General features: G+C 60.7%; 52 protein-coding genes, 1 other RNA gene and 1 riboswitch (1 of these 54 only partly in view). Of the genes, 33 read left to right on the forward strand and 20 right to left on the reverse strand.

The genetic code is table 11. From position 1 onward, the window contains the following. Nucleotides 1-183: 183 nt before the first annotated feature. The 3 genes from pta to pdxR form a co-directional block, all read right to left on the reverse strand. The gene (pta, locus tag ACR0EZ_RS21150) at nt 184-1,191 is read right to left on the reverse strand and encodes a phosphate acetyltransferase (protein ID WP_480616678.1); all 1,008 of its coding nucleotides are present in this window, start codon (nt 1,189-1,191) and stop codon (nt 184-186) included. 4 nt (nt 1,192-1,195) lie between these two features. Next, on the reverse strand, nt 1,196-2,974 hold the full coding sequence (xsc, locus tag ACR0EZ_RS21155; RefSeq protein WP_480616680.1) for a sulfoacetaldehyde acetyltransferase: 1,779 nt from the start codon (nt 2,972-2,974) through the stop codon (nt 1,196-1,198). Nucleotides 2,975-3,099: 125 nt separating this feature from the next. Next, nucleotides 3,100-4,560, reverse strand: coding sequence for a MocR-like pyridoxine biosynthesis transcription factor PdxR (gene pdxR, locus ACR0EZ_RS21160; RefSeq protein WP_480616681.1), 1,461 nt, complete (start codon nt 4,558-4,560; stop codon nt 3,100-3,102). A gap of 136 nt (nt 4,561-4,696) precedes the next feature. On the opposite strand from pdxR, the gene ACR0EZ_RS21165 reads away from it, so the two are divergent. Together ACR0EZ_RS21165 and ACR0EZ_RS21170 are read left to right on the forward strand one after the other, a co-directional pair. Beyond that, nucleotides 4,697-5,005: an ArsR/SmtB family transcription factor gene (locus ACR0EZ_RS21165; RefSeq protein ID WP_480616682.1), complete on the forward strand. Its 309-nt coding sequence runs from the start codon at nt 4,697-4,699 to the stop codon at nt 5,003-5,005. After that, nucleotides 4,998-6,029, forward strand: a complete 1,032-nt coding sequence (locus tag ACR0EZ_RS21170; RefSeq protein ID WP_480616683.1) for a permease — start codon at nt 4,998-5,000, stop codon at nt 6,027-6,029. Before ACR0EZ_RS21165 ends, ACR0EZ_RS21170 begins: the two co-directional genes overlap by 8 nt. 57 nt (nt 6,030-6,086) lie before the next feature. Here ACR0EZ_RS21170 and ACR0EZ_RS21175 read toward each other — a convergent pair whose 3' ends face one another. Further along, a complete protein-coding gene (locus ACR0EZ_RS21175; RefSeq protein ID WP_480616684.1) occupies nt 6,087-6,476 on the reverse strand; it encodes a hypothetical protein in 390 nt (129 codons plus the stop codon). A gap of 52 nt (nt 6,477-6,528) precedes the next feature. Further along, nucleotides 6,529-7,290, reverse strand: a complete 762-nt coding sequence (locus ACR0EZ_RS21180) for a DUF1013 domain-containing protein (protein WP_480616685.1) — start codon at nt 7,288-7,290, stop codon at nt 6,529-6,531. 130 nt (nt 7,291-7,420) lie between these two features. Between ACR0EZ_RS21180 and ACR0EZ_RS21185 the strand changes: the two genes are divergently transcribed. Next, nucleotides 7,421-8,050 carry a ribonuclease T2 family protein gene (locus tag ACR0EZ_RS21185; RefSeq protein WP_480616686.1) on the forward strand — a complete coding sequence of 210 codons (630 nt, stop codon included), beginning with the start codon at nt 7,421-7,423 and terminating at the stop codon, nt 8,048-8,050. On the opposite strand, the gene ACR0EZ_RS21190 is transcribed toward ACR0EZ_RS21185, so the two are convergent. Further along, entirely contained in the window at nt 8,047-8,535 is a 489-nt protein-coding gene (locus ACR0EZ_RS21190; RefSeq protein ID WP_480616687.1) for a hypothetical protein, read from the reverse strand. The two genes, ACR0EZ_RS21185 and ACR0EZ_RS21190, sit on opposite strands and share 4 nt — an antisense overlap. 158 nt (nt 8,536-8,693) lie before the next feature. Between ACR0EZ_RS21190 and ACR0EZ_RS21195 the strand changes: the two genes are divergently transcribed. After that, a complete protein-coding gene (locus ACR0EZ_RS21195) occupies nt 8,694-9,545 on the forward strand; it encodes a class I SAM-dependent methyltransferase (protein ID WP_480616688.1) in 852 nt (283 codons plus the stop codon). Here the strand turns inward: ACR0EZ_RS21195 and recR are convergent. From recR to ACR0EZ_RS21210, 3 genes are all read right to left on the reverse strand, one after another. Then, entirely contained in the window at nt 9,542-10,135 is a 594-nt protein-coding gene (gene recR, locus ACR0EZ_RS21200) for a recombination mediator RecR (protein WP_480616690.1), read from the reverse strand. The genes ACR0EZ_RS21195 and recR overlap by 4 nt on opposite strands. Nucleotides 10,136-10,196: 61 nt before the next feature. Continuing rightward, entirely contained in the window at nt 10,197-10,541 is a 345-nt protein-coding gene (locus ACR0EZ_RS21205; protein ID WP_480616691.1) for a YbaB/EbfC family nucleoid-associated protein, read from the reverse strand. A gap of 384 nt (nt 10,542-10,925) precedes the next feature. Next, complete coding sequence (locus ACR0EZ_RS21210) at nt 10,926-12,686, reverse strand: DNA polymerase III subunit gamma/tau (RefSeq protein ID WP_480616692.1); 1,761 nt, start codon at nt 12,684-12,686, stop codon at nt 10,926-10,928. A gap of 170 nt (nt 12,687-12,856) precedes the next feature. On the opposite strand from ACR0EZ_RS21210, the gene ACR0EZ_RS21215 reads away from it, so the two are divergent. Beyond that, complete coding sequence (locus ACR0EZ_RS21215; protein WP_480616694.1) at nt 12,857-13,360, forward strand: protein-tyrosine phosphatase family protein; 504 nt, start codon at nt 12,857-12,859, stop codon at nt 13,358-13,360. A gap of 1 nt (nt 13,361) precedes the next feature. Here the strand turns inward: ACR0EZ_RS21215 and ACR0EZ_RS21220 are convergent, their stop codons facing one another. Next, entirely contained in the window at nt 13,362-13,769 is a 408-nt protein-coding gene (locus ACR0EZ_RS21220; protein ID WP_480616696.1) for a hypothetical protein, read from the reverse strand. Nucleotides 13,770-13,858: 89 nt separating this feature from the next. After that, nucleotides 13,859-14,078, reverse strand: a riboswitch (cobalamin riboswitch). A 123-nt stretch (nt 14,079-14,201) separates the two neighbouring features. On the opposite strand from ACR0EZ_RS21220, the gene ACR0EZ_RS21225 reads away from it, so the two are divergent. Further along, entirely contained in the window at nt 14,202-15,095 is an 894-nt protein-coding gene (locus tag ACR0EZ_RS21225) for an alpha/beta hydrolase family protein (RefSeq protein WP_480616697.1), read from the forward strand. A gap of 32 nt (nt 15,096-15,127) precedes the next feature. On the opposite strand, the gene rsgA is transcribed toward ACR0EZ_RS21225, so the two are convergent. The 4 genes from rsgA to ACR0EZ_RS21245 form a co-directional block, all read right to left on the reverse strand. Further along, nucleotides 15,128-16,156 carry a ribosome small subunit-dependent GTPase A gene (gene rsgA / locus ACR0EZ_RS21230; protein ID WP_480616699.1) on the reverse strand — a complete coding sequence of 343 codons (1,029 nt, stop codon included), beginning with the start codon at nt 16,154-16,156 and terminating at the stop codon, nt 15,128-15,130. A gap of 157 nt (nt 16,157-16,313) precedes the next feature. Beyond that, an RNA gene (ffs, locus tag ACR0EZ_RS21235) (signal recognition particle sRNA small type) lies at nt 16,314-16,412 on the reverse strand. A gap of 38 nt (nt 16,413-16,450) precedes the next feature. Continuing rightward, nucleotides 16,451-18,049 (reverse strand): 5'-nucleotidase C-terminal domain-containing protein, encoded by a 1,599-nt coding sequence (locus ACR0EZ_RS21240; RefSeq protein WP_480616701.1) that lies wholly within the window; start codon nt 18,047-18,049, stop codon nt 16,451-16,453. 51 nt (nt 18,050-18,100) lie between these two features. Further along, nucleotides 18,101-18,331 (reverse strand): hypothetical protein, encoded by a 231-nt coding sequence (locus ACR0EZ_RS21245; RefSeq protein WP_480616702.1) that lies wholly within the window; start codon nt 18,329-18,331, stop codon nt 18,101-18,103. A 177-nt stretch (nt 18,332-18,508) separates the two neighbouring features. Between ACR0EZ_RS21245 and nudC the strand changes: the two genes are divergently transcribed. From nudC to ACR0EZ_RS21260, 3 genes are read left to right on the forward strand one after another with little or no spacing between them, the layout of a single operon-like run. Next, nucleotides 18,509-19,492, forward strand: coding sequence for an NAD(+) diphosphatase (nudC, locus tag ACR0EZ_RS21250; protein ID WP_480616704.1), 984 nt, complete (start codon nt 18,509-18,511; stop codon nt 19,490-19,492). Nucleotides 19,493-19,534: 42 nt separating this feature from the next. After that, entirely contained in the window at nt 19,535-20,002 is a 468-nt protein-coding gene (locus ACR0EZ_RS21255; protein WP_480616706.1) for an SRPBCC family protein, read from the forward strand. A 27-nt stretch (nt 20,003-20,029) separates the two neighbouring features. Further along, the gene (locus ACR0EZ_RS21260; protein WP_480616707.1) at nt 20,030-20,524 is read left to right on the forward strand and encodes an N-acetyltransferase family protein; all 495 of its coding nucleotides are present in this window, start codon (nt 20,030-20,032) and stop codon (nt 20,522-20,524) included. A gap of 67 nt (nt 20,525-20,591) precedes the next feature. On the opposite strand, the gene ACR0EZ_RS21265 is transcribed toward ACR0EZ_RS21260, so the two are convergent. Next, nucleotides 20,592-21,425, reverse strand: a complete 834-nt coding sequence (locus ACR0EZ_RS21265; protein ID WP_480616708.1) for a prephenate dehydratase — start codon at nt 21,423-21,425, stop codon at nt 20,592-20,594. 119 nt (nt 21,426-21,544) lie between these two features. Between ACR0EZ_RS21265 and ACR0EZ_RS21270 the strand changes: the two genes are divergently transcribed. The 5 genes from ACR0EZ_RS21270 (at nt 21,545) to ACR0EZ_RS21290 (ending at nt 27,950) form a co-directional block, all read left to right on the forward strand. Beyond that, complete coding sequence (locus tag ACR0EZ_RS21270; RefSeq protein ID WP_480616752.1) at nt 21,545-22,057, forward strand: c-type cytochrome; 513 nt, start codon at nt 21,545-21,547, stop codon at nt 22,055-22,057. Nucleotides 22,058-22,231: 174 nt separating this feature from the next. Beyond that, nucleotides 22,232-24,178, forward strand: a complete 1,947-nt coding sequence (locus ACR0EZ_RS21275; RefSeq protein WP_480616709.1) for an extracellular solute-binding protein — start codon at nt 22,232-22,234, stop codon at nt 24,176-24,178. 5 nt (nt 24,179-24,183) lie between these two features. Further along, on the forward strand, nt 24,184-25,269 hold the full coding sequence (locus tag ACR0EZ_RS21280) for a microcin C ABC transporter permease YejB (protein ID WP_480616710.1): 1,086 nt from the start codon (nt 24,184-24,186) through the stop codon (nt 25,267-25,269). Further along, nucleotides 25,270-26,376: an ABC transporter permease gene (locus ACR0EZ_RS21285; protein WP_480616711.1), complete on the forward strand. Its 1,107-nt coding sequence runs from the start codon at nt 25,270-25,272 to the stop codon at nt 26,374-26,376. Continuing rightward, nucleotides 26,373-27,950, forward strand: coding sequence for an ABC transporter ATP-binding protein (locus ACR0EZ_RS21290; protein WP_480616712.1), 1,578 nt, complete (start codon nt 26,373-26,375; stop codon nt 27,948-27,950). The genes ACR0EZ_RS21285 and ACR0EZ_RS21290 overlap by 4 nt, the downstream gene beginning before the upstream one ends. 20 nt (nt 27,951-27,970) lie before the next feature. On the opposite strand, the gene ACR0EZ_RS21295 is transcribed toward ACR0EZ_RS21290, so the two are convergent. Both ACR0EZ_RS21295 and hemN read right to left on the reverse strand, forming a co-directional pair. After that, nucleotides 27,971-29,899 carry an elongation factor G gene (locus ACR0EZ_RS21295; protein WP_480616714.1) on the reverse strand — a complete coding sequence of 643 codons (1,929 nt, stop codon included), beginning with the start codon at nt 29,897-29,899 and terminating at the stop codon, nt 27,971-27,973. 205 nt (nt 29,900-30,104) lie between these two features. Further along, nucleotides 30,105-31,460, reverse strand: a complete 1,356-nt coding sequence (hemN, locus tag ACR0EZ_RS21300) for an oxygen-independent coproporphyrinogen III oxidase (protein ID WP_480616715.1) — start codon at nt 31,458-31,460, stop codon at nt 30,105-30,107. Between the two features lie 61 nt (nt 31,461-31,521). Between hemN and fnrL the strand changes: the two genes are divergently transcribed. Further along, nucleotides 31,522-32,265: a transcriptional regulator FnrL gene (gene fnrL / locus ACR0EZ_RS21305; RefSeq protein ID WP_480616717.1), complete on the forward strand. Its 744-nt coding sequence runs from the start codon at nt 31,522-31,524 to the stop codon at nt 32,263-32,265. 73 nt (nt 32,266-32,338) lie between these two features. Then, on the forward strand, nt 32,339-32,593 hold the full coding sequence (locus ACR0EZ_RS21310; RefSeq protein ID WP_480616719.1) for a GlsB/YeaQ/YmgE family stress response membrane protein: 255 nt from the start codon (nt 32,339-32,341) through the stop codon (nt 32,591-32,593). 48 nt (nt 32,594-32,641) lie between these two features. On the opposite strand, the gene ACR0EZ_RS21315 is transcribed toward ACR0EZ_RS21310, so the two are convergent. Further along, nucleotides 32,642-33,481, reverse strand: a complete 840-nt coding sequence (locus tag ACR0EZ_RS21315) for a universal stress protein (protein WP_480616753.1) — start codon at nt 33,479-33,481, stop codon at nt 32,642-32,644. A 196-nt stretch (nt 33,482-33,677) separates the two neighbouring features. On the opposite strand from ACR0EZ_RS21315, the gene ccoN reads away from it, so the two are divergent. The 10 genes from ccoN (at nt 33,678) to nusG (ending at nt 42,773) form a co-directional block, all read left to right on the forward strand. Next, complete coding sequence (ccoN, locus tag ACR0EZ_RS21320; RefSeq protein WP_480616721.1) at nt 33,678-35,285, forward strand: cytochrome-c oxidase, cbb3-type subunit I; 1,608 nt, start codon at nt 33,678-33,680, stop codon at nt 35,283-35,285. A gap of 14 nt (nt 35,286-35,299) precedes the next feature. Further along, nucleotides 35,300-36,028 carry a cytochrome-c oxidase, cbb3-type subunit II gene (gene ccoO / locus ACR0EZ_RS21325; RefSeq protein WP_480616722.1) on the forward strand — a complete coding sequence of 243 codons (729 nt, stop codon included), beginning with the start codon at nt 35,300-35,302 and terminating at the stop codon, nt 36,026-36,028. An 11-nt stretch (nt 36,029-36,039) separates the two neighbouring features. Beyond that, nucleotides 36,040-36,252: a cbb3-type cytochrome c oxidase subunit 3 gene (locus ACR0EZ_RS21330; protein WP_480616724.1), complete on the forward strand. Its 213-nt coding sequence runs from the start codon at nt 36,040-36,042 to the stop codon at nt 36,250-36,252. Further along, nucleotides 36,249-37,112 (forward strand): cytochrome-c oxidase, cbb3-type subunit III, encoded by an 864-nt coding sequence (gene ccoP, locus ACR0EZ_RS21335; RefSeq protein ID WP_480616726.1) that lies wholly within the window; start codon nt 36,249-36,251, stop codon nt 37,110-37,112. The genes ACR0EZ_RS21330 and ccoP overlap by 4 nt, the downstream gene beginning before the upstream one ends. 406 nt (nt 37,113-37,518) lie before the next feature. Beyond that, nucleotides 37,519-38,946: a cytochrome c oxidase accessory protein CcoG gene (ccoG, locus tag ACR0EZ_RS21340; protein ID WP_480616728.1), complete on the forward strand. Its 1,428-nt coding sequence runs from the start codon at nt 37,519-37,521 to the stop codon at nt 38,944-38,946. A gap of 2 nt (nt 38,947-38,948) precedes the next feature. Further along, entirely contained in the window at nt 38,949-39,407 is a 459-nt protein-coding gene (locus ACR0EZ_RS21345; RefSeq protein ID WP_480616730.1) for a FixH family protein, read from the forward strand. 4 nt (nt 39,408-39,411) lie between these two features. Then, nucleotides 39,412-41,589: a heavy metal translocating P-type ATPase gene (locus ACR0EZ_RS21350; protein WP_480616731.1), complete on the forward strand. Its 2,178-nt coding sequence runs from the start codon at nt 39,412-39,414 to the stop codon at nt 41,587-41,589. Nucleotides 41,590-41,593: 4 nt separating this feature from the next. After that, a complete protein-coding gene (gene ccoS / locus ACR0EZ_RS21355; protein WP_170417043.1) occupies nt 41,594-41,752 on the forward strand; it encodes a cbb3-type cytochrome oxidase assembly protein CcoS in 159 nt (52 codons plus the stop codon). 101 nt (nt 41,753-41,853) lie between these two features. Next, nucleotides 41,854-42,051 carry a preprotein translocase subunit SecE gene (gene secE, locus ACR0EZ_RS21360; RefSeq protein WP_050605011.1) on the forward strand — a complete coding sequence of 66 codons (198 nt, stop codon included), beginning with the start codon at nt 41,854-41,856 and terminating at the stop codon, nt 42,049-42,051. 188 nt (nt 42,052-42,239) lie between these two features. Further along, a complete protein-coding gene (gene nusG, locus ACR0EZ_RS21365; protein ID WP_480616755.1) occupies nt 42,240-42,773 on the forward strand; it encodes a transcription termination/antitermination protein NusG in 534 nt (177 codons plus the stop codon). A gap of 291 nt (nt 42,774-43,064) precedes the next feature. Here nusG and ACR0EZ_RS21370 read toward each other — a convergent pair whose 3' ends face one another. Next, nucleotides 43,065-43,850 carry a hypothetical protein gene (locus ACR0EZ_RS21370; RefSeq protein ID WP_480616732.1) on the reverse strand — a complete coding sequence of 262 codons (786 nt, stop codon included), beginning with the start codon at nt 43,848-43,850 and terminating at the stop codon, nt 43,065-43,067. 240 nt (nt 43,851-44,090) lie between these two features. Between ACR0EZ_RS21370 and rplK the strand changes: the two genes are divergently transcribed. The 3 genes from rplK to ACR0EZ_RS21385 all read left to right on the forward strand — a co-directional run bounded on the left by rplK (nt 44,091) and on the right by ACR0EZ_RS21385 (nt 46,166). Beyond that, nucleotides 44,091-44,540 carry a 50S ribosomal protein L11 gene (rplK, locus tag ACR0EZ_RS21375; RefSeq protein WP_113791694.1) on the forward strand — a complete coding sequence of 150 codons (450 nt, stop codon included), beginning with the start codon at nt 44,091-44,093 and terminating at the stop codon, nt 44,538-44,540. A gap of 1 nt (nt 44,541) precedes the next feature. Further along, a complete protein-coding gene (rplA, locus tag ACR0EZ_RS21380) occupies nt 44,542-45,240 on the forward strand; it encodes a 50S ribosomal protein L1 (RefSeq protein WP_480616733.1) in 699 nt (232 codons plus the stop codon). 140 nt (nt 45,241-45,380) lie between these two features. Beyond that, nucleotides 45,381-46,166, forward strand: coding sequence for a hypothetical protein (locus tag ACR0EZ_RS21385; protein WP_480616735.1), 786 nt, complete (start codon nt 45,381-45,383; stop codon nt 46,164-46,166). 143 nt (nt 46,167-46,309) lie between these two features. On the opposite strand, the gene ACR0EZ_RS21390 is transcribed toward ACR0EZ_RS21385, so the two are convergent. After that, nucleotides 46,310-47,281, reverse strand: coding sequence for a phosphotransferase (locus ACR0EZ_RS21390; RefSeq protein WP_480616736.1), 972 nt, complete (start codon nt 47,279-47,281; stop codon nt 46,310-46,312). Nucleotides 47,282-47,747: 466 nt separating this feature from the next. On the opposite strand from ACR0EZ_RS21390, the gene rplJ reads away from it, so the two are divergent. The 4 genes from rplJ to rpoC all read left to right on the forward strand — a co-directional run. Next, the gene (gene rplJ / locus ACR0EZ_RS21395) at nt 47,748-48,266 is read left to right on the forward strand and encodes a 50S ribosomal protein L10 (protein WP_480616738.1); all 519 of its coding nucleotides are present in this window, start codon (nt 47,748-47,750) and stop codon (nt 48,264-48,266) included. A 79-nt stretch (nt 48,267-48,345) separates the two neighbouring features. Continuing rightward, nucleotides 48,346-48,720, forward strand: coding sequence for a 50S ribosomal protein L7/L12 (gene rplL, locus ACR0EZ_RS21400; RefSeq protein WP_480616740.1), 375 nt, complete (start codon nt 48,346-48,348; stop codon nt 48,718-48,720). 294 nt (nt 48,721-49,014) lie between these two features. Beyond that, entirely contained in the window at nt 49,015-53,151 is a 4,137-nt protein-coding gene (gene rpoB / locus ACR0EZ_RS21405; protein WP_480616741.1) for a DNA-directed RNA polymerase subunit beta, read from the forward strand. A gap of 81 nt (nt 53,152-53,232) precedes the next feature. Further along, nucleotides 53,233-56,967 carry the 5' portion of a DNA-directed RNA polymerase subunit beta' gene (gene rpoC, locus ACR0EZ_RS21410; protein ID WP_480616743.1) on the forward strand. 507 nt of this gene lie beyond the right edge of the window, so the window shows 3,735 of its 4,242 coding nt (coding positions 1-3,735); the start codon lies at nt 53,233-53,235; its stop codon lies beyond the right edge, outside the window.

Consider the following 56,967-nt stretch of genomic DNA (forward strand, 5'->3'; position numbering starts at 1 on the left):
GAACGTTGATGCCGCACCGACAGGCGCACATGTAGCAGGTGGTCTTGCGAACCTCGTCCGAGACCTTTGGCGATGTGTCGATAACTGGCTGATTCATATCGTCTCTTTGGCTGTTGGTCTGAACTTTGCCGCGTTCCGCCCGGATCAGAGCACGTCAGCGACCTTGGGTTATCCGACTTCTTTTTACATTTCCGCCTGCTGCGCCTGCACCGCCGTCACCGCAATCATGTGCAGGACATCTTCGGCCGAGCATCCGCGCGACAAATCGTTGGCCGGTTTGGCCAGCCCCTGCAGCACCGGTCCGATGGCTTCGACCCCGCCGATCCGCTGCGCGATCTTGTAGCCCAGATTGCCTGCGTCCAGATTGGGGAAGACAAAGACATTCGCTTCCCCCTTCAGGGGCGAATCCGTTGCCTTTGTTGCCGCCACTTCGGGCACGAAAGCCGCGTCGAACTGCAATTCACCATCGATCAGCAGGGACGGGTCCGCTTCGCGGGCGATCCGCGTGGCCTCGACCACCTTGGACACCCTGGGGTGATCTGCACTGCCCGATGTGGAAAAGGACAGCATCGCCACCCGCGCCGGATCTCCGGTGAGGGCGGTGTAGGACGCGGCAGAAGCCCGCGCGATTTCCGCCATTTGCTGCGCATCCGGGTCCACGACCAGACCGCAATCGGCAAAGATGCGCGCGCCTTTAACCTCGTGATGGTCGCGACAGAACAACATCAGAAAGAAGCTGGACACCATCGCGGCGCCGGGCGCGGTGCCGATGATCTGCAGCGCCGCACGCACCGTGGCCGAGGTGGTCTCGACCGCGCCGCCGACCGTGCCATCGGCAAGGCCTTGCTGCACCAACAGTGCCGCATAAACCAACCGGTTAGACACCTGTTCGCGCGCGGCCTCGGGCGTCATGCCCTTGTGGCGGCGCAGCTCATACAAGGCCTGTGCCAAGGCCGGAGCGTGGGCCGAGGTCTTGGGGTCGTGAATCTCGATCCGGTCCCGGTCGTAGCCGTCATGGGTATCCAGCAGGGCCGAGACACGTGCCGTATCGCCCACAAGAATGATGCGGGCGACACCTTCCCGGACAGCTTTCACCGCCCCTTCTACAATGCGCGGATCATCGCCCTCGGACAGGGCGATGATCTTGTCAGAGCTGGTTGCAACCCCGAGTATTTCGCGCAGGGGTTTCAAGCCCTTAGGCCCCTGCCTGCGGGGTCATGTCTGCGGCGCTGATCCCGGCAACTTCGACCGGTTTCTTCATCGCATCGCGGCGGAAGGGCTCACCCAGTTCCTGATTGATCATGGCTTCAATCAGGGTGGTGATGCCGTTCTTCTGATCCTCGATCGCCTGATTCAGCGCTGCGGTCAGTTCGTCCATGGTGCGGGCGATCACGCCTTTCAGGCCGCATGCCTGCGCGATGCCGGCATAGGACACTTTGGTGTCCAGCTCGGTGCCGACAAAGTTATCGTCGAACCACAGGGTCGAGTTCCGCTTTTCCGCACCCCACTGGTAGTTGCGGAAGACGATCTGGGTCACGGCGGGCCATTCGTCGCGGCCGATGGCCGTCAGCTCGGTCACGGCGATGCCAAAGGCACCGTCACCCGAGAAGCCGACGACCGGTACATCCGGGCAACCGATCTTGGCGCCGATTACCGAAGGCAGACCGTAACCGCAGGGGCCGAACAGGCCGGGGGCCAGATACTTGCGGCCTTCCTCGAACGACGGATAGGCGTTGCCGATGGCACAGTTGTTGCCGATATCGGACGAGATGATCGCCTCTTTCGGCAGCGCCGACTGGATCGCGCGCCACGCCATGCGGGGGCTCATCCAGTCCGGTTTGGCGGCACGGGCGCGCTCGTTCCAGGTGGTGCCGGGATCGTCCTGCTCGTGGTCCATCGAAGTCAGTTCCTGGGCCCAGCGCGATTTGGTTTCGGCGATCTTCGCCTTGCGCGCGTCGCGCCCTTCGTCACCTGCGGTGTCCGACAGTTGCGCCAGGATATTGGTTGCAACGGTGGCTGCGTCGCCCACGATGCCGACCGAGACCTTCTTGGTCAGGCCGATGCGGTCGGGGTTGATGTCAACCTGAATGATCTTCGCGTTGGCCGGCCAGTACTCAAGACCATAGCCGGGAAGGGTCGAGAACGGGTTCAGGCGGGTGCCAAGGCAAAGCACCACATCGGCCTGGCTGATCAGCTCCATGCCGGCTTTCGAGCCGTTATAGCCCAGCGGGCCAGCGAACAGCGGGTGCGAGCCGGGGAAGGCGTCGTTGTGTTGGTAGCCTACGCAGACCGGGGCATCCAAACGTTCGGCCAGTGCTTTCGAGGCTTCGATGCCGCCCGCGGAAAGAACCGTGCCCGCGCCGTTCAGGATGACCGGGTTTTTGGCTTCGGACAGCAGCGCGGCGGCTTCAGTCACGGCCGACGCACCGCCAGACGGCAGTTCGAATTCGACAACGGCGGGAATTTCGATGTCGACAACCTGAGTGAAGAAGTCACGCGGGACGTTGATCTGTGCCGGAGCCGAGGCGCGCTTGGCTTTGGTGATCACGCGGCTCAGAACCTCGGCCATCCGCGAGGGATCGCGCACTTCTTCCTGATAGCAGACGCAGTCCGCGAACATGCGCATTTGTTCCATTTCCTGGAAACCGCCCTGACCCATGGTCTTGTTGGCGGCCTGCGGTGTCACCAGCAGCAGCGGCGTGTGGTTCCAGTAGGCGGTTTTGACGGCGGTGACAAAGTTGGTGATGCCGGGGCCGTTCTGCGCGATCATCATCGACATCTTGCCGGTGGCGCGGGTGTAACCGTCGGCCATCATGCCGCCCGAGCCTTCGTGCGCGCAGTCCCAGAAAGTGATGCCTGCTTGTCCGAAGATATCCGAGATCGGCATCATCGCCGATCCGATGATTCCGAACGCATGTTCGATCCCGTGCGATTGCAGAACCTTAACAAAAGCCTCTTCAGTGGTCATTTTCATCTGAGTGTTCTCCGCGCATATATGGAAAGGCCGGGCACCCCGCCCCGCCGTTGCATACGGTTGTGGCCCATGGGACGGGGCGGCGTTAGGGCCAGAACGCAACGCGGATTATATCCAGAGCGGCGCTATCCGGCCCGAATGGCGTCGGCGATCAGCTTGATTCCGGGTTCGATCCGGTCCGTTGCGATCGAGGAATAGCCGAGGCGATAGAAGTTCCTGGGCCTGTCGGGGCCGGAAAAGAAGGGCTCTCCGGGCTCGATATGAACGCTTTGCCGTTGCAGCGCATGTGCGAGTTTTGTGGTGTCGGTGCGCGCGGGCGCGGCCATCCAGATCGACGATCCGCCCAGAACGCCCCGTCCGGCGACCGTCAGGCCATGCTGATCGATGGCGGCATCCAGCGCCCGGCGCCGGTCTGCCAGCGTGTTGGACATGCGCCTGATCTGCGCGTCGTAATGGCCCAGAGACAGGAAATACGCAGCCGTGCGCTGAATATGGCCGGGCGGATGGCGCAGGACCAGCGAACGCAAGGCGCGGGCCTCGCGAATGAACCGCTCGGACCCGACCATGTAGCCAAGTCGCAAGCCCGGAAACAGGGATTTCGAGAAACTGCCCACATAGATCACACGGCCATCGCGATCCATGGATTTCAGTGCCGGCGAGGGCGCGCCCAGAAAGGCCATCTCGAACTCATAGTCGTCTTCGACGATCATCGCGTCCAGATCGCGGGCCCGGTCAAGCAGAGCGCTGCGCCGATCAACCGGCATGGTCGCGGTTGTCGGGCTTTGGTGGCTGGGGGTGGTGAATATGACGTCCACATCATCCGGAATCGCATCGGGCGGCAATCCGTCCCGGTCCACCTTCAATGGCGCAACCGTGCAGACCCAATGGTTCAGAAGATCCCGCAGCGCGTAGTAACACGGGTCTTCGATCGCAGCCCTTCGTCCGTTGTTCAACAGGATGCGCGAGGCCAGCCAAAGCGCGTTCTGCGCCCCCATGGTGATCAGAATCTCTTCGGGCCGCGCGGCGATGCCCCGGCGGGGCAGGGTGTGGCGGGCGATGAACTCGACCAGCAGCGGATCGTCCTGATCCACGTAATCGGCGGTCAGCGACTCGAAATCCTTGTGCCCCAGCGCCCGCACCGCGCAAAGCCGCCAGTTGGCGTGATCAAACAAAGTACGGTCCACCTGCCCGTAGATGAACGGGTAGCGATAGCTGCGCCAGTCGGTGGGTTTCGGCAGAACGTCCCCGCCCGAATATGTACGGGCCAGCGCCTTGTCCCAATCCACGGTTTCGTCCCCGCGCGGGACCGGAGTGTATTTCGGCGGCACCGGCGCGTTCTGCGACACGTAATAGCCCGACCGGCCCTTTGCGGTCAGGTAGTCATTGGCCAGCAACTCGGTATAGGCCAGTGTGACGGTGATCCGGCTGACGCCCAGATGCGCCGCCAGTTTGCGGGACGAGGGCAGCTTTTCGCCCACATGAAGCCGACCCGACAGAATGCCCTCGGCAATCATTTGTTGGATCTGCGCCTGCAGCGTGCCTTGTCCGTTAAGTTCAAGAAAGAACGTATCGACCGATATTCCCATAGCAGTCTTATAGGTTGGACTTATGCCGCGGGCAATCTGGACCTAACACAAATTTACCGTCAATCGCGAAATTCACGTTGACGCATTCGAACTATTAAACTAAATAACCAGAAAATTAGTTTAATGGAGAAATCAGATGTGGGAAACAGCAGCAGCAGGGTTTTCAGCCATGGGGTCCGAGGCCCGGCTGAAAGTTCTGAAAACGCTGGTCCGGGCGGGTGAGGCCGGGCTGACCGTCGGAGAAATCCAAAACCGGACGGGCATCGCGCCATCCACGCTGGCGCATCACCTGCGGTTCCTCGCGGCCGGTGGCGTTGTCGAGCAAGAGAAAACCGGGCGCAGCACGATCAACCGCGCCTGCTATGACGAGCTTAGAAATCTGGCGGAGTTCATCCTCAGCGAATGCTGCGCCGACGAAGTGGGAAAGGCCGCGAACGATGGCTGAGTTGACGCAAAACCCCAAGGCTTCAGCCAAGGCGCTGATCGATCTGGTCAAGACCCCCTGGGCGCTGATCGTCGTGATTCTTGCGGCGGTGGCTATTCTGGACCCGGGCAACTGGGCTGAGGTTGTCACATTTGCGGGCAAGGCGCTGGCGCATACCGGCCAGTACATCCTGTTTGCCGTTCTGTTGCTGTCCTACCTCAAGGCCACCGGGGCCGAGGTCATGGTGGCGCGCGCCTTTGAAGGGCGCGAGACGCGGATGATCTTTCTGGCAGCACTGTTCGGCGGCCTGGCCCCGTTCTGTTCCTGCGAAGTCATTCCCTTTATCGCCGGGCTGCTGGCGCTGGGCGCTCCGCTATCTGCCGTCATGGCGTTTTGGCTGAGTTCACCGCTGATCGACCCGCCGACCCTGCTGATCACCGCAGGCGCGTTGGGCTGGCCCTTTGCAATCGGCAAAGCCGTCGCCGCTGTCGCGCTGGGCCTGTTCGGAGGCTTTGCCATACGCCTGCTGATGAAACAGGGGGCCTTTGCGCAGCCCTTGCGCGTGTACAAGCCCGCCGGATGCTGCGGCTGCGGTCCGAAGCAGGACGACAAACCGGTTTGGAAGTTTTGGCAGGAGCCCGAGCGCATTCAGCGGTTCCGGTCCGAATTCATCCATAACGGCCTGTTCCTGCTGAAATGGCTGGCCTTTGCCTATGTGCTCGAAGCGTTGCTGGTCAGCTATGTGCCCGCCGACCTGATCGCCCGCGTTGTCGGAGGCGAAGGCGTGTTGCCCATCGTCACCGCTGCTCTGGTCGGAATGCCGGCCTACCTGAACTCCTACGTCGCGCCGCCGCTGCTGGCCGGGTTGATGGAGCAGGGCATGAGCGCTGGTGCCGCAATGGCCTTCATGGTCGCCGGGGCGGTCAGTTCGATACCGGCCATGGCGGCGGTCTGGTCCCTGGTCAAGCCGCGCGTGTTTGCAACTTATCTGGTCCTTGGGGTCAGCGGCGCAATCGTCACCGGCATCCTGTTCCAGATGATCTGAAAACAAAAAAACCGCCCGGCACAGTCGCCGGGCGGTTTTTCCTGGACATTCGTAGACTCACCCCGCCTCGCAGAAACGCGGAAGCTTGAACCGGTACCGCGCCTCGCCGCTTTCCACGTAGACGCGCTTTTCCACGCAGGCGCTGGTGCCGACGGTCTGGGACACCGGTGCCTCGGTCGAGGTGATCGAGGCGGCAGAGCCATCCGGCAACCGGACCGAAGCGATGACGCCGTTTTTCAGGTCTCCGTTGATTGCGGTGGCCGACAGGACCGGGACGGTCATGAAGGAATGATGCTCGTGCTTGCCATCATCGCCCAGCACAAACAGGGACGTGACAATGACGATCATGACAACGCCCCCGGCCAGACCCAGCCCCCAGGTTTTCAGAAAGGCATAGATCGAAACGGCGCGGTGCGGGCCAAAAACGGCGGACAGAACGTTCAGCATGGGTTTCCCGTTGGAAAAGCCCCGGACCGTTCAGGCCGGGGCCATCAGAGCATCAGAAACGCGGGGTCTCTTCGTCTTCTTCCTCGCCGCCGCCTTTGGGCAGGTTGAAGAAGCTGTCCGCGTCGACCATCGGCTCGTCTTCTTTCTCGTCCTCGGAATCGTCGGACAGCGAGAAGGTTTCCAGCCCTTCGATGGCCGTCGGGATCTTGGGCGCGGCGTCCATTTCCAGCGATTGCTCGGTCGAGACCAGCTTGCGGCGCTCATCATCGCTCATGACACCGCCCTCGGCGGCTTTCTTCGCGGCGGCCTTCTGAACCACGGCATCCAGTTCCGACTGTTTGCACAGGCCCAGCGCCACCGGATCGATGGGCTGCATGTTCGAGATGTTCCAGTGGGTGCGTTCACGGATCGACTGGATGGTCGGCTTGGTGGTGCCCACCAGCTTGGCGATCTGGCCGTCGCTCAGTTCGGGGTGGAATTTGACCAGCCACAGGATCGAATTCGGACGGTCCTGACGCTTGGACAGCGGCGTGTAGCGCGGGCCACGGCGTTTTTCTTCGCCAGCGGCCGACGGGTTGAACTTGAGCTTCAGCTTGTGCAGCGGGTTGTTCTGGGCCGCGTCGATCTCTTCCTGCGTCAGTTGGTTATTGGCAAGCGGGTCGAACCCTTTGACACCAGCGGCCACGTCGCCATCGGCGATGCCCTGCACCTCGAGCTCGTGCATGCCTACGAAATCTGCGATCTGCTTGAAGCTGATCGTGGTGTTGTCCACCAGCCATACGGCGGTTGCCTTGGCCATCAGGGGTTTTGCCATCAGCCCGTCTCCTATAAATACATCTGTCCCGTCGCCGGAATTCGGCGGCCCCGAGGTATTGGGGCAGGTTTCCGTTGTCGGGGAACTTGGGGCTTATATAGTCGCGTCAGGGTAAGAAGGGAAGAGGCGAATGCGCTGGGTGATTTTGTGGATTGCAAGCGCTGTGGCGGCGCTGGCCGAGGGCGAAAAGGCGGGTGCGTTCGACTATTACGTCCTGTCGCTGAGCTGGTCGCCCAACTGGTGCGCGCGCGAAGGCGATGCGCGCGGGTCGGACCAGTGCGATGCGCGCCATGACCACGGCTGGGTCCTGCACGGGCTCTGGCCGCAATATCATCAGGGCTGGCCATCCTATTGTCCCACGCCGAATGCCCCACCATCGCGGGCCATGACCCGCGAAATGGAGGATATTCAGGGGTCTTCCGGCCTTGCGTGGCATCAGTGGAAGAAGCACGGAACCTGCTCGGGCCTCAGCGCGCCCGACTATTTTGCCTTGTCCCGGCAAGCGTATGAGGGCGTCCAGCGCCCGCCTGTGTTCCGCAAGCTGGACAGGTCGGTCAAACTGCCCGCCTCGGTGGTGGAAGAGGCGTTTTTGAAAGCCAACCCGACGCTCGAGCCCGACATGATCACCATCACCTGCAAACAGGGCTATATCGAAGAGGTCCGCCTGTGCCTGTCCCGCGCCCTTGATCCGGTGCCGTGTGGCCGGGATGTGATCCGCGACTGCACCGCGACGGATGCGCTGTTCGATCCGATTCGCTAAAGCTCACCGCTTTGGCATTCCCGCGCGTATTCCAACGCCTTGGCCGTGCCTTTCAGATCAATCGCCATGACGGTTTCACCTGCGGGGTTGTAAACGGTCAGGGTCTTGTTCTGCGCAATCGCATTGACGAAATTGCGGTCGGTGAAGAATACCGTTGCCCCCGGCACGTCGCGTTCATTGAACCCGATGGCGGTGGCGTCAAAGCTCTTGCCGTCCAGCTCGAACCGGATCGGATAGCTCTTGCCCTGCTCGATCTGCCCCCAGGCCTTGTTGTAAACCGCGAAATACCCGCGATTGTCCAACGCATCATAGCCCAACCGCACCACCGACAGGTCCTGATACACCGTCTGGATCAGGCACCCGTTGCCAAGGGCAGGGTCCATCATGATGTTCCAGCCTTCGACGAAACCCTTATCGATGAGTTGTTGAGACAGGGCAGAGGTGGCGGTGAAGGCGGCGAGGGTGAGGGCGAGGAAACGTTTCATTATGAGTCCCGTTGCAATTGGCGTTCTGTTGTCCCTACCTAACCTCAAAGCCGTTCCGGGCAAAAGGAATACTCTGACGCCCATGGGTCTTGTCTGTCGAAAGAACTGTTGCCGCAGTTGTGATAGAATGACCTTTGTCGCAGAACGTGAGATTTGCAATGACGGCCAATTCAGAACAGGCGGAATACTGGAGTTCGGCACCCGGCCTCAAGTGGATCAGATTTGAAGAGGATTTAGATGCTGTCTTTGGGTCCGTAACCAACGAACTCATTCGACGGGCGCGTCCACGTCCGGGTGAGCGGTTGCTCGACATTGGTTGCGGAACTGGTGCGGCGAGCGTCGCATTTGCGGGGCATTTGGCCCCGGCGGGGACTGTAACGGCATTGGACATCTCTGAACCGCTGCTGAAGCATGCCAAGTCCCGCGCCAACGAAATGTCCATTAAGTCCAGATACTGCCTGCTGGACGCGCAAAACGACGCGATACCCACTGCACCCTTCGATCTCGTGATTTCTCGGTTCGGGGTCATGTTTTTTTCCAACCCGGTCGCCGCTTTCGCAAACATACGTCGGCATATGTGCCAAAAGGGACGGCTGGTTGTTGCGGCGTGGGCACCAATGAATTCAGAAAACCCGTGGTTCGAGATTCCTTTCCAGGCGGCGATGTCGCACTTGGGGCCACCTGATCCCGAGGAACCCAATGCGCCGGGTCCGCTTGGCTTTCAGGACATCAGCTATGTTGTCGATGTGTTGCAGGATGCGGGGTTCAGTGACGTAGCCGGCGATGTCGCTGAGATTACTTTCGAGCATTCAGGCCCGCTCAAAAAAGTTTCCGACCTGGCAGCCAATATAGGGCCAGCGGCTCGTATTCTTAAGAAATACAATGGAACGGCAGCGGATGTCGAAGCGATCCAAGAGGCGGTTTTGAAAGGCTTCAGAAGATTTGAAAAACCTGAGGGTGTGAGAATTCCCGCAAAACTGAATTTTTTCGAGGCGGTGAATACCGGCTAAAGTTCCTTCCGCGCCCTGAGCGCCGCCGTAATCGTCCCGTCATCCAGATAATCCAGTTCCCCCCCAATCGGCACGCCCTGTGCCAGTGAGGTCAGGCGGACCTGCCCGTCCAACTGATCGGCGATGTAATGAGCGGTGGTCTGGCCATCGACGGTGGCGTTGAGCGCAAGGATGACCTCGGTGATCCCTTCGGCCAGCACCCGGTCCTTCAAACGGGGGATGCGCAACTCGTCCGGGCCGACGCCGTCCAATGCTGACAGCGTGCCGCCCAGCACGTGGTAGCGGCCTTTGAACACGCCCGCCCGTTCCATCGCCCAGAGGTCGGCGACGTCCTCGACCACGCAGAGCTCTCCGGTCGCGCGGGCCTCGGCGTCGCAGATGTCACAGATATCGGTGGTGCCCACATTGCCGCAGTTCAGGCATTCGCGGGCGGTGATGGCGACCTGCTGCATGGCATCAGACAGAGGTGTCAGCAGCAGGGCGCGTTTGCGGATCAGGTGCAACACCGCCCGGCGGGCCGAGCGGGGGCCGAGGCCGGGCAGTTTGGCCATCAGGTCGATCAGATTGTCGATGTCGCTGTTGGAACTCACGGCCTGTCCTGTCTGGCGCCGGAGGGAGCCTCCGGCGGGAGTATTTTTGAAAAGATGAAGATCAGAACGGCAGTTTGATATCTGCAGGCAGGCCCATGCTTTCGGTCAGCTTGGCCATTTCCGCCTGCGCGCGGTCGGCCGCCTTGGTCTGGGCGTCCTTGATGGCGGCGAGGATCAGGTCTTCGACCACTTCCTTGTCGTCGCCGTTGAAAATCGACGGGTCGATGTCCAGGCCTTTGAGCTCGCCTTTGGCGGTGGCGGTGGCTTTGACAAGGCCCGCACCGGATTCGCCGACAACCATCAGGTTGTTCAGCTCCTCCTGCATTTCGGTCATTTTGGTCTGCAGGTCCTGCGCGGATTTCATCATCTTGGCCATATCGCCCAGACCGCCTAGTCCTTTGAGCATCGGTATTCTCCTATATGCGGGGGCGCAACGCGCCGTGTATGAGTTTCGCACATATCGCAATTGCAAGAGCGAGGAACAAGAGGGGAGATCCAATACAGCCCTCCTGCATCGCTTCCCACCGGATATCGTCAAGAATTGGGCCGTAATAATCTACGGTAATCATGAGGGCGAGTGCTACCCAAACGAAAGCGATCACCCATTTGAGTGCTCTTCGTTTTGATAGGATTGCGAGCGCAGTAACGCCTATTAAAACGAGTACGATCGGATTGAAGGTCAGTGCTAAGAACTCGTCAAGCATAGATGCCGGGCCAGAGGCAGAGTTCCATAGCGGCCTTTCCTTATCGCAGACTTCCGCCACCGCGCTTGTGGCGAAAAGCAAAAGGATCAATCCTCCTCGAACGGATCCCATTCGTCTTCGACCTCGGGCAGGGCTTCGGTTTCGACCTTGGCGGCAAGTTCTTCGGGGGTTTCGATCTTTGTGATCTTCGCCTTGGGGAATTGCGCCAGAACGGCCTGCACCAGCGGGTGTTGTTCGGCCTCGGCTTTCAGGGCAAGTTCCGCCTTGTCCCGCACCTCGGCGATGGTCGGCGCGTTGCCTTCGGACACGATGGAGACGGCCCAGCGGTTGCCGGTCCAGCGTTGCAGGGCAGAGCCAAGCCGGGGGGCCAGATCCGTCGGGGCCTGCGATGCGGGGGTGAATTCGATCCGGCCCGGCTGGTAGGAAACCAGACGCAGGCCGGTCTCGACCTCGACCAGCAATTTCACGTCCCGGTTGGCGCGGATCAGTTCGACTACATGTTCGAAGGTCGGATAGCGGGCGAGGGCGGCCTGCGTATCCTGCGCCAGTGCAGCCACCGGCGCGCCGCCCGATCCGCGCGGGGCGGGGGCGTAGGTTGAAGATACGGCGCTGGCCTGAACCGGCGGTGCGCCATTGCCGGGCAGGGGAACGCCGCCGCCGGGGCCACCGGGCGGGGGCGGCGGGGCGTCCTGCAGGCGTTTGATCAGCTCTTCCGGGCTGGGCAGGTCGGCCACATGGGTCAGGCGGATCACCGCCATTTCGGCGGCCATCATGGCGTTGGGGGCGGCTGCGACCTCATCCAGCGCCTTCAGCAGCATCTGCCACATGCGGGTCAGGACGCGCATGGGCAGGGCCTCGGCCATCTGCTGACCACGGGCACGTTCGTCGGGCGAGACCGTCGGGTCTTCGGCGGCGTCGGGGGTGATTTTCACCACCGAGACCCAATGGGTGATCTCGGCCAGATCGCGCAGCACGGCCAGCGGGTCGGCGCCTTCGGCGTATTGGGCGCTCAGCTCGGTGAGCGCACCGGCGGCGTCGCCGCGCAGGATCATGTCGATCAGGTCCAACACCCGGCCCCGATCCGCCAGACCCAGCATGGCGCGCACCTGATCGGCGCTGGTCTCGCCCGCGCCATGGGATATGGCCTGATCCAGCAGCGAGGTCGCATCGCGGGCCGACCCTTCGGCGGCGCGGGTGATCAGCGCCAGCGCATCCTCGGCGATCTGGGCCCCTTCGGCATCGGCGATCTTGCGCAGCAGGTCGATCATGTCTTCCGGTTCGATCCGGCGCAGATCAAAACGCTGGCAGCGCGACAGCACCGTGACCGGGACCTTGCGGATCTCGGTGGTGGCGAAGATGAACTTCACATGTTCGGGCGGTTCCTCGAGCGTTTTGAGCAGCGCGTTGAAGGCGCTGGTCGAGAGCATGTGAACCTCATCGATGATGTAAATCTTGTAGCGGGCCGAGGCTGCGCGGTAGCGGACGCTGTCGATGATCTCGCGAATATCGTTGACGCCGGTGCGGCTGGCGGCGTCCATCTCCATCACGTCGACATGGCGGCCTTCCATGATCGCCACGCAATGTTCGCACTGGCCGCAAGGTTCAGTCGTGGGGCCGCCCTGACCATCCGGCCCGATGCAGTTCATCCCTTTGGCGATGATGCGCGCCGTGGTGGTCTTGCCGGTGCCGCGAATGCCTGTCATGACAAAGGCTTGCGCGATGCGGTCCGCCTCGAACGCGTTTTTCAGCGTGCGCACCATCGCGTCCTGTCCCACAAGATCGGCGAAAGTTTCCGGGCGGTATTTGCGGGCGAGAACCTGATAGGCGGGGCTGGGCGTGTCGGTCATGTCTGCTTTCGCGGATTCGAGTTCTGCCGCAGCGTAGAGGTCGCCGCCGCCCGCGTCCACAGCGCGTCGTCAGGATTTTTGTTTTGGAAAACGCGGGTCCTTGCGTAAACTGGTTCGGCCTATTCCAGAGACTGTATTTTTGGCGATTATTTCATGAGGGGACTTGGTTTATGTCTCAGATGGCGATCTACGCGCTGCAAGTTGGGGGCGGTACGCTGGCCCTGACGCCGATTCCGGGCTGCAGCGGGGACTATTCCGGTGATCTGGAACTGATTTCGGACTGGAAGCCGGGGCTGGTGATTTCGATGACCACCGCGGTCGAGATGTTGCAGCACGGCGCGCAGGATTTCGGCAGCGATATTCAGGGCCGCGCCAGCCGTTGGGTGCATCTGCCGGTCGAGGATTTCGGCGCACCACCGCAGGCGGTGCTTGACGCGTGGCCCTCGGTCAGCGCGACGGTGCGGCATGCGCTGTCCGGCGGCGGGCGGGTGCTGGTCCATTGCCGGGGCGGCTGCGGCCGGTCGGGCATGGTTGTCCTGCGGCTGATGGTCGAATGCGGAGAGCCCCCGCAAAAGGCGCTGGCGCGGTTGCGGGCCATCCGGCCCTGCGCGGTCGAGACCGAGGGGCAGATGGCCTGGGCCGTCGGGACGGCACAGGTGGTGAGTGACGCTTGACTCAGGCTGAAACCCGATGCGGTTCAGCCCGCCTTTCGGGCGGGGTGATCGCTGTTGCGTCAAGCATTGCGCAGGGTGGGCTGGCGACTACACCCGCGGGCAATGGGCTGAAGCCTGTGCCAAAAATCATGTCGGCGTAGCGGTCCAGCCTGTCCAGATCATCCTCGGCGCCCTTGCCGCAAAACACCCGGATCTGATCCGGACGAGCGCGGAACCGGGCGGTGCAGCCGCCGGGGCAAAACCTCAGCTCGCTGCTGCCTTCGATTTCGAACTCAGCCGTGGTGGCGGGTCCGGCTTCTGCCACCGCCTGTGTCAGCGCACGCGCCATCCGGGCCAGCGCCGGGCAGGTTTTGCCGGTCCGCTGGCACACGGTTGCGGTGAATTCATGCGTCTTTGTCTTCCAGATCATCCTGCGCCCTCCGCGCGGCGGACGGGGGATGTGGATCAGGTAGGACTGCGCGAAGCTGTCAGGACCTGCCCGGACACCCCGCCCGAGTTTCGGTTTCAGTTCTGATGGCAGGTCTCCTGACTTGCGGGTCAAAGCGTTGCCGACCTTCCCAGCCTTTCGGCCAGTGGTGTTCCGGCAGTGCTCACCGCTTACAGTTGCGGGGGCAGTCGCGGCCTTGGTTCGTTCCGGCATCGCCGGGCAGAACCGCACCGAGTTCCCTTTTCATCCCGACCCCTTGTGGGGGCCGGAAACCATCACACAATCGCTAGCGGTTGGCCGGGCCCCGAGTCAAGCTGATCTTGATCCGCATTTTGCGCCCTCGGCCCGAAGTGGACGTTTGGTCATGTGGCTTCGCTGTTGACTTGGCCGTGCCGTTCAGCGCCTGATCAAGAAATGAACCGAATAGTTCAGATTGATTCCGAGGGTGCCATGTTGGACGCGCAGCAAACGGTTTTGACAGAAGACTTCCAGTTTCCGTCCGGCCCGGCGATGCTGTCGGCGCGGCTGTACCGCCCGGTTTCCGATCCCGAAACTGTAGTTGTGCTGAACAGCGCCACCGGCGTTCCGCGCGAGTACTACCGGCATTTTGCCCATTGGCTGGCATCGGACCGGGGCATGGCCTGCCTGACCTATGATTATCGCGATTTCGGGTCGTCCGCGTCGGGGCCGTTGAAGCACTCAAAGGCCACGATGGCGGATTGGGCCCTGATCGACATGCCCGCCGCCCGCGCCGAGATGCGCCGCCGCTTCCCTGACGCGCAGCACTGGACCATCGGCCATTCGGTCGGGGCGATGCTGGGACCGGTGCAGCCCGATATCGACCGGATCGATCGCATGATCTGCGTGTGTTCGGGGCTGGTCACGCTGTCGGATCATCCCTGGCCGTATCGGGCGCTGGCAGGGCTGTTCTGGTACGGCCACGCGCCGCTGACGGTTCACGCGATGGGTTACCTGCCGGGCAAGGCGCTGGGGTTTGGCTCGGATTTGCCTGCGCCTGTCTATTGGCAGTGGCGCAGATGGTGCACGGCGCCGCTCAACTACGTGCCCGACATTGGCACGAGCCTGCCAGAGGCCAAATGGTCCGGGTCAGGCGTGCCTGTGGACCTGTTCACCTTTGAAGACGATCAGATGGTCCCGCCCGAAGCCGTCTGGCGGCTGGCCGATCTGTACGGGTCCGGGGCAAAACGGCACCTGCTGTCGCCAAAAGACTTCGGCGTAAGCGATATCGGCCATATCGGCGTTTTTGCGCGCCGCAACGCTGCCGTCTGGCCGCGTCTGATTGGCTGAGAAAGGGCACCGGTGATCCGGTGCCCCTGCCGTCACAGACCCTTGCGGGACTTCTTGTCCTGCATCACGGACCGCACCATCTTGCCGAACGCCTTGTCGCGCGCCCGGGACTGCGCCACGGTTTCAGAATTCCTCTGATCCTCGCGCCGCAGCTTCCGCCACCGCTCCAGCCGGTCGGCATCCAGCGTACCGTCCCCGATGGCCGCCTGCACGGCGCAACCGGGTTCAGCCTCGTGCTGGCAGTCCGAAAACCGGCACATGTTGGCGAGTTCGAGGATGTCCGAGAACACCTCGTCCACACCATCCTGCGCGTCCAGCAGCCGCAGGGCGCGCATGCCCGGCGTGTCGATCAGCCAGCCGCCGTTTTGCATCCGGTGTAGCGCGCGCGACGTCGTGGTGTGCCGCCCGCGTGCGTCATCTTCACGAATGCCGGCGGTTCCGTCCTGCCGCCCGGTCATCCCGTTCGCCAGCGTCGTTTTGCCCACGCCGGACGACCCGACCAGCGCGGCTGTCTGCCCCGAAGGGCACCACGACAGCACCTGCTGGATATCGTCAGCCTTCAACGCGTTCACCGCAAGAACCGTCAGGAACGGTGCCAGCGCCTGCGCCCGGGCGGCATAGTCGGAAGGATCTGCACAGGTGTCTGCCTTGGTCAGAACCACAACCGGGTAACAGCCGGATTGATGGGCCAGTGCCAGATACCGCTCCAGCCGGGGCGGATTGAAATCGGCATTGCAGGAACTGACGATGAACAGCACATCGACATTGGCGGCGATCAGCTGCGCCTCGGCCCCAGTGCCTGCGGCGCGGCGTTGCAGGGTGCTGCGCCGGTCCAGCAGGTGCCGGACGCGGTTGTGGTCGTCGCTAAGCACCCAGTCACCAACGGCAAATTCGCCGGTGGGCCGGTCCGGGGAGAGCAGGGGCGTTTCGCCATCCGCGTTCACTCCGATCAGCCGGTCGCGGTGCACGGCGGTGATGCGATAGGGATTGCACGATGGATTGGCCGCGTGCTGCGCGGCAAAGTAAGAGGACCATCCAAGGTCCGTAAGGGTAAGAGTCATTGGTCTGCCTGAGTTCAGATACAGCAAAACCCACAGATGGCGGGCGCGCATCCGTCGGTCATGGGTTCAGGCAGTCGCGTGGATAGGGTTCAGAACCGCTCTGCCCGAAGGGTCTTTGCTACATTCATAAAAGCCCTCCTGCGGCTGGGGTTTGCGTAAGTGAGAGGTTGGACATCGACCCAAGCGGGGCTCGTTGTGGCTGCTTCCTTCCGGACCTGACCAGGTTGGCGAGGCGCTCGCCCGCGCCAACCTCTCGACCCCGATATAGGCAGGTGCCGGGCAAAAGACAACCCGTCAGAGCGTCAGGCCTATCCGCTGGAACCCCTCCGCGTCGCGTCCCAGCGGCTTGGAGTTGAAGATGTCCAGCTCATCCAGATACTTGATTGCGCCGGGGCCGGTTCTGAGGACGGCGCCAGCCCCGGACAGAGGGGCGAAAGAAAAGGGGTGCGGCGCGTCCTCAAGCGGGTCACGCGGCAGGGTGTCCGACAGGTAACCTCTGAGGACATGCTTTATTTCCAGCGTCGGCAGGTCGAGGATTCGGCTTTGGAACACCGTCGGAAATTTGCCGCCGCCACTGGCCCGGTAGTGGTTCAGCGCGACCGCGAACCTCTGATCCGGGCGGACAGGTTGGCCCCCGAATTCCAGAGCGGACACCCTGTTATGGGCGGGGTCGATCAGCCCCCCCTCGGCGTCGAAGCGCGCGGGTTGGGACAGGTCGAACCGATAGGTGAGGCCGAAGAGCACGTCGAAATTATACCCGGCGCGGCGGGGGTCGATCAGGTCGGCGGTTTGGCCGGTGTTTTGTTGATTGAAAACGCTAGCGGACATTTCCAGCCAGTCCCGCAGCTGCGCGCCGGTCACGACAACGCCCCGCAATTCGTTTGGAAACAAATGCAGGTCGGCGATGTGGCGCAGGCAGATTTCCCCGGCGGGAACCTGAGTGTACCAGCGGGGGCCGGCGCGCCCGCCGCTTTTGCAGGGTGCAACCGCTGACAGAACGGGCAGGTCGGCCAGACCGGATGCAGACAGATGCGGGCGCAGCGCCGCAGCTTGCGCCGCCGCCACCAGAGCAAGCCCCCGATCCGGCGCGCAGAGGCTGAAGTAGCTGTGCAGATCGCGCGGGATACGGGCGACCGGTTCCGCTACCATCGCCCGCGTCTGCGCGTGCGCCTGGGCAAAAAGCCCCACGAACTGAGGATCCTCGGGCACCGGTTCCTGATGAGGTTCTGCAACGACAGGCCGCAGCTCAGCACCGCTGCCTTCGATGCGCCATGTGCCGGAGGGGCCACGGGACAGCGACAGGTCGATCACTCCGAGATATGAACCCGCCGAGCCGGGCATGACCGCCGGTTTGCCGTGAATGCGTCCGGCGACGTGATCGACATGGGCAAGCCCCTCATGCGCCGGACCGGGCAGAGTCAGATGGGTGTGCCCCGCAATGATCGCATCGATGCCGTCAATCGCGGCCAAAGGGATGGCGGCGTTTTCCAAACCGGGGGCGGGCTGTGGCTCACCAAGGCCGGAATGCGACAGGGCAAGGATCAGATCACACCCCTCGGAGCGCAGATGTTTCACCTGCTTGTGCGCCGCTTCAATTATGTCCTCGGCAATGACCTCGTCCTGCAACAGATGAGATTCCCAGCGGGCGGTTTGCGGCGGCAGGACGGACAGAACGCCGATGTGAATGGCGGCAGGCTTTCCCTGCCATAAAACCGTACGCTCCAGAATAGTGCCATCCGCCCAAATCTGCGGTGCCTTCAAGCGGCGCATGTTGCTGCACACGACCGGGCAGGGGGCCTGAGCGAGGATGCGGTCCAGCACCGGCAGCCCGAACCCGAAGTCATGGTTTCCAAGCGCAATTGCGTCGTACTCCAATGCTCCGAAAGCCTGCATCAGCGGATGGGGATCATCCTGCGTTGCCGCCCATTCGCCCAGCTGCGTGCCCTAAAGGAAATCGCCATTGTCGAACAGCAGCACAAGACTGTCACCGGCCTGTGCCCGGGCCTGCCGGATCAGCGTGGCCGTCCGCGTGAACCCAATCGATGGATCGGACCGGTCGGCATAGTAGTCGAAACCGGTCAGGTTCATATGCAGGTCGGTGGTCGCCAGAATGCGGATATTGGCCCCAGATGTTCTTGCCGGGTCTCGCCCCGGCAAAGATTTGTTTAATATCAATTTTCTACTTTTGGATGCTGTTTCTTAATCAAATTCACTAGAAAGTATAATAGATGAATTTTCCGGGGCCTGCATGCGGCCTTTCCGTGGCAACAGTTGGATTTCCAGCCGGTGAATTGCCATTGCAACAGCGGTGCAGTCATGGCAGCCCTGTGCGCAGGACCCAAAGGACATTCAATGAAAAACGCGGAACTGGTGACATTTGGCGGCTCGGGCCTGAACCGGGCGGCGCATCTTCGCGGCGATGGTGACAAGCTGGATGCGGCGCGCCGTGATCCGATGGCCAGATGCGCGCTGGTCTGGCGCGGAAAGCTGCTGGTGCAGGGCGAAGGGCTGGACCAGCTGGCGCTGATCCCGATGACCCATGATCTGATCTGCAATGGTCCGGGCGGGGTGGTCGAAGCGCCGATCCTTCTGGGATGTACCGAAGCGGGCGCGCCGGTCTTTGCAGCGGATATTTCGAACTGGGCGGCCGAGGGTCTGGATCTGACTGGGATGGGCGAGTTCGTCGACAGGTCCGAACAGCAGCACCCCGATCTGCCCCAAGGGTATGTGTTTGCCGAGTTGCGCCGGATCATGACACGCCTGTCCGCGCGCGACGCGGAACTGGCGGCGACCGCCAAAGCCGTGATCGGCTGGCATCAGACGCATCGCTTTTGCGCCCGCTGCGGTGCGCCCAGCGAGCTGTCTCAGGCCGGATGGCAGCGCAGTTGCCCGTCCTGCGGCGGCCAGCATTTCCCCCGTACCGATCCGGTTGTGATCATGCTGATCACCCATGGCGATTGCGTCCTGATGGGGCGGTCTCCGGGCTGGCCCGAGGGGATGTTTTCCCTGCTGGCGGGGTTTGTCGAACCCGGTGAAACGCTTGAAGCCGCCGTGCGGCGCGAAGTGATGGAGGAAGCGGGCGTGCCCGTTGGCGCGGTCTCCTACCTGTCCAGCCAGCCCTGGCCGTTCCCGGCCTCGCTGATGTTCGGCTGCGCGGGCGAGGCGCTGTCGCGTGAGATCGAAATCGACCCGGTCGAGATCGAACAGGCGATGTGGGTCAGCAAAACCGAGATGATGCAGGCTTTCGCGGGCGAACATCCCGCTTTGCTGCCCGCCCGCAAGGGCGCGATTGCGCATTTCCTGCTGAAAAACTGGCTTGCAGATACGCTGGACTGAGGAAAAACTGGCACCAAGGCACGACGGGCAGCAAAGGACGACATGCAGTTTTCAGCGCGCGAAGATATCGAGGCACCGATCAATTCGGTGTTCGAGATGGTTTCCGATTTCGAACGATTCGAACGCCTGGCCATGCGCCGGGGGATCGAGGTGCGGCGGACGGCGGGCGGTGCGCCCTTCGAGGCCGGAGCCGCGTGGCAGACCGAGTTCAAACTGCGTGGCAAACCCCGGCAGATGTCGGTCCTGATGACCGATTGCGACCGACCCACCCAGATGCGGTTCGAGGCCAGCAGCAAAGGCATGGCCGGGGTCACAACCGTTGATTTCCTGGCCCTGTCGCAGCGTCGGACGCGGTTGAATGTCGAGATGTCGCTGGCCGCCAAATCTCTGCCCGCGCGGCTGTTGCTGCAGTCGCTGAAACTGGGACAGGCGCGCTTTCGCAAACAGTTTCAGGTACGCCTGAGCGAGTTTGCCCGCGAGCTGGAACAGCGGCATCTGTACGGGGCATAAGATGCTTTCAGCCGGGACGGATCGCGCATGGACAGATTGATCATACGACGGGCAATTGGCGATGACGCCGCCGGGATCGCCGATGTCCTTCAGGAACTGGTCCGGGCCGGTAAACGTCACAAGCCAAGTACGCCGGATTTCGCCCGGGCGCATTACATCGGTCACGACGACCAAATCCGGTGCACGGTTGCAACGGACGCAGGCGGGCTCATCCTCGGGTTTCAGTCCATGAAGATCGCGACCCAGAACAACCCATATGGCGCGCCGGTCGGCTGGGGTGTGATCGGGACCCATATTCGGCCTTCCGCGGCCCGGCGCGGCGTTGGGCGCGCCTTGTTTGCACGAACTCTTGAGATTGCGCGGCAGCATGGTTTGCCCGCCATCGACGCGACAATAGGCGCGAACAACGCCGAGGGGCTGGCCTATTACGAAGCCATGGGGTTCAGGCAGTACCGTCTGCGCGAGGGATCGGTTTCAAAGGAATTTCGGCTTGAAAACCGGTCCACTGCCGAGGAATCGTAGGCTGGCCCCAAATCTTGTCAGTTGATCTGCTTGATGGCGCAGCGCTCTGGCCTGCAAACAAACCTCTTCAGCCGCGCGGTTGCGCTGCAGGGTAAACCCCCAGAATCTCGACATTTGTCGTGAAATGTTCCAACTCGTCCATTGCCAGTTGCACGTTACGGTCGTCCGGGTGGCCGACGATGTCGGCATAGAACTGCGTTGCCGTGAACGAGCCGTCCAGCATATAGCTTTCCAGCTTGGTCATGTTGATCCCGTTGGTCGCAAACCCGCCCATCGCCTTGTACAGCGCCGCCGGAATGTTGCGGACCTGAAACACGAAGCTGGTGATCATGCCGTGATCGCCCCGGCGCGCCAGATTGGCCTGCCGTGACATCACCAGAAAGCGGGTCGTGTTGTCGTCATGGTCCTCGATATGGCGGGCCAGAACGTTCAGCCCGTATATCTCGCCCGCGAGTTCACTCGCCAGCGCGGCGGAGTGGATATCGCCGGTCTCGGACACCTCGCGCGCGGCGCGGGCATTGTCGGGGCTGACCCGGCCGCGAATGCCGTGTTCGTTCAGGAACCCGGCGCATTGCGGCAGCAGGACAAGGTGAGAATGCGCCTCAGTCACGTCCGCAAGTTTCGCGCCCGGCACGGCCAGCAGGTTGATGTGAACCCGCACGAAAGCCTCGTCGATAATGTGCAGCCCGCTATGGGGCAGCAGCCGGTGGATATCGGCCACCCGGCCATAGGTCGTGTTCTCGACCGGCAGCATCGCCAGATCGGCCTCGCCTGCGCGGACCGATTCGATCACATCCTCGAACGTACGGCAGGGCAGGGCCTCCATATCCGGGCGCGCATTGCGGCAGGCCTCGTGACTGTAGGCGCCGGGTTCCCCCTGAAAGGCAATACGTTTGGTCATTTGGTCGATTCCGTGCAACAAGTTCTTGAATTGGGCGTTTAGTCGCGGTGTCTATACCTTGCCTCTTGTCAGGGGAAGCCTTAGACACCCCGCAGACAGCTGAAATGGACTCGCGATCAATGTTCGACACGATGACAGTTACCAAGGCCGCCGCAGGCCTGTTTGGCACCTTCCTGGTGTTGCTTCTGGCCAAATGGGGGGCGGATGTCCTCTATCATGGCGGTGGCCATGGCGATGCCGAGGCCGCTTACATTATCGAAACCGACAGCGCGGGTGAAAGCGCCGACGGCGAAGAAGTGGTGTTCGAGGACATGCTGGCCGCCGCAGACCCGGAAAAAGGCGCGCGCGTGTTCCGCAAATGCACCGCCTGCCACAAGCTGGAAGACGGCGCCAACGGCACCGGCCCCTATCTGTTCGGTATCGTCGACCGCCCGGTTGCTTCGGCCAACGGCTTCACCGGCTATTCGGCCGCGATGCAGGCGCATGGCGGCAACTGGACACCCGAGGCACTGGATGCGTTCTTGGAACGCCCAAGCGCCTATATCTCGGGCACATCGATGAGCTTTGCAGGCCTGAGAAAGCCGGAAGAGCGCGCCGATCTGATTGCCTATCTGCAGACAATCGGCAACTGATTGCCGGACCGTCTGCCCGAATTCAAGGCCGTTGCCCCGAGCAGCGGCCTTTTTTTGTCGGTTACACATCTTCACAAAGCGTTCACGCATTCTAAACTTGAACCTGACAGTGCTGGACCTTTAGCTAGGTCAAGGCGCATCTAAGACGTTCAAGAAGCTGCAGGGGAGGCGGGCATGACCCAGAAAAGCGCAAAATCAACGCTGACCACAATGAAGCGGCGCACCGCGTTGCAATTGTTGGGCGGCAGCGCCGTTGCCGCCATGGCCCCCGGTCTGAACGGCGCGATGGCTGCCGGTGCTGCGGACAACAGCAAGATTATCAAGGCACACGGGTATTCTTTTTTTGGCGACCTGAATTACCCGCCTGACTTCAAACATTTCGCTTACGTCAATCCCGATGCTCCGGTGGGCGGGCAGATATCGGTTTCAACGCGCGGCACGTTTGACGGCATGAACCGCTTTAACTGGCAGGGAAAGGCCGGACGCTACTCCGGCCTGATCGCCGAGAGCATGTTCGGCGACAGCCCCTTCGGGTCGGCCTCGCCAGCGGATTCGATCACCGAAGCTTATGGTTTGCTTGCGGAATCCGTCGAATACCCCAGCACAAAGGAATGGTGCATTTTCTACATGCGCCCCGAAGCCCGGTTCGCGGATGGAACCCCCCTGACAGCGCATGACGCCGCGTTCACCCATGAACTCTTCCTCGAACAAGGTATCCGCAGTTACGCGCGGGCGGTCAAACAGCGCATCAAAGGCTACGAGATCATTGATGACTACACGATCAAGTACAATTTCGTGGACGGTATCTCGCGCCGGTCGCTGATTTCGCAGGTCGGCGGCACGCCCGTGTTTTCGAAAGCGTGGTATGAAAAGACCGGAGAGCGACTGGATAAACAAAGCCTTCTGACCCCGATGGGCAGCGGGCCTTATGTCGTCGATGATTTTGAACTGAACCGCTACATCGTCTATCGCCGCAATCCCGATTATTGGGGCTGGCATTTGCCGATCAACGTTGGCCGCCATAACTTCGAAACGGTACGGGTCGAGTATTTCGCCGATGACGCTGCCGAGTTCGAAGCGTTCAAGGCCGGAATTTACACGTTCCGCGCCGAAGGCAGCACAAAGAAATGGGCAACCGGCTATGATTTCCCGGCGGTTCAGAACGGCTTTGTCAAGCGCGAGAGCATCCCGGTCATGTCCCCGCCGTCGCCGTCAGGCTTCATTTTCAACATGCAGCGCGCGCCGTTTGACGACATCAAGGTTCGTGAAGCCCTTGGACTGGCGTACAATTTCGAGTGGACGTCCGAGTCGCTGCAGTTCGGGCTGACGGAACAACGCCATTCCTTTGCCGAAAACTCTGAGGTCGCCGCAGATGGGCTGCCTGACGAGATGGAAACCGCGTTCCTCAAATCCTTGGGCGACCTCGTCCCCGAAGAGCTGTTTACGCAGGAAGCCGTGCGCGCGCATTCTTCGAATGCATCCCGTACCGTCGATCGCCGCAACAAGCGGACGGCGCTGAAGCTGTTCGAAGAAGCGGGCTGGACGGTTTCCAGCCAGGGCAGGCTGCAGGATGCCGAAGGCAAGCCGATGGAAATCACGATCATGCTGAATGCGTCGTCCTCGGACACGGCTGAGGCCATCGTGACGACATATGCCTCGAGCCTCGAAAGTTTTGGTGTGTCCGTGACGGTCGAAAAGATCGACAGCGCGCAATGGATCCAGCGCTATTACGACAAAGATTTTGACATGATCTTCTTCCGCAACCAGTCTTTCCTTGAGGCGGGAACGGGCCTGAAACAGGCATACGGGGCAGAGACGGCGGTGGTGTCGTCTTACAACCCGCAATCTCTGCAGGAACCTTTGGTGGATGCGATCATCGATGCCGCGCTTGACACAAAATCGCGCGAAGAGGAGATTGCCGCGCTGAAATCGCTGGACCGCGTGCTGCGCTATCTGCGCATTCAGGTTCCGACCGGCTATGTATCGGACACCTGGGTCGCCTATTACGACATGTTCGAACACCCCGAGGAATTGCCGCCTCTGGCCGTCGGGCAGTTTGACTTCTGGTGGTTCAATGACGAGAAGTACCAGAAACTGAAAGCTGCTGGCGCGGTGAGGTAACCGAATTGGGCGCGTATATTCTTCGCCGGCTTTTGCTGGTTATACCGACGTTGCTGGGCATCATGATCATCAACTTCACCCTGGTGCAATTCGTGCCAGGGGGACCGATCGAGCAGATACTGGCGCAGATGCAGGGCGAAGGGGATGTCTTTGCCGGTTTCGCAGGCGGCGAAAGTGGATCGACCGAGGAAACCTTTGGTTCAGACAGCGAATATATCGGCGCCCGTGGCCTGCCGAAAGAATTCATCGAAGAACTTGAAAAGGAGTTTGGCTTCGACAAACCGCCGGTCGAGCGGTTCCTGACCATGATGGGCAATTACCTGACGCTGGATTTCGGTGAGAGCTATTTTCGCTCGATCAGCGTGATCGATCTGGTGCTGGAAAAGATGCCGGTGTCGATCTCGCTGGGGCTGTGGTCCACGCTGATCGCTTATTTGGTCTCGATACCACTGGGCATTCGCAAGGCGGTCAAGGACGGATCGACCTTTGACACCTGGACCAGCGGCACGATCATCGTGGCCTACGCCATCCCCGGCTTCCTGTTCGCCATTCTGTTGCTGGTGTTGTTCGCGGGCGGTTCGTACTGGCAGATTTTCCCGCTGCGGGGGCTGACCTCGGACAATTGGGAAAGCCTGAGCCTGTTCGGCAAGATCGCCGACTATTTCTGGCATATCGCCCTGCCGATCATCGCGCTGACGATCTCGGCCTTCGCGACGCTGACACTGCTGACCAAGAACTCGTTTCTGGATGAGATCAAGAAGCAATACGTTATGACCGCCCGCGCCAAGGGGCTGAGCGAAGGCAAGGTGCTGTATGGCCATGTCTTCCGCAACGCCATGCTGATCGTGATCGCAGGGTTTCCGGCGGTTTTTATTGGCGTGTTCTTCGGCGGCTCGATCATTATCGAGACCATCTTCTCGCTGGACGGTCTCGGCCGTCTGGGGTTCGAGGCCGCGGTGGCGCGCGACTACCCGGTGATCTTCGGCACGCTGTTCATCTTTGGCCTGATGGGGCTGGTGGTCGGCATCATCAGCGACCTGATGTATGTGCTGGTCGACCCCCGCATCGACTTCGAAAAGCGGGAGGGGTAAATGGCGCTTTCCCCGCTGAATCAGCGCCGCTGGCGCAATTTCCGGCGCAATGGTCGTGCCTTCTGGTCGCTGATCATCTTCTCGGTGCTGTTCGGCCTGTCTCTGTTCGCCGAGTTCATCGCCAATGACAAACCGATCCTGGTGAAATACCGCGGTGAGTTCTACACGCCGATCTTCAACTTCTATGCCGAAACCGAGTTCGGCGGCGATTTCCAGACCGAAGCGATCTATCGCGACCCCGAGGTGATGTGCCTGATCGACAGTGGCGGTCTGGAGGATTGCTTCGACGACCCGGAAGGCATCATCGATGAGATCAAGGCCGGAACCTTTCAGGCCGAAGGGTACGAACGCGGCTGGGCGATCTGGCCGCTGATCCCCTATTCCTACAATACCAGCGTGGATCGCCCCGGTGCCGCACCTCTGCCGCCGAACGGGCAGAACCTGCTGGGCACGGATGACACCAAGCGCGATGTGCTGGCGCGGGTGATATACGGCTTCCGCCTGTCGATCCTGTTCACCCTGATCGTCACCGGGGCCGCCAGCCTGATCGGTATCTTCGCCGGGGCCATTCAGGGCTTTTTCGGCGGCTGGCTGGACCTGATCTTTCAGCGGATCATTGAAATCTGGTCCGCGACGCCTTCGCTTTATGTGATCATCATCATGTTCGCCATTCTGGGGCGAAGTTTCTGGCTGTTGGTGGCGCTGATGATCCTGTTCGGCTGGACCGGGCTTGTGGGCGTCGTGCGGGCCGAGTTCCTGCGGGCGCGCAACCTTGAATATGTGCGCGCCGCGCGGGCGCTGGGGGTGGGCAACATGACGATCATGTTCCGCCATATGCTGCCCAACGCAATGGTCGCCACGCTGACTTTCATGCCCTTCATTGTGACCGGAACCATCGGCGGGCTGGCCTCGCTGGATTTCCTGGGCTTCGGGCTGCCTTCCTCGGCCCCGTCGCTGGGGGAGTTGACCCTGCAGGCGAAACAGAACCTGCAGGCGCCGTGGCTGGCCTTCACCGCGTTTTTTACCTTTGCCATCATGCTGTCGCTCTTGGTCTTCATTTTCGAAGGCGTGCGCGATGCGTTTGATCCCAGAAAGACCTTCTCATGAGCCTGCTGGATGTGAATAACCTCAGGGTCTCGTTCCGGCAGGACGGGCAGGTGTCGGCGGCGGTCAAGGGCGTGTCCTTCACCGTGGACCGGGGTGAGACGGTGGCTTTGGTGGGCGAATCCGGCTCGGGCAAATCCGTCACCGCGCTGTCCACCGTGTCGCTGCTGGGCGACAGCGCGATTGTCGAAGGGTCTGTCACTTATGACGGGCAGGAAATGATCGGCGCGTCCGAGCAGCGCCTGATGGATGTGCGCGGCAACGATATCAGCTTCATCTTTCAGGAGCCGATGACCTCGCTCAACCCGCTGCACACGATCCAGAAGCAGATGGCGGAGTCGCTGGCGCTGCATCAGAACATCACCGGTGATGCGGCGAAAGAGCGGATACTCGAACTGCTGAACAAGGTGGGCATCCGCGACCCGCAGGACCGGCTGGACAGTTATCCGCATCAGTTGTCGGGCGGGCAGCGGCAGCGGGTGATGATCGCCATGGCGCTGGCCAACAAGCCGGACATCCTGATCGCGGATGAGCCGACGACCGCGCTGGACGTGACCATTCAGGCGCAGATTCTGGAATTGCTGGCCGAGCTGCAGAAGTCCGAGAATATGGGGATGCTGTTCATCACCCATGACCTTGGCATTGTCCGCCGCATTGCCGATCGGGTCTGTGTGATGAAGGATGGTGAGATTGTCGAAACCGGCGTGACCACCGAGATTTTCGACAATCCGCAGCACCCCTATACCCGCAAACTGCTGGCGGCCGAGCCGTCGGGGCATCCCGACCCTGTGGCATCCGACGCGGAAGAGGTCGCACGGACCAAACATCTGAAGGTGTGGTTCCCGATCCAGCGCGGGTTCCTGAAACGGACCGTTGGGTACGTCAAGGCGGTCAACGACGCGACCCTCAGCGTGCGCGCCGGTGAGACGCTGGGGATTGTGGGCGAAAGCGGGTCAGGCAAGACCACATTGGCGCTGGCGATCATGCGGCTGATTGCGTCCGAGGGCGGCATCACCTTCCGCGACAAGGACGTGCGTCGCTGGTCGACACGCGAACTCAGGCGGCTGCGCAAGGACATGCAGATCGTGTTTCAGGACCCGTTCGGCAGCCTGAGCCCGCGCATGACCTGCATGCAGATCATTGCCGAGGGGCTGGCCATTCACAATGTCGACCCCCACCGCGCCCCGCGCGAGTTGGTGGCCGAGGTGATGACCGAAGTGGGTTTAGACCCCGCATCGATGGACCGCTATCCGCATGAGTTCTCCGGCGGTCAGCGGCAACGGATCGCCATCGCCCGCGCCATGGTGCTGCGGCCCAAGCTGCTGGTGCTGGACGAACCCACCAGCGCGCTTGACATGACGGTGCAGGTGCAGATCGTCGATCTGCTGCGAGAATTGCAGCGGAAATACGGGCTGGCCTATCTGTTCATCAGTCATGACCTGAAGGTCGTGCGGGCGATGTCGCACAACGTCATTGTCATGCGGAACGGCGATGTGATCGAGATGGGCGCGGCCGAGGACCTGTTCGAGAACGCCCAGACGGATTACACCCGCGAACTGATTGCGGCGGCGGGCTGAAAACAGCCCGCCCTAAGCGCTCAGGCGCTCGCTTTCTCGCGTGCGGCGGATTTGGGCACCGGCCCGCGCAACTCCTCGTAGTGATCAAAGGTCAGCTTGACCCAGCCGGTGCCGCGCGTGGCGCTGGCCAGCGTGCGGTGCAACTCATCCTCGGCCACGGCGGGCAGCTGGGCGTTGAAAATCTCCCAGCCCGAGGCGTTGGGGTTGCCCTCGAACCCAAGAACCTGACCCTGCAGAGAGCTGATCGTGGGCACCAGATCGCCCACAAAGTCCGAGGGCAGGTGAATCTCTGCGCTCAGGACCGGTTGCAGCACCACCGGTTTGGCCTGCGGCAGCGCCTCGCGCACGGCGTTTTTGCCTGCGGTGCGGAAGGCATAGTCCGAACTGTCGACATTGTGGTGCTTGCCATCGCTCAGCGTGACTTTGACGTCCACGACCGGGAAACCCTCGGGCCCTTCGACCAGCGCGTCTTTTGCGCCATGTTCGACCGAGGGGATGTAGTTTCTGGGAACGGCGCCGCCTTTGACCACCTCTTCGAACTGGAAGCCCGACCCGCGCGGCATCGGCGCGATCGAGATCACAACATCGGCGAACTGACCCGCGCCGCCGGATTGCTTTCGGTGCCGGTGGCGGTGTTCGATGGTCGCGCGGATGGTTTCGCGATAGGCGGTTTCGACCGGCGAAGCCTCGATCTCGATCCCGAAATCTTCGTCCAGCTTGGCGGTCACGCGGCGCATGTGCTGGGGTCCTTGCGAGCCCAACACCGCATGGCCGCTCAGTTCGTCCTGTTCCAGATGCAGTCCCGGATCGATCTCGACCAGCCGCGACAGGGCATTCGAAAGCCGCACGTCATCGCGTTCATGGGCCGGGGATACCACCTGCCGATGCGCAACCGGGTGCGAGGCGGCCCATTCCGGCAGCGGCGAGGCCGTACTGCTGTCATAGAGAAAACCGGGGTTGAGGTGATCTGATTTCACCGCCAGCCCGATCTGGCCCGCCTCGAGCGCGCCGATCTGGGTCTTGGCGTCAAGCGTGGTCAGGTTGCCAACCGATTCACCCCCCAGGCTCTCATGCGCTTTCACGCCGTCGCCCAGACCGCGCAGGACGATGATTTTGCCGATGTGCTTTTTGACATCCGCAAAGCCTGCAATGGCACGGGCGTTTTCGGCGGCCTCGTCGCGGTCTGCGGCGATGTTGAACTCGGGCGCTTCGTGGCGCAGGGCTTTCATCAGCCGGGTCAGGCCGTTGCCGTGGCTGGCCGCGCCCAGGCAGGCCGGGATCAGCTGGTGGTTCTGCAGCACTTGCGCGGCAAGGTCATAGACCTCGGCGCTGGGGGGCTGCTTGTCTTCGATCAGTTGTTCCAGCAGGTGATCGTCGAAATCCGACAGGGTCTCCAGCAATTCGGTGCGCGCTTCCTGTTCTCGGTCCTCGACCGATTGCGGCAGTTCGATCAGGGCCGAGGGCTGCCCTTCCTGATACTTCCACGCCCGCTCCGAGATCAGATCGACCGCGCCGATGATGGCATCGCCGTCGCGGATCGGCACCTGACGCAGGGCGATGTGATTTGTGCAATAGGTCTGCAGCGCGGCGATGATGTCGCGGATACGTCCGTTGGGGCTGTCCATCCGGTTGATGAACAGGAAACAGGGAATGCCCGCCTCTTCGACCAGCCGCAGATAGGGCGCACACAGAACGGCGGCATCCGGGTCGGGCGGAACCACGACGACCGCTGCGTCCGAGATCGCCATCGCCGGGCCGACATAGGCCAGCGCATCGCCGCCGCCATCCACGTCAATCGCGCACCATGGCTCGTCCAGGTAAGAAAAACCGTGCAAATGCACGGTTCCGGAAACATCGAATGTGGTGGGCCGCCCGTCGAGGCGGCTGATAGCCTCGACCAGAGTGGTTTTGCCCGATTGGCTGGGGCCGAGGACGGTGAAAACGCGCATGAGTGCTGTCCCTCTTTCAGGTTGCAGATATACCTGCACGAAAAGGGCTGCCGCGCGCGGATGCGCTGGCAAGAACTGTCTGCGAATTCGCCTGCCTCAGGGTGCGAATGACACGTCCCGAGTGTGGAGAAAACCAGAGGCCTGCGTCAAGCCCCTGTGCCGGTATGAGCGGGGCGGGCCGGAAAACAGGCCCGCTGGTAAAGGGTCAGATTGCCGAACTGTGCCCCGCCTTGCTCAGGTCATAGGCGTCGAAACTGCGCGCGATCATCCGGGTCAGCGGGCGCGCCTCGGGCGGGATGAACAGGCCGTCATCAGTGATACGCAGCAGCCCGTCAAAGGCGGCATTTGCGGTCTTGTACATCGCGGTCAGCTCGGCTGCCGTCACGTCATGGTCGCGCAGGATTTCCGCCGAGTTGATCTGGAAATCGCACATCAGCGCCTCGATCAGCCGCGAGCGCAGGATATCCTGACCCTTGAACAGATGCCCGCGCGAGGTCGAGAAACTGCCGTCGCGGATCGCCTTGGTATGCGCAGAAGTGGCGGGCGCGTTTTGCGCATAGCCCTGCGGAAAGCGCGAGATTGAACTGGCCCCGACGCCGATCAGAACCTCGGCCTGATCGTCGGTATAGCCCTGGAAGTTCCGCTTCAGTTGACCTGCGCGCAGCGCCCGGGTCAGGCCGTCGTCCTGTGTGGCGAAGTGGTCGATGCCGATCTCAGCGTATTTGTCCCACAGGAACAGGCGGCGGGCGGTGTCGAACAGGTCCAGCCGCTGTTCAGGCGTGGGCAGAGCGTCCGAGGGGATCAACTGTTGGCGTTTTGCCATCCACGGTACATGCGCGTAGCCGTAAAGCGCCACGCGGTCGGGGCTGAGCGACAGCAGTTTCTGCACGCTTTCGGTCATCCGGGTCTTGGTCTGGTGCGGCAGGCCGAACAGGATATCGGCGTTCAGACTGCTGATCCCGCGGGCGCGAATCATGTCCACCGCGTCGCGGGTCGTATCGTAGCTTTGGATGCGGCCGATGGTCTTTTGGATCTCGTCATCAAAGTCCTGCACCCCGATCGAGGCCCGGTTCATCCCGGCCTCGGCCAGCGCATCCAGACGGGTCTCGTCGATTTCGTTGGGGTCGATTTCGACCGAAAATTCAGCATCCGGCCCCAGCGGCACGATGCCAAGGATATGCCGCGCCAGATCCCGCATCAGGTCCGGTTGCAGCAGGGTCGGGGTGCCACCGCCCCAATGCAGGCGGGACAGAACCACGCCATCGGGCAGGCGCGCGGCAAGCAGGTCCAGCTCGGCCTTCAGTACGTCCACATAGGCAATGACCGGGTTGTCGGTTTGCGTGCCCTGTGTTCGGCAGGCGCAGAACCAGCACAGCCTGCGACAGAACGGAACATGGATATACAGCGATATGGCGCTGCCGGGTTTGATCCCCGAAATCCAGTCGCCAAACACATCGGCCCCCACGTCATTGTTGAAATGGGGGGCGGTCGGATAGCTTGTGTAACGCGGGACTTTCGCGTCAAATAGTCCAAGCCGTGCCAATTGAGGTTTCACTATCATGCAGAAACCTTTAGGCATCGGATGACTTGGCTGCATTGACAGAGATCAAGTGGAAGCGCGCATGTTTGTTAAAGCACAGTTCGATCATTCCAATTGCGAAGATTGTCCGATCAGACACCGGGCGGTTTGTGCCCGTTGTGATGCGGATGAGCTCGAAGTTCTTGAGGAAATCAAGTATTACCGCAGTTTCGAAGCGGGGCAGACGATCATCTGGTCGGGCGATCAGATGAATTTCGTGGGCTCGGTCGTCTCCGGCATCGCGTCGCTGACGCAGACGATGGAGGATGGCCGGACACAAATGGTCGGCCTGCTGCTGCCCAGCGACTTCGTGGGCCGTCCGGGGCGCGAATCGGCGCCCTATGATGTGCAGGCGACCACCGATGTGGTAATGTGCTGTTTCCGCAAGAAGCCGTTCGAAGATATGATGAATTCGACCCCGCACATTGCGCATCGCCTGCTGCAGATGACGCTGGACGAGCTGGATGCGGCGCGGGAGTGGATGCTGGTGCTGGGCCGCAAGACAGCGCGCGAGAAAATTGCCAGCCTGCTGTCGATCATCGCGCGCCGCGATGCCACGATCGAACAGAAAGGACTGTCCGGACCCATCGTGTTCGATCTGCCGCTCACACGTGAGGCGATGGCGGATTACCTCGGCCTGACGCTGGAAACGGTCAGCCGTCAGATTTCAGCCCTGAAAAAGGACGGCGTCATCGCGCTGGAAGGCAAACGGCATGTCACGGTTCCGGATATGGGACGTCTGATGGAAGAGGCCGGCGACGATTCCGATGGCGGCTTTCTGGTCTGATCACGTTCCTGCGTGACCCGGCGGACCAACCGTGATCTACTGATTCTGAGAAACCGTATTTCAGGAGCAAGCCATGGAATTCAGTAGTCTTTTGGCCATGTTGGTCATCGGTGCCATCGCCGGGTGGCTGTCGGGCAAGATCATGGAAGGCCGTGGCTTTGGCCTGTTCGGCAATATCATCGTGGGCATCGTCGGCGCATTTCTGGCCGGTCTGATTTTCCCGGCCCTCGGGTTTGCGGTGGGCGGAGGTCTGTTATCCTCGATCTTCTTCGCGACCGTCGGGGCGATCATTCTCTTGTTCGTGATTGGCCTGATCCGAAAAGGCTGAACGCAAAAAACCGCCCGGCGGGGCGGCTTTTCCTTCATATCTGATCGGTTAATGGGCCAGGAAAACCGGAACCGCCGATTGTTCCAGCATGTTGCGGGTTGCGCCGCCGAGGATGGCCTCGCGAAAGCGCGAGTGGCCGTAGGCGCCCATGACGATCAGGTCCGAATCCGTGTCGGTGGCGTGACGGTTCAGTATGTCCGAGACGCGGCTCATCGTTTTGCTCAGAACATCGATCTCGCATTTCACCCCGTGACGGGCCAGCATCTGAGACAGCAGCCCGCCAGGGTCCGAGCGGTCCGGGCCGTGACGCGGCGGGTCGATCACCACGATACGCACCAGTTCCGCCTGTTTCAGAAACGGAAGGGCGCGGCGCACGGCCCGCATCGCCTCGACGCTTTCGTTCCATGCGACGATGACGTTTTGCGGCACCGAAAACGGCTGGGCGTCGTTGGGAACCACCAGCACCGGGGCGTGGCCTTCGAACATCGCGGCCTCGAGAATGGGTTCGGCTTCGGCCCCGCGATCCTCGCCATAGGGGTGGGGCAGGATCACCAGATCCGAGAACCGCGCGCGGTGCGCGACATGGCGGCCAAGATCGGCGATCTGCGCCACGCCGTTTTCGGCGGACCAGCGGATGCCGGTTTTGCCCAGGTAGTCCTTGGCATAAGCCAGAAGCTCATCCGCCTCGGCATTGGCCCGGCTCAGCGTTTCCTGCAGGATCAGGGCATTGGCCCCGGCATAATAGTAACCGGTCTGGCTGCGGTCGACGCCCAGACACAGCACCTCGGCATGGGCATCCTGCGCGTTGGCCAGCGCTGCCATCTGACCGAGAGCCGCCTGCGTGCCCTGCGTTTCGGTCATGATCGAGAGAAGAGATTTATACGCCATTTCGACCTCGTGCTTCGGGCCAAGGGCTTGCGACGCGCCGTTGGCCTTTGTTTTCATTGTATCCGTGTCATAGAAATCGGATTGTTGTCTTGACTCAGATCAAAGCAGGATGCGGTGCTGTTCGTCATTACAGCACGCAGACAAAAAGGTTTCGCGCGACACTGGAATCGCGTGGGGCACGGCAAAGGGACGCAAAATGTCGAATTACATCAAGCTGATCGTGCTTGGTCTGGTCGTGGTATTTGCCGCGATCGGGACCAATTATGCACGCGATTTGGCGTATCAGGTGCATGCTCTGCTGGTGATGCTCATCGCTGGCGGTTTGTTCATCTGGACGCTGCGAAACACAGATGAGCCAGATATTCTTGTCGATCGCTCGGGGGAATACATGGACGATGTGATCCGCTATGGCGTGATCGCAACCGCCTTTTGGGGTGTCGTCGGGTTCCTCGCCGGGACCTTTATTGCGTTCCAGCTGGCCTTTCCGGCGCTGAACTTCGAATGGGCGCAAGGCTATCTGAACTTTGGCCGTTTGCGTCCGCTGCACACCTCGGCGGTGATTTTTGCCTTTGGCGGCAACGCGCTGATCGCGACCTCGTTCTATGTCGTGCAGCGCACCAGCGCCGCGCGCCTTTGGGGCGGCAATCTGGCATGGTTCGTGTTCTGGGGCTATCAGCTGTTCATCGTACTGGCCGCGACCGGCTATGTGCTGGGTGGCACCCAATCCAAGGAATATGCCGAGCCCGAATGGTATGTGGACCTGTGGCTGACCATTGTCTGGGTCGCCTATCTGGCCGTCTATCTGGGCACGATCATCAAGCGGAAAGAGCCCCACATCTACGTGGCCAACTGGTTCTATCTGGCCTTTATCGTCACCGTCGCCATGCTGCATCTGGTCAACAACATGACCATTCCGGTCAGCATCTGGGGGTCGAAATCAGTGATCGTCTGGTCGGGCGTGCAGGATGCGATGATCCAGTGGTGGTACGGCCACAACGCCGTGGGCTTCTTCCTGACCGCGGGCTTCCTGGGCATGATGTACTACTTCATCCCGAAACAGGCCGAGCGTCCGGTGTTCAGCTACAAACTGTCGATCATTCACTTCTGGGCGCTTATCTTCCTGTATATCTGGGCCGGTCCGCACCACCTGCACTATACCGCGCTGCCCGACTGGGCCTCGACACTGGGCATGGTGTTCTCGGTCGTGCTGTGGATGCCTTCGTGGGGTGGCATGATCAACGGTCTGATGACGCTGTCGGGCGCGTGGGACAAGCTGCGCACCGACCCGGTGATCCGGATGATGGTGATTTCGGTCGGCTTCTACGGCATGTCCACCTTTGAAGGCCCGATGATGTCGATCCGGGCAGTGAACAGCCTGTCTCACTACACCGACTGGACCATCGGTCACGTGCATTCGGGCGCGCTGGGCTGGAATGGCATGATCACCTTTGGTGCGCTGTACTTCCTGGTGCCTGTCCTGTGGAAGCGCGAGCGTCTGTATTCGCTGCAAATGGTCAGCTGGCATTTCTGGCTCGCGACCATCGGCATCGTGCTCTACGCCGCGTCGATGTGGGTGACCGGCATCATGGAAGGCCTGATGTGGCGCGAAGTGGATGCCAACGGCTTCCTGGTGAATTCGTTCGCCGACACCGTGGCGGCCAAGTTCCCGATGTATGTGGTGCGTGCGCTGGGCGGTGTGCTGTTCGTCGCCGGCTCGGTGATCATGTGCTACAACCTGTGGATGACTGTGCGGAAGGCACCGGCCCGTGAGGCCAGCCTGACCGTCGCGGTCCCGGCTGAGTAAGGAGGGCCGGAGCAATGGCAATTCTCGACAAACACAAGATCCTCGAGACCAACGCGACCCTCCTGCTGATCTTCAGCTTTCTGGTCGTGACCATCGGCGGCATCGTGCAGATCGCACCGCTGTTCTATCTTGAGAACACCATCGAAAAGGTGGAAGGCATGCGCCCCTACACCCCCTTGGAGATGGCCGGGCGTGAGATCTACATCCGCGAAGGCTGCTATGTCTGCCACAGCCAGATGATCCGCCCGATGCGGGATGAGGTCGAACGCTATGGCCACTACTCGCTGGCGGCGGAGTCGATGTATGACCACCCGTTCCAGTGGGGGTCGAAACGGACCGGGCCCGATCTGGCGCGCGTCGGCGGGCGTTACTCGGACCAGTGGCAGATGGACCACCTGCGCGATCCGCAATCGGTGGTGCCGGAATCGGTGATGCCGAAATACGGCTTCCTCGAACATCGCAAGCTGGACGGCAAGTATATCGGTGACATCATGGCGGCGAATGCGGTCGTGGGCACGCCCTATACCGAAGAGATGCTGGAGAACGCGCAAGCCGACTTCCGCGCTCAGGCCGATCCGGACAGCGACTTTGACGGGCTGCTGGAACGCTATGGCGACAAGGTCAACGTGCGCAATTTCGATGGTCAGCCCGAGCTGACCGAGGCGGACGCGCTGATCGCCTATCTGCAGATGCTGGGCACGCTGGTCGATTTCTCGACCTTCACCCCGGACGCAAACCGTTAACGGAGGGTGTGATGGAAGAATACACGCTTCTCAGGCAGTTCGCGGATAGCTGGATGTTGCTTGTGCTGTTCATCTTCTTTGTCGGCATCGTCGTCTGGGTTTTCCGCCCCGGTGCCAGCAAGGAATACAAGGACACCGCCAATATCCCGTTCCGGCACGCCGATGCACCAGCGCCCCTGTCGGGCGACGACAAACCCGCCGAAATCAAGGAGGCGCGGAAATGAGCAAGACACCTGAAAAACAGCCGGGCGATCCGAACACCACGGGCCACAGCTGGGACGGGATCGAAGAGTTCGACAATCCGATGCCGCGCTGGTGGCTGTGGACCTTCTACGTCACCATCATCTGGGCCGTGATCTACACGATCATGTATCCCGCCTGGCCTCTGGTACAGTCGGCAACCGCCGGTGTCATGGGATGGTCGTCCCGCGGCGAGGTGCAGCAGGAACTGATCGCCTTTGAAGAGGCCAACGCCCCCATGAATGCGCGCCTGGAGGAAACTCCGCTGGACGATATCGCAGGCGATGCCGAGTTGCAGCAATATGCCATCAACGCGGGCAGCGCCGTGTTCCGCACCTGGTGTGCCCAGTGCCACGGTTCCGGCGCGCAGGGTGCGCCGGGCTTCCCGAACCTGCTGGATGACGCATGGCTTTGGGGCGGCACGATGGAGGACATACACTACTCGGTCAGCTACGGGATCCGGAACGAGGAAAGCGACGACGCGCGCTATTCCGAGATGCCGGCCTTTGGCGAAATCCTCGAGAAGGACGAGATCGCTCAGGTGGTTCAGTACGTGATGTCGCTGACCAACGCCCAGACCGACGATGCGGCGGCGCAGGCCGGCAAGGTTGTTTTCGACGACAATTGCGCGACCTGTCATGGCGAGGACGGTAAGGGAGACGTCGCCCAGGGCGCGCCGAACCTGACCGACGCGATCTGGCTTTATGGCGGCAGCGAAGAGGCGCTGACCGAAACCGTGACCAACAGCCGCTTCGGCGTCATGCCGAACTGGGACACACGCCTGACCGAAGCGCAGATCCGCGCTGTCACGGCCTATGTCCACCAGTTGGGTGGCGGTCAGTAAGGTTCAAAGAAAACCTCCGGGCGGTTTTCACCACCCGAAGGCCAAGGCACCGGCTGTTCCATCTGTTCGCGCGTTTCCAGAACAGCCGGTGCCGAATTTTGCGAATGATAGTGCCCATGCCAGACCCGGTCCACATCTTAGACCCGGCGCGGCTTTGAATTCTGTTGTCACGGCCGGGATGGCCTGCGACAATTGGTCAGCACGTGGACATCCGAGCGGTCGCACACTTCGATACACCGCTGTTTTGGCTGAAAAACACCGGAATACGGCTTTTCCGGTGCCCCAGGTCGATCCGGACGGATGCTAAAAGGTGTTTGTTCGATGCGCGTTTTGACCCATGTCAAAGTTCGAACAGACGTGATCTGGAACAACACGCTTCCAGAAGACCCTGTATTGGAGCCAGCCAGTGAGCGATTCCGACCCCGCCCCCAGCTTATACGCCCCCCGAGAGCCGATCTTTCCACGGCGCGTATCAGGCCCGTTTCGCAATCTGAAATGGATCATCCTCGTGGTGACGCTGGGCATCTACTATGTGACCCCGTGGTTCAGGTGGGACCGCGGCCCCAGCCTGCCGGATCAGGCGGTGCTGCTGGATATGGCGAACCGGCGCTTTTACTTCTTCTGGATCGAGATCTGGCCGCACGAATTCTACTTTGTCGCCGGTCTTCTGATCATGGCCGGACTGGGGCTGTTCCTGTTCACCTCGGCTTTGGGACGGGTGTGGTGCGGCTATGCCTGTCCGCAGACCGTCTGGACCGACCTGTTCATTCTGGTCGAGCGCTGGATCGAAGGCGACAGAAACGCCCGGCTGCGGCTGCACCGGCAGGCGAAGCTGGATTTCCGCAAGGCGCGGCTGCGTGTTACCAAATGGGCCGCCTGGTTCCTGATCGGCCTCGCCACCGGCGGGGCCTGGGTGTTCTACTTTGCCGACGCGCCGACGCTGGCGCGAGATCTGGTCACAGGCAACGCGCATCCCGTGGCCTATACGACGATGCTGATCCTGACGGGTACGACCTTTTTCTTCGGCGGCTTCGCGCGGGAACAGATTTGTATCTACGCCTGTCCCTGGCCCCGCATTCAGGCTGCGATGATGGACGAGGATACTCTGGTCGTCGGCTACCGTGAATGGCGGGGCGAACCGCGCGGCAAGGGCAAACGCACGGCTGACTCTGAGCTTGGTGACTGCATCGACTGTATGGCCTGCGTGAATGTCTGCCCGGTTGGGATCGACATTCGGGATGGCCAGCAGCTGGAATGCATCACCTGCGCCCTTTGCATCGATGCCTGCGATGACATGATGGCCAAGATCGGCAAGCCCCGCGGCCTGATCGACTATATGGCGCTGAGCGATGAGGCCAACGAGCGCTCGGGCAAACCGCCCAAAAACGTGTGGAAACATATCCTGCGCCCACGCACGATCCTGTACACGTCGCTGTGGTCGCTGGTGGGGTTCGCGCTGCTGTTTGCCCTGTTCATCCGCTCGGATATCGATCTGACGGTCGCGCCCGTGCGCAATCCGACCTTCGTGACCCTGTCCGATGGCACGATCCGCAACACATACGATGTGCGGCTGCGCAACAAACACGGTGAAGACCGGCTGTTCAAGCTGTCCCTGGCCGGTGATCCGGCGATGCGGGTCGAGATCGAGGGCACCGACATTGATACTGTGAATGTCACCGCAGATACGGCACAATTGACCCGCGTTTACATCGTGGCCTCCGGAGACACGACACCGGCGGGGGCGGATACAACCCCGGTACGCATCTGGGTCGAGGACCTCAGCAGCGGTGAGCGCGCCTACAAAGACACCACGTTCAACGGGCGGGGGAACTGATGATGGCGGAACGTAAATTCACGGGAAAACACGCCCTGGCGGTGTTCGTGGGGGCCTTCGGGGTGATCATCGCGGTTAACCTGGTGCTGGCCTATAGCGCGGTGAAGACCTTTCCGGGGCTGGAGGTCAAGAACTCGTACGTCGCCAGTCAGGAGTTCAACGAACGCCTGCAGGAACATCAGGCGCTGGGGTGGGAGGTGCGCGCCGAAACCAGGGGCGGGCTGCTGATCCTGCATATCACCGATGCCAGCGGCGATCCGGTCCGGGTGGCCGATCTGCAGGCCGTGGTAGGCCGCGCAACCCATGTGCGCGAGGATTTCACTCCCGATTTCACCTTTGACGGCACCGCCTATGCAACGCCCGCCACGCTGGGCAAGGGCAACTGGAACATCCGCCTTGTGGCCCGCGACAGCGAAGGCGTCGAGTTTGCGCAGCGCGTGCCCCTTTATGTGAAAGGCTAGGGACGTGACGGCGCAGCTTTCCTCTGGCACGGCGGCCTGTCCGGGCTGTATCGCGGCCCCGGCAGAACCGGCGCGACCCATTCCGCAGGATGCCCAGATTGCGTTGTCCCTGCCGGGCATCCATTGCTCGGCCTGTATCGCGACCGTTGAACGCGAGTTGAACGCCCATCCCGGCGTCGAGGATGCGCGGGTCAACCTGACCCTGAAACGCGCCATGATCAAAGCCGCGCCCGAGACGCGCGCCGCCGATCTGATCCCGGTTCTGGAAGGCGCAGGGTACGAGGCGCATGAACTTGACCCCGGCGCCCTGTCCGCCACCAGCGCCGACAAGGCGGGCCGCGACCTGCTGATGCGGCTGGCGGTGGCCGGGTTTGCGTCGATGAATGTGATGCTGCTGTCGGTTTCGGTCTGGTCCGGTGCATCGGATGCGACGCGGGACATGTTCCACTGGATTTCGGCGGCCATCGCCTTGCCCGCGATTGCGTTTTCCGCCCAGCCCTTCTTTGCCAACGCCTGGAGCGCCCTGCGCGTCCGGCGGCTGAACATGGACGTGCCGATTGTGCTGGCGATCCTGCTGGCGCTGGCCACATCGCTGTGGGAAACCGCGCTGAGCGGCGAGCATGCCTATTTCGATGCCGCCCTGACCCTGACCTTCTTCCTGCTGGCTGGCCGGTATCTGGACTACCGCACCCGCGCGGCGGCCCGATCCGCCGCCGAGGAACTGACCGCATTGGAAGTGCCCCGCGCCATTCGTGTCGTTCAAGGCCGCGAAGAAGAGGTCGCGGTGTCAACGCTGTCTGTCGGCGATTTAATCCTTGTGCGTCCCGGTGGGCGGATGCCCGTGGATGGTGAGGTTGTCGAAGGCCAATCCGAACTGGACCGGTCCTTGCTGACCGGGGAAACCCTGCCGGTCTTCGTTGAAACCGGGCAGGCCGTCAGCGCCGGTGAGGTCAACCTGACCGGTCCACTGACCATCCGCGCGACGGCGGTGGGTGAAGATACCTCGCTGCACCGCATGGCCGATCTGGTGGCAATCGCGGAATCCGGGCGCTCGCGCTATACCTCGCTGGCGGACAAGGCGGCCAAGCTTTATGCGCCGGGTGTGCATATCCTGTCGGCGCTCAGCTTTGTGGGCTGGTATATCTATTCCGGCGATCTGAGGACCGCCCTGAACATCGCGGCGGCGGTGCTTATCATCACCTGCCCCTGCGCGCTGGGTCTGGCCGTTCCTGCGGTGACCACGGCAGCCTCGGGCCGGTTGTTCCGCAAGGGGATGCTGATCAAACACGCCACCGCTTTGGAACGTCTGGCCGAGGTGGACACGGTTGTTTTCGACAAGACCGGCACGCTGACCTCGGGCACGCCCGAGCTGACCAACCTGAGCGACCATTCCCGCGCTGATCTGGAAATCGCGCTGGCCTTGGCCGAGGCATCCGCGCACCCGCTGTCGGTCTCGCTGGCCTCTGCCGCGCGGGCCGCCGGGATCAAACCGGCCAACCTGCGCGATATTGCCGAAGTGCCGGGTTATGGCACCCAAGGCACCTATCGCGGAGAACGCGTGCGTCTGGGCCGCGCGGCCTGGGTGGGCGGTGAACAGGGGGCGGAGACCTCTGCCTGGCTGGCGGTCGGGCAAAACGCGCCCGTTGCCTTCAGATTTACCGACGCCCTGCGCCCCGGCGCGGCCGAGGCGGTCGCCGCTTTTGCCCGATCCGGCAAGCAGGTGATCCTGATCTCGGGCGACGCGCGCGGGGCCGTTGAAACATTGGCCGGTAAGCTGGGCATCACCAACTGGATTGCCGAAGCCTTGCCGCAGGACAAGGCCGGGCATATCCAAAACCTCAGCGAACAGGGCCGCCGCGTTCTGATGGTCGGCGACGGCCTGAACGACACGGCAGCGCTGGCGGCGGCGCATGTCTCGATCTCTCCGGCCTCGGCGCTGGATGCGGCGCGGGTGGCCTCGGACATCGTGCTGCTGGGCAATGACCTGTCGCCCATCGCGGATGCCTGCGACACGGCGGTCAAAGCCACCAAACGGATTCGCGAGAACTTTCAGATCGCCACCGTCTACAACGTGATCGCCGTGCCCCTGGCGGTGATCGGGCTGGCGACCCCGCTGATTGCGGCATTGGCGATGTCGACCTCGTCCATTACCGTATCCCTGAACGCATTGCGGCTGAGGTGAAGCGATGGAAGTGCTGGCATATCTGATCCCGATTTCCCTGTTTCTGGGCGGTGTTGGACTGGTTGCGTTCATCTACACAGTGCGCTCGAACCAGTACGAAGACCCCGAGGGCGACGCCCGCCGGATTCTGAGCGACGAATGGGACGACAAGCCCAAACCCTGACCGGGCCATGCCCAGGACATCACAGTAGGCCCGACTGCCCTTGAAATTGCCGCAATGCCCGGTTATGTCCGGCCCATCCGCTAGCAGAGAGAATACGCCAAATGGCTACCACCAACCCGATCCAGTTCATTCAGCAGGTCCGTGCCGAAGTTTCCAAGGTCGTCTGGCCGACCCGGCGCGAGGTGCTGTTGACCACGGTCATGGTGTTCATCATGGCGGCGCTGACGGCTGTGTTCTTCGCTCTGGTCGATCTGGGCATTCGCGGCGGTCTGCAGCTGATCCTCGGCGCGTTCAGCTAAGCGCCCAAACACAGCTGCCCCCTTGCGCCCCGCGCAATGTGCTAGTAGGTGACGCGGGACTATTCGGAATGGGCGTGCGGCGATTCGGACCGCGCGCCGCTTTTTATTCCGGGTCACGTGATGGAATTTCAATACCGGTGCATCCGGCCAACAGGATGCGACCGAAGGCAAACAAGGACGACAGGTTCATGGCGAAACGGTGGTACTCGGTCAGCGTTCTTTCGAATTTCGAAAAGAAGATCGCAGAGCAGATCCGCACGTCGGTGGCCGAGCAGGGCCTTGAAGATGATATCGACGAGGTTCTGGTGCCCACCGAAGAGGTGATCGAAGTGCGCCGGGGCAAGAAGGTCACGACCGAACGCCGCTTCATGCCCGGCTATGTGCTGGTGCATATGGAGATGTCGGATCAGGGCTACCACCTGATCAACTCGATCAACCGCGTCACCGGTTTCCTGGGCCCTCAGGGACGCCCGATGCCGATGCGCGACGCCGAGGTGAACCAGATCCTGAACCGCGTTCAGGAGGGCGAAGAAGCGCCGAAGCTGATGATCACCTTCGAGATCGGCGAGAAGGTCAAGGTCAACGACGGCCCGTTCGAGGATTTCGACGGCATGGTCGAGGGCGTGGACGACGAGGCGCAGAAGCTGAAGGTCTCGGTTTCGATCTTTGGGCGGGAAACGCCTGTGGAACTGGACTTTACGCAGGTTACGAAGCAGGGCTGATTAGAGCCTTGTGGAGATTTTGACGCCGCGTTGCCTTGGGTAGCGCGGCGTTTTCTTGTTTTTTGGACTACTTAAATCAAGTCGCTGTGCCCGTAGAGCGGGCACTTAAGGTTGAACAATGGCAAGAGTCGTGTTGAGGGCCTGGAGAGCCATCTCGCGAGCTTCGTCAACGGGCATGTCAACAAATATTGGGTCAAGATTGTTTGTGCTGACCGTCAATCTCGACCCTTTCCCAAACGGCTGCCAAACCCAACACTGAGTTTTAATCCCTTCATCCGGTAAAAGACAAATTTAACCTTTGTTCAGGTCGCCTTGACGTTCTTTCTTCAACGATCCGCCTTCTTTCCAATACGGTTTGGGAAAGCCAAGCTCATCCTCAGTCGCAAACAGCACCTTTCCCACGTGGCGGTACGGATGCGAGGAATAGCGATCGCACCACTCGGGCTCATCAATGCCCTCACAGAGAGAAGTCAGAGCCGCATGATTGGATGCGGGGGTTATCCACACCACGTCCATATCAATAGCGCGTGTGCCGTTTTGGCTACGTCTGCATATCTTCGAAAAACCAGATTTGCGGTTCATCCTTCCGAAATGGGTTGCGGAATTCCCAATTTCGAGGCGGGGTTTTAGTTCTGGTGGTAGAACTACAACTTCACCAGCAATACGAACATGCAGGTCTTCTTTAAGGCAATCCTTTGGCACGTACTGAAGCCAAAGGGCGTGACCCGTATATGCGCAGGCGACAATGACCGGAACTGAAACGGATATAGTCGGAGAAACTCGCGCAAGTCTCATGACACTGCCCCAGCCCGCGCCGAGTGCAAACATGGCAAGGCAAGACAAGATGACAATGAGGTACCCTAGCCCAGCATATTGACCCGCCATCGGGTGGTACAACAAGAAGCCCGCGGGAAGAGCAATTGAAGCGAGCATGAGCGGAGCGCGAACTCGCCAATCAAATCGAAACGCTATTGCGGAAGTCAACGCGAAGCCTGCTAGAGCAATCGAAAAGACGGTGGGTGAATTTAGAGGGAACAAAAGCTGCCTTTTGCAAATGGTTTGATTGAATATCAGCAATCTTCAATCAGAAGTAGATTTGGCGCGATGCTGGAATTCCATACTGTGAGTTCGGTTTGGATGTACGTGAGTGGATATTCGCAATGCCCTTGCCAACCCCACCATTCCCCTATAAACGCCGCCTCTATCGTCTTCGGGCGAGATTCTCTCGTGGGAGGTTCTTGGGATCGCGATCCCGGGCCGGACCACGCAACATAAACCGGGTGGGACGCGTCCCATTCACGTTGAAAGGAAAACCAAATGGCCAAGAAGCTTGCTGGTACAATGAAGCTGCAGGTTCCTGCAGGTCAGGCGAACCCCTCGCCGCCAGTTGGTCCGGCGCTGGGTCAGCGCGGCATCAACATCATGGAATTCTGCAAGGCGTTCAACGCCAAGACCGCAGATATGGAGCAGGGTGCCCCTTGCCCGACCGTGATCACCTATTATCAGGACAAGTCCTTCACCATGGACATCAAGACGCCGCCCGCGTCTTACTATCTGAAAAAAGCCGCTGGTCTGAAGCCGGTTGGCAAGCGGAACCGCCCCCGTGGCGCGGAAAACCCCGGTCGTGAAACCGTGGCCACCGTGACCACCAAGCAGGTTCGCGAAATTGCCGAAGCCAAAATGAAAGATCTGAACGCCAACGACGTCGAAGGCGCAATGCAGATCATCCTGGGCTCGGCCCGCTCTATGGGCATCGAGGTGAAGTAAGATGGCAAAACTCGGTAAACGTACCCGCGCTGCGCGCGAAGCTATCGCCGGTAAGGAAAACCTGTCGGTTGAAGAAGCGGTTGCTCTGGTCAAGGGCAATGCGACCTCGAAGTTCGACGAGACCATCGAGATTGCTCTGAACCTGGGCGTTGACACCCGTCACGCGGACCAGATGGTGCGCGGCGTTGTCGGCCTGCCGAACGGCACCGGCAAAGCGATGCGCGTCGCTGTGTTCGCGCGTGGTCCCAAGGCGGACGAAGCGAAAGAAGCAGGCGCAGATATCGTTGGCGCAGAGGACCTGATGGAAACCATTCAGGGCGGCACCATCGAATTCGACCGCTGCATTGCCACCCCGGACATGATGCCGATCGTCGGCCGTCTGGGTAAGGTTCTGGGCCCCCGCAACCTGATGCCGAACCCCAAGGTCGGCACCGTGACCATGGACGTGAAAGCGGCCGTGGAAGCAGCCAAGGGCGGTGAAGTTCAGTTCAAGGCGGAAAAAGGCGGCGTTGTGCATGCCGGTGTTGGCAAAGCGTCGTTCGACGAAGCCAAGCTGGTCGAAAACGTCCGCGCATTCGTTTCGGCTGTTGCCAAGGCGAAGCCGTCGGGCGCCAAAGGCACCTACATGAAGAAAATCGCGCTGAGCTCGACCATGGGCCCCGGCGTGACGCTGGATGTGGCGGCTGCTTCGGGCGAATAAGCCCTGACGCCTCGTCAGACAGGATAGACCCGGGCGGTGCAAACTGCCCGGGTTTTTCTATTGGTTGTCTTGATTTGAAAGATCACGCACCTTACATCTTGTGCGCACATAGTGCGCACAAGATGTAAGGTTAAAATGCAATGAAGTTTGACTACAGGTATGCAAATCCCGAGGCCACACACCGTGAGACGGGCTTGGTTATAGACATCACATATGAGGCGCAAGGCCCAGGGGTGACATTTAAGATTGCAAACGAGGTCGGGAAGAAACTGGATGAGGTTAAGATCGACTTGATCCTTGAGGACCTTCGACAGACGGTTGACGACGAAAGAAACCGATCCGAGATGCAGAGGCTTGTTCATGGTACATTTGCCGGGAACTGCTCGTTTGTTGAGATTATTTTGGAGGGCGAAACCTCACGCAAAGTGACAAACAGGACGTTGCAATCGTGGCTGGCCGACCCCCAGAGGCCGAGTAGCAGGAAATGCCCTGCATGGGCGGTCAGGGCTTTAAAAAACTATATCGAAAAAGAAGGGGGGCAAGAGGCTGTTCGCGAGACGAACCACTACATCATGGAGCAAATTCGCGAGCGGCCCGGAGGGCATCTTCGCGTAATGGCGCGACAAGATGGCAACAGACGGGCAGAAGAAAGAATTGAGCGAGAGGATACACAACTCAAAAGACTAACGAACGCATCTGTATCTGAATTTCCCGAGGTTATACACAAGCGTTTTTCAGACGTGGAACGCGAGCGCGCGCATGACGGTGCAGTTGTCGACATCATTCTGCATGCCCTACGGCAACTCGATGGGAATAGCTCGATTCAGGACTTCGCAAAATACGTGCTGGAGCATCTGGATGCCAAGTTTGAGTGGGATCACACGGTTAGAACTACGGTTGAAGAGTTGAGAAGGGGCGAAACGTAAGTAGATGGCTGCTGGTGCCCACTCTGGTGTTTCCATCCAAAAGCCTTGGCCGCCGATTACCTATCGAAGCTGAGTGGTGGCGGTGAAAGGGTGAATGGGCGCAAGCAGTTCGTATTTGGATTTAACCCGGGCATAATCACGCCCTAGCCGAAGCTCTGCCGGAACGCCTGTTGCAGCCTCAGTTCCAGCCGTGCGCGGCGGTGGTCTTCCTGCGGGCTGCAGGCATAGTCGCTGCGGCTGAGAAACAGCCAGTCTTTCAGCAATCGCCCGCGGAGGCAGAAATCCAGAATGTCGGTATTGATCGGATGGCGGTAGCGGCGAAAGAACATCTCTTTGTGTCTTTTCAGGATGCCGCTACGGTCGACCTCGGATGCGGGGCCATCGCGGAAGATGTCCGCCTTCAGGAAGTCGACGATGTCATAGGTTGCCAGTTTCTCGCGCGCTTCTGTGAAATCCAGGCCGATGGTTTTGCCCTGGCCTACGATCAGATTCAGACCGTGGAAATCCCCATGCGCAAAGACCCGCAGGTCGGGTTGGCCTTTCAGCCGGTCGGCCTCGGACCGCATGACGTTGATCATAACCTCGCTTTTTCGGGCGAGGGGGTGGGGGAGGGATGCGGCAAGCTCGTGAAAGCTGGTGGTCATCCATCTTGGGCGGAAGCCGTACTGCGTTGGCGGTCGGAACCCGTGGAAATCGTGCAGCCAGGACCCGGCGCGGCGGTAAATCTGCGCGACCTGGTCGGCGTTGGTGCAGTTGTAGATCAGATCGACGGCTGTCGGGCGGTCGATGAATTCCGAGGCGAAGAATGTCCCGTTCTGTGACAGGTAAACGGGTTCAATGACCCGCGATGTCTGGTTGCCCCCGAAATAGGCGCTCAGGTCCTTCAGAAGGGCGAATTCCTTCTGCAGCCTGCCGGTCTCGGCGGATTCGGTGTCGATCTTGATTGCATAATGGTTCGACCCGGCCTTGACCCGCAGCAGAAAGCGGGTCTCAGGAAAGTCGTGAGACCGGTAGACGCAGTCAAATCCCGAAATGGCCCCGTGGATGCCGTTTTGCGCGAATTCTTTCACGCAGGCGGCGGCGCGGGCGTGTTCGTCTTTGGTCAGGGCCTGCATCTTGGGAAAATACGCATATCTGTGTTGTGGTATCCGACCGTCCGAATGGACTGCACAAGGGTGCGCAAGTCAATTGCGGCTGCATCCGAAACCGCGGGTCGCGTCATTTTGTTCTATTGGCATCACGCCGAACATGGTATGGTGACGGAACATTCAAATTCAGGGGCAAAACACCGATGCAATCGGTGATTTTACCCCTTGGAAACCCCGCCTATCTGTCCTAAGTAGACCTGCGGAATAAAGCGTGCGATTCGTCGTGCGCTTTATTTTGTTTCGTCCAAGACGGTGGGTGGTGCCATCCGGCCCCTTAATTCCCTGCCTGAGACGGGTAAGACCAAAGAATTCTGAGGGTCGCGATCCTCGGGCGCATTTTGGCCAATCCCGTAACAACGGACCTGAACGCCGGGGGCTTGCCTTCGGCAAATATGAGCCGGGGTGAGATATCGCCCCTAACTTGGAGAGAACTGTGGATAGAGCCCAGAAAGAGAAAGTGGTCGAGGAACTCGGCCAGATCTTCGAAAGCTCTGGCGTCGTGGTGGTTGCTCACTACGCCGGTCTGACAGTTGCCGAGATGCAGGACCTTCGCGCACGTGCTCGTGACGCGGGTGGTGCCGTGCGTGTTGCCAAGAACAGGCTCGCCAAAATCGCCCTCGACGGAAAGCCATGTGCAAGCATCGCTGACCTGCTGACGGGTATGACCGTTCTGACCTATTCCGAGGACCCCGTGGCAGCAGCCAAGGTGGCTGAGGACTTCGCCAAGGAGAACAAGAAGTTCGAAATCCTTGGCGGTGCAATGGGCGAGAACGCTCTGGACCGCAAAGGCGTTGAAGCCGTTTCGAAAATGCCGTCGCGTGAGGAGCTTATTGCTTCGATCGTTGGCTGCATTGGCGCACCTGCTTCGAACATCGCCGGCGCGATTGGCGCACCTGCAAGCAACATCGCAAGCATCCTTTCCACCATCGAAGAGAAGGCGGAAGCTGCGTAAGCGGTTGGCACTGAATGATCTGCGTAGGGCATGCGCCCTGACGTTGGAACACACATTGTAAACGGAAAGAGCTGATAAAATGGCTGATCTGAAAGCACTCGCAGAAAGCATCGTGGGTCTGACCCTGCTGGAAGCACAAGAACTGAAAACCATCCTCAAAGACGAATACGGCATCGAGCCCGCAGCTGGCGGCGCCGTAATGGTTGCCGCAGCTGGCGATGCCGGCGGTGCAGCCGAGGAAGAGAAAACCGAATTCGACGTCGTTCTGAAGAACGCCGGCGCTTCGAAAATCAACGTGATCAAAGAAGTTCGCGGCATCACCGGTCTGGGCCTGAAAGAAGCCAAGGAACTGGTCGAAGCCGGCGGCAAGATCAAAGAAGGCGTGTCGAAAGACGAAGCCGAAGAAGTCAAAGGCAAGCTGGAAGCAGCTGGCGCCGAGGTCGAACTGGCCTAAGCGTTTTTGCTCAGGGACCCGCTTTCTTGAAAAGAAAGCGGTCCGGAGTTCTTCAGGAACTCCGGTCTGTGCCCGAAAGTTCAGGCTGGGTCCGGAGAAATCCGGGTCCAGCCGAACCTGTCTTAGAAAGGGCCTCATTGACGGGGGCGTTTTCTAAGACACGGTTTTCGGATCGGGAGGCTGCCTTCGGGACGGTGGCCATGAATTGATCCGGACGTGTTGTCTCGATTGTGCAAGATGCCGGGGCCCGACGGTGTCTTTGCCCGCTGAGAACATCGAAAGGTGACATCTGACATGGCTCAAACGTTCCTTGGCCAGAAACGTCTTCGTAAATACTACGGCAAAATCCGCGAAGTTTTGGAAATGCCGAACCTCATTGAGGTGCAGAAATCTTCCTATGACCTTTTCCTGCGCTCCGGCGATGCAGAGCAGCCCACAGACGGCGAAGGCATCAAAGGCGTGTTCCAGTCGGTTTTCCCGATCAAGGATTTCAACGAAACCTCCGTTCTGGAGTTCGTGAAATACGATCTGGAAAAGCCGAAATATGATGTCGAAGAGTGCATGCAGCGCGACATGACCTACAGCGCGCCGCTGAAGGTCACTCTGCGTCTGATCGTGTTTGATGTCGATGAGGACACCGGTGCGAAATCGGTCAAGGATATCAAGGAACAGGACGTGTTCATGGGCGACATGCCCCTGATGACACCGAACGGCACGTTCATCGTGAACGGCACTGAGCGTGTGATCGTCAGCCAGATGCACCGCTCGCCCGGTGTGTTCTTTGACCATGACAAGGGCAAGACCCATTCCTCGGGCAAGCTGCTGTTTGCCTGCCGCATCATCCCGTATCGCGGCAGCTGGCTGGACTTTGAGTTCGACGCCAAGGACATCGTGTTCGCCCGTATCGACCGTCGCCGCAAACTGCCTGTGACAACCCTGCTTTATGCGCTGGGTCTGGATCAGGAAGCGATCATGGACGCCTATTACAACACCGTGTCCTACAAGCTGGACAAGAAGAAAGGCTGGGTCACGCCGTTCTTCCCCGAGCGCGTGCGCGGCACCCGTCCGACCTATGATCTGGTCGACGCGAAATCCGGTGAAGTGATTGCCGAGGCGGGTAAGAAAGTCACCCCGCGCGCGGTCAAGAAGCTGATCGACGAAGGCAGCGTTACCAACCTGCTGGTGCCCTTCGACAACATCGTCGGCAAGTTTGTCGCCAAGGACATCATCAACGAAGAAACCGGCGCGATCTATGTCGAAGCCGGGGATGAGCTGACCCTGGAATACGACAAGGACGGCGACCTGATCGGCGGCACCGTCAAGGACCTGATGGATGCGGGCATCACCGACATCCCGGTTCTGGACATCGACAACGTCAATGTCGGCCCATACATGCGCAACACGATGGCTCAGGACAAGAACCTGAACCGTGAAAGCGCGCTGATGGACATCTACCGCGTCATGCGCCCGGGCGAGCCGCCCACCGTCGAGGCTGCGTCGGCCCTGTTCGACACCCTGTTCTTCGACAGCGAGCGTTATGACCTGTCCGCGGTTGGCCGTGTGAAGATGAACATGCGTCTGGCATTGGACGCGCCGGACACCCTGCGCACCCTGCGCCGCGAAGATATCGTGGCCTGCATCAAGGCGCTGGTGGAACTGCGTGACGGCAAAGGCGACGTGGACGATATCGACCACCTCGGCAACCGTCGTGTGCGTTCGGTCGGCGAACTGATGGAAAACCAGTACCGCGTCGGTCTGCTGCGCATGGAGCGCGCGATCAAAGAGCGTATGTCGTCGGTCGAGATCGACACCGTCATGCCGCAGGACCTGATCAACGCGAAACCGGCTGCAGCTGCTGTCCGTGAATTCTTCGGCTCGTCGCAGCTGTCGCAGTTCATGGACCAGACCAACCCGCTGTCGGAAGTGACCCACAAACGCCGCCTCTCGGCGCTTGGCCCCGGTGGTCTGACACGGGAACGTGCGGGCTTTGAGGTGCGCGACGTGCACCCGACCCACTATGGCCGGATGTGCCCGATTGAAACGCCCGAAGGCCCGAACATCGGTCTGATCAACTCGCTGGCCACCTTTGCCCGCGTGAACAAGTATGGCTTCATCGAAACACCGTACCGCGTCGTGAAAGACGCTGAGGTGACCGATGAGGTTCACTACATGTCCGCGACTGAAGAAATGCGTCACACCGTGGCGCAGGCGAACGCGACCTTGGATGCGGATGGCAAGTTCATCAACGATCTGGTGTCGACCCGTCAGGCCGGTGACTACACCCTTGCCCCGCGCGAGAATGTGGACCTGATCGACGTAAGCCCGAAACAGCTGGTCTCGGTCGCTGCATCGCTGATCCCGTTCCTTGAAAATGACGACGCCAACCGCGCTCTGATGGGCTCGAACATGCAACGTCAGGCGGTTCCGCTGCTGCGGGCCGAGGCACCGCTGGTCGGCACCGGGATCGAGGAAAAGGTTGCGATCGACTCGGGCGCTGCGATTCAGGCGAAACGCGCCGGTATCATCGACCAGGTCGATGCCCAGCGTATCGTTATCCGCGCCACCGAGGATCTGGAGCTGGGCGACGCTGGCGTTGACATCTATCGTCTGCGCAAGTTCCAGCGCTCGAACCAGAACACCTGCATCAACCAGCGTCCGCTGATCAAGGTGGGTGACACCGTCCAGAAGGGCGAGGTCATTGCCGATGGTCCGTCGACCGATATGGGTGAACTGGCCCTTGGTAAGAACGTGGTCGTCGCGTTCATGCCGTGGAACGGTTACAACTACGAAGACTCGATCCTGATCTCGGAACGTATTGCGCGTGACGACGTCTTTACCTCGGTCCATATCGAGGAGTTTGAAGTCGCCGCCCGTGACACCAAGCTGGGCCCGGAAGAGATCACCCGCGACATCCCGAATGTCGGTGAAGAAGCGCTGCGCAACCTCGACGAGGCGGGCATCGTTTACATCGGTGCGGATGTTGAGCCGGGCGATATTCTGGTCGGGAAGATCACTCCGAAGGGCGAAAGCCCGATGACCCCGGAAGAAAAGCTGCTGCGCGCCATCTTTGGTGAAAAAGCATCTGACGTGCGCGACACCTCGCTGCGCGTGAAGCCGGGCGATTACGGTACGGTCGTGGAAGTCCGCGTCTTCAACCGTCACGGCGTCGAGAAAGACGAGCGTGCGCTGCAGATCGAGCGTGAGGAAGTCGAACGTCTGGCCCGTGACCGGGATGACGAGCTGGCGATCCTTGACCGCAACATCTATGCGCGTTTGCAGGGCCTGATCCTGGGTAAAACCGCTGTCAAAGGCCCGAAAGGCGTCAAGGCGGGGTCGGTGATCACCGAGGATCTGCTGGAAACCCTGACCCGTGGTCAGTGGTGGCAGCTGGCGCTGGAAGGCGAGCAGGACGCACAGATCGTTGAGGCTCTGAACGAGCAGTACGAAGTGCAGAAACGCGCTCTGGACGCCCGTTTCGAGGACAAGGTCGAAAAAGTCCGTCGTGGCGACGACCTGCCGCCGGGTGTGATGAAGATGGTCAAAGTCTTCATCGCCGTGAAGCGTAAGCTGCAGCCGGGCGACAAGATGGCCGGTCGTCACGGGAACAAAGGTGTGATCTCCAAGGTTGTTCCGATGGAAGACATGCCGTTCTTGGCCGATGGTACCCCGGTAGACTTCTGTCTGAACCCGCTGGGCGTGCCTTCGCGTATGAACGTTGGTCAGATCCTTGAAACCCACATGGGTTGGGCCGCGCGCGGTCTGGGTCTGAACATCGACGACGCTCTGGGTGAATACCGCCGTTCCGGCGATCTGACACCGGTGCGCGAAGCGATGAAGCTGGCCTATGGCGAGAATGTCTATGAAGAAGGCATCACCGGTCTGGACGAGGATGGCCTGATTGAGGCTGCGGGCAACGTGACCCGCGGTGTTCCGATCGCAACCCCGGTCTTTGACGGTGCCAAAGAGGCTGACGTCAACGACGCGCTGGTGCGTGCGGGCTTCTCGGAAAGTGGTCAGTCGGTTCTGTTCGACGGTCGCACTGGCGAGCAGTTTGCGCGTCCGGTGACCGTGGGCATCAAGTACCTGCTGAAACTGCACCACCTGGTGGACGACAAAATCCACGCGCGTTCGACCGGGCCGTACAGCCTGGTGACCCAGCAGCCGCTGGGTGGTAAGGCGCAGTTCGGTGGTCAGCGCTTTGGTGAGATGGAAGTCTGGGCTCTGGAAGCTTACGGCGCTGCCTACACCCTGCAGGAGATGCTCACCGTGAAATCGGATGATGTCGCTGGCCGGACCAAGGTCTATGAGTCGATCGTCAAAGGCGAGGATAACTTTGAAGCGGGCGTACCGGAATCGTTCAACGTTCTGGTGAAAGAAGTCCGTGGCCTCGGCCTGAATATGGAACTCCTGGATGCGGAGGTTGAGGAATAAGAATTTTGAAAAAATTCTTGGGCGGAAACTTTTGAAGTTTCCGCTCCCCTCTCCCCCCTTCCGCAAGATTTGAGGTAACAAATGAACCAGGAAATCACCAACAACCCGTTCAACCCGCTGACGCCCCCGAAGGTTTTCGACGAGATCAAGGTCTCGTTGGCGTCGCCCGAGCGGATCCTGTCTTGGTCCTATGGCGAGATCAAGAAACCCGAAACCATCAACTACCGGACGTTCAAGCCCGAGCGTGACGGTTTGTTCTGCGCGCGTATCTTTGGCCCGATCAAAGATTACGAATGTCTGTGCGGCAAATATAAGCGGATGAAGTATCGCGGCGTTGTCTGCGAGAAATGCGGTGTGGAAGTCACCCTGCAAAAAGTCCGCCGCGAGCGTATGGGCCACATCGAACTGGCCGCGCCCGTCGCACATATCTGGTTCCTGAAATCGCTGCCGTCCCGCATCGGTCTGATGCTGGACATGACGCTGCGCGATCTGGAACGCGTTCTGTACTTTGAAAACTATGTCGTCATCGAGCCCGGTCTGACCGACCTGACCTACGGCCAGATGCTGACCGAAGAAGAGTACATGGATGCGCAGGATGCCTATGGCATGGACGCGTTCACCGCGAACATCGGTGCCGAAGCCATCCGTGAGATGCTGGCCCAGATCGATCTGGAAGCCGAAGCCGAGCAGCTGCGCGCTGATCTGGCCGAAGCGACCGGCGAGTTGAAGCCCAAGAAGATCATCAAGCGCCTGAAGGTTGTTGAATCCTTCCTCGAGTCGGGCAACCGCCCCGAGTGGATGGTGATGACCGTGATCCCGGTCATTCCGCCGGAACTGCGTCCGCTGGTCCCGCTGGATGGTGGCCGTTTTGCGACTTCGGATCTGAACGATCTGTATCGCCGCGTCATCAACCGGAACAACCGTCTGAAGCGTCTGATCGAACTGCGCGCGCCGGATATCATCGTCCGCAACGAAAAGCGGATGCTGCAGGAATCCGTGGATGCTCTGTTCGACAACGGCCGTCGTGGCCGCGTGATCACCGGCGCCAACAAGCGTCCGCTGAAATCGCTGTCGGACATGCTGAAAGGGAAACAGGGCCGCTTCCGTCAGAACCTTCTGGGGAAACGCGTCGACTTCTCGGGCCGTTCGGTCATTGTGACCGGTCCGGAACTCAAGCTGCACCAGTGTGGTCTGCCCAAGAAGATGGCGCTGGAGTTGTTCAAGCCGTTCATCTACTCGCGCCTTGAAGCCAAGGGTCTGTCTTCGACCGTGAAACAGGCGAAGAAACTGGTCGAGAAAGAGCGCCCCGAAGTGTGGGATATCCTCGACGAGGTGATCCGCGAACACCCTGTCATGCTGAACCGTGCGCCGACGCTGCACCGTCTTGGCATTCAGGCGTTCGAACCGGTTCTGATCGAAGGCAAAGCCATCCAGCTGCACCCGCTGGTCTGCTCGGCCTTCAATGCCGACTTCGACGGGGACCAGATGGCCGTTCACGTCCCGCTGAGCCTTGAGGCGCAGCTGGAAGCCCGCGTTCTGATGATGTCGACGAACAACGTTCTGTCGCCTGCAAACGGCGCGCCTATTATTGTCCCGTCGCAGGACATGATCCTGGGTCTCTACTATGTGACCCTGGAACGCGAAGGCATGCCGGGCGAAGGCAAGGTCTTTGGCTCGATCGACGAAGTTCAGCACGCGCTGGATTCGGGTGAAGTGCACTTGCACACCAAGATCACCGCGCGGATCACGCAGATCGACGACGAAGGCAACGAAGTTCAGAAGCGCTATGAAACCACTCCGGGCCGTCTGCGTCTGGGTGCATTGCTGCCGATGAACAACAAGGCGCCGTTCGATCTGGTCAACCGCCTGCTGCGGAAGAAAGAAGTGCAGCAGGTGATCGACACCGTCTACCGCTACTGCGGTCAGAAAGAGTCGGTTATCTTCTGTGACCAGATCATGTCGATGGGCTTCAAGGAAGCGTTCAAGGCGGGCATCTCGTTCGGTAAGGACGACATGGTCATTCCGGACGACAAGTGGGGCATCGTTGATGACACCCGCGGTCAGGTGAAGGACTTTGAACAGCAGTACATGGACGGCCTGATCACCCAGGGCGAAAAGTACAACAAGGTTGTCGATGCCTGGTCGAAGTGTAACGACCGCGTCACCGAAGCGATGATGAGCACGATTTCGTCGTCGGATCGGGCACAGGACGGGTCCGAGCAGGAACCGAACTCGGTCTACATGATGGCCCACTCGGGTGCGCGTGGCTCGGTCACTCAGATGAAACAGCTGGGCGGCATGCGCGGCCTGATGGCCAAGCCGAACGGTGACATCATCGAGACGCCGATCATCTCGAACTTCAAGGAAGGTCTGACCGTTCTCGAGTACTTCAACTCGACCCACGGTGCCCGTAAGGGTCTGTCGGATACCGCCCTGAAAACGGCGAACTCGGGGTATCTGACCCGCCGTCTGGTGGACGTGGCACAGGACTGCATCGTGCGCGAGATCGATTGTGGCACCGAGCGTGCGATCACGGCCGAAGCTGCCGTGAACGACGGTGAGGTTGTTGCTTCGCTGGCCGAACGTGTGCTGGGCCGTGTGGCCGCAGACGATGTTCTGCGTCCGGGCACGGATGAGGTGATCGTGGCCGCTGGTCAACTGATCGACGAACGTATGGCCGACACGATTGACGAAGCTGGCATCGCGTCTATGCGCATCCGCTCGCCGCTGACCTGTGAGTCCGAGGAAGGCGTCTGCGCCACCTGCTACGGTCGTGACCTGGCCCGCGGGACCATGGTGAACACGGGTGAAGCTGTCGGCATCATCGCCGCCCAGTCCATCGGTGAACCCGGTACGCAGCTGACGATGCGGACCTTCCACATCGGTGGTGTTGCGCAAGGTGGTCAGCAGTCGTTCCAGGAAGCCAACCAGGACGGCGTTGTTGCGTTCGAGAACCCGCAGATTCTGGTCAATGCCGCCGGCGAAAGCCTGGTCATGGGCCGGAACATGAAGCTGGTGATCAACGACGAACACGGTGAGGAGCGTGCCAGCTTCAAGCTGGGCTATGGCTCGAAGCTGTTCGTCAAGGACGGCACAAAGGTAGCCCGTGGCGACAAGCTGTTCGAGTGGGATCCCTACACCCTGCCGATCATCGCCGAGAAAGCCGGTACCGCGAAATATGTCGATCTGGTTTCGGGCCTTGCCGTCCGCGACGAGACCGACGAAGCAACCGGCATGACCCAGAAGATCGTGATCGACTGGCGCGCCGCCCCCAAAGGCAGCGACCTGAAGCCCGAGATCATTCTGGTCGGTGAAGATGGCGAGCCGGTCCGCAACGATGCGGGCAACCCGGTTCACTATCCGATGTCGGTGGATGCGATCCTGTCGGTCGAAGATGGCCAGACCATCGAAGCCGGTGACGTTGTCGCGCGTATCCCGCGTGAAGGTGCCAAGACCAAGGACATCACCGGTGGTCTGCCGCGTGTGGCCGAACTGTTCGAAGCGCGCCGTCCGAAAGATCACGCGATCATCGCAGAAGCCGATGGTTACGTGCGCTTTGGCCGCGACTACAAGAACAAGCGCCGCATCAGCATCGAACCGGCTGACGAGTCGATGGAAACGATCGAGTACATGGTGCCCAAGGGCAAGCACATCCCGGTGCAGGAAGGCGACTTCGTGCAGAAGGGTGACTATATCATGGACGGTAACCCGGCCCCGCATGACATCCTGTCCATCATGGGTGTCGAAGCGCTGGCGGATTACATGATCGACGAGGTGCAGGATGTTTATCGTCTGCAGGGCGTGAAGATCAACGAC

This window comes from Ruegeria sp. AK4 (assembly GCF_056541025.1).

Bases quoted from the DNA above. Each gene is read 5' to 3' on its own strand.
- xsc (WP_480616680.1), bottom strand. From the start codon at position 2,974: ATGAAAATGACCACTGAAGAGGCTTTTGTTAAGGTTCTGCAATCGCAC.
- pdxR (WP_480616681.1), bottom strand. From the start codon at position 4,560: ATGGGAATATCGGTCGATACGTTCTTTCTTGAACTTAACGGACAAGGC.
- ACR0EZ_RS21165 (WP_480616682.1), top strand. From the start codon at position 4,697: ATGTGGGAAACAGCAGCAGCAGGGTTTTCAGCCATGGGGTCCGAGGCC.
- ACR0EZ_RS21170 (WP_480616683.1), top strand. From the start codon at position 4,998: ATGGCTGAGTTGACGCAAAACCCCAAGGCTTCAGCCAAGGCGCTGATC.
- ACR0EZ_RS21175 (WP_480616684.1), bottom strand. From the start codon at position 6,476: ATGCTGAACGTTCTGTCCGCCGTTTTTGGCCCGCACCGCGCCGTTTCG.
- ACR0EZ_RS21180 (WP_480616685.1), bottom strand. From the start codon at position 7,290: ATGGCAAAACCCCTGATGGCCAAGGCAACCGCCGTATGGCTGGTGGAC.
- ACR0EZ_RS21185 (WP_480616686.1), top strand. From the start codon at position 7,421: ATGCGCTGGGTGATTTTGTGGATTGCAAGCGCTGTGGCGGCGCTGGCC.
- ACR0EZ_RS21190 (WP_480616687.1), bottom strand. From the start codon at position 8,535: ATGAAACGTTTCCTCGCCCTCACCCTCGCCGCCTTCACCGCCACCTCT.
- ACR0EZ_RS21195 (WP_480616688.1), top strand. From the start codon at position 8,694: ATGACGGCCAATTCAGAACAGGCGGAATACTGGAGTTCGGCACCCGGC.
- ACR0EZ_RS21205 (WP_480616691.1), bottom strand. From the start codon at position 10,541: ATGCTCAAAGGACTAGGCGGTCTGGGCGATATGGCCAAGATGATGAAA.
- ACR0EZ_RS21210 (WP_480616692.1), bottom strand. From the start codon at position 12,686: ATGACCGACACGCCCAGCCCCGCCTATCAGGTTCTCGCCCGCAAATAC.
- ACR0EZ_RS21215 (WP_480616694.1), top strand. From the start codon at position 12,857: ATGTCTCAGATGGCGATCTACGCGCTGCAAGTTGGGGGCGGTACGCTG.
- ACR0EZ_RS21220 (WP_480616696.1), bottom strand. From the start codon at position 13,769: ATGATCTGGAAGACAAAGACGCATGAATTCACCGCAACCGTGTGCCAG.
- ACR0EZ_RS21225 (WP_480616697.1), top strand. From the start codon at position 14,202: ATGAACCGAATAGTTCAGATTGATTCCGAGGGTGCCATGTTGGACGCG.
- rsgA (WP_480616699.1), bottom strand. From the start codon at position 16,156: ATGACTCTTACCCTTACGGACCTTGGATGGTCCTCTTACTTTGCCGCG.
- ACR0EZ_RS21240 (WP_480616701.1), bottom strand. From the start codon at position 18,049: ATGCAGGCTTTCGGAGCATTGGAGTACGACGCAATTGCGCTTGGAAAC.
- nudC (WP_480616704.1), top strand. From the start codon at position 18,509: ATGAAAAACGCGGAACTGGTGACATTTGGCGGCTCGGGCCTGAACCGG.
- ACR0EZ_RS21255 (WP_480616706.1), top strand. From the start codon at position 19,535: ATGCAGTTTTCAGCGCGCGAAGATATCGAGGCACCGATCAATTCGGTG.
- ACR0EZ_RS21260 (WP_480616707.1), top strand. From the start codon at position 20,030: ATGGACAGATTGATCATACGACGGGCAATTGGCGATGACGCCGCCGGG.
- ACR0EZ_RS21265 (WP_480616708.1), bottom strand. From the start codon at position 21,425: ATGACCAAACGTATTGCCTTTCAGGGGGAACCCGGCGCCTACAGTCAC.
- ACR0EZ_RS21270 (WP_480616752.1), top strand. From the start codon at position 21,545: ATGTTCGACACGATGACAGTTACCAAGGCCGCCGCAGGCCTGTTTGGC.
- ACR0EZ_RS21275 (WP_480616709.1), top strand. From the start codon at position 22,232: ATGACCCAGAAAAGCGCAAAATCAACGCTGACCACAATGAAGCGGCGC.
- ACR0EZ_RS21285 (WP_480616711.1), top strand. From the start codon at position 25,270: ATGGCGCTTTCCCCGCTGAATCAGCGCCGCTGGCGCAATTTCCGGCGC.
- ACR0EZ_RS21290 (WP_480616712.1), top strand. From the start codon at position 26,373: ATGAGCCTGCTGGATGTGAATAACCTCAGGGTCTCGTTCCGGCAGGAC.
- ACR0EZ_RS21295 (WP_480616714.1), bottom strand. From the start codon at position 29,899: ATGCGCGTTTTCACCGTCCTCGGCCCCAGCCAATCGGGCAAAACCACT.
- hemN (WP_480616715.1), bottom strand. From the start codon at position 31,460: ATGATAGTGAAACCTCAATTGGCACGGCTTGGACTATTTGACGCGAAA.
- fnrL (WP_480616717.1), top strand. From the start codon at position 31,522: ATGTTTGTTAAAGCACAGTTCGATCATTCCAATTGCGAAGATTGTCCG.
- ACR0EZ_RS21310 (WP_480616719.1), top strand. From the start codon at position 32,339: ATGGAATTCAGTAGTCTTTTGGCCATGTTGGTCATCGGTGCCATCGCC.
- ACR0EZ_RS21315 (WP_480616753.1), bottom strand. From the start codon at position 33,481: ATGGCGTATAAATCTCTTCTCTCGATCATGACCGAAACGCAGGGCACG.
- ccoN (WP_480616721.1), top strand. From the start codon at position 33,678: ATGTCGAATTACATCAAGCTGATCGTGCTTGGTCTGGTCGTGGTATTT.
- ccoO (WP_480616722.1), top strand. From the start codon at position 35,300: ATGGCAATTCTCGACAAACACAAGATCCTCGAGACCAACGCGACCCTC.
- ACR0EZ_RS21330 (WP_480616724.1), top strand. From the start codon at position 36,040: ATGGAAGAATACACGCTTCTCAGGCAGTTCGCGGATAGCTGGATGTTG.
- ccoP (WP_480616726.1), top strand. From the start codon at position 36,249: ATGAGCAAGACACCTGAAAAACAGCCGGGCGATCCGAACACCACGGGC.
- ACR0EZ_RS21345 (WP_480616730.1), top strand. From the start codon at position 38,949: ATGGCGGAACGTAAATTCACGGGAAAACACGCCCTGGCGGTGTTCGTG.
- ccoS (WP_170417043.1), top strand. From the start codon at position 41,594: ATGGAAGTGCTGGCATATCTGATCCCGATTTCCCTGTTTCTGGGCGGT.
- secE (WP_050605011.1), top strand. From the start codon at position 41,854: ATGGCTACCACCAACCCGATCCAGTTCATTCAGCAGGTCCGTGCCGAA.
- nusG (WP_480616755.1), top strand. From the start codon at position 42,240: ATGGCGAAACGGTGGTACTCGGTCAGCGTTCTTTCGAATTTCGAAAAG.
- rplK (WP_113791694.1), top strand. From the start codon at position 44,091: ATGGCCAAGAAGCTTGCTGGTACAATGAAGCTGCAGGTTCCTGCAGGT.
- rplA (WP_480616733.1), top strand. From the start codon at position 44,542: ATGGCAAAACTCGGTAAACGTACCCGCGCTGCGCGCGAAGCTATCGCC.
- ACR0EZ_RS21385 (WP_480616735.1), top strand. From the start codon at position 45,381: ATGAAGTTTGACTACAGGTATGCAAATCCCGAGGCCACACACCGTGAG.
- ACR0EZ_RS21390 (WP_480616736.1), bottom strand. From the start codon at position 47,281: ATGCAGGCCCTGACCAAAGACGAACACGCCCGCGCCGCCGCCTGCGTG.
- rplL (WP_480616740.1), top strand. From the start codon at position 48,346: ATGGCTGATCTGAAAGCACTCGCAGAAAGCATCGTGGGTCTGACCCTG.
- rpoB (WP_480616741.1), top strand. From the start codon at position 49,015: ATGGCTCAAACGTTCCTTGGCCAGAAACGTCTTCGTAAATACTACGGC.